Annotated in this window: 56 protein-coding genes, 3 tRNA genes and 1 pseudogene (1 of these 60 only partly in view); 38 read left to right on the top strand and 22 right to left on the bottom strand. The window is 61.7% G+C overall.

Annotation, left to right across the window (positions count from 1 at the left end):
• Positions 1-27 precede the first annotated feature (27 nt).
• The 4 genes and pseudogenes from GV002_RS24490 to GV002_RS23630 all read right to left on the bottom strand — a co-directional run.
• Positions 28-288: pseudogene (locus tag GV002_RS24490) on the bottom strand (cold shock domain-containing protein membrane protein); the annotation flags it as partial.
• Between the two features lie 172 nt (positions 289-460).
• The gene (locus tag GV002_RS23640; protein WP_178094800.1) at positions 461-1,528 is read right to left on the bottom strand and encodes a GGDEF domain-containing protein; all 1,068 of its coding nucleotides are present in this window, start codon (positions 1,526-1,528) and stop codon (positions 461-463) included.
• Positions 1,529-1,624: 96 nt separating this feature from the next.
• Positions 1,625-2,095 carry a Dps family protein gene (locus GV002_RS23635; RefSeq protein WP_013714439.1) on the bottom strand — a complete coding sequence of 157 codons (471 nt, stop codon included), beginning with the start codon at positions 2,093-2,095 and terminating at the stop codon, positions 1,625-1,627.
• Positions 2,096-2,280: 185 nt separating this feature from the next.
• Entirely contained in the window at positions 2,281-3,399 is a 1,119-nt protein-coding gene (locus GV002_RS23630) for an HD domain-containing phosphohydrolase (protein WP_160020683.1), read from the bottom strand.
• A gap of 198 nt (positions 3,400-3,597) precedes the next feature.
• Here GV002_RS23630 and aspS point away from each other — a divergent pair, with 198 nt between their 5' ends.
• From aspS to nadA, 16 genes are all read left to right on the top strand, one after another.
• Positions 3,598-5,373 carry an aspartate--tRNA ligase gene (gene aspS, locus GV002_RS23625; RefSeq protein ID WP_160020682.1) on the top strand — a complete coding sequence of 592 codons (1,776 nt, stop codon included), beginning with the start codon at positions 3,598-3,600 and terminating at the stop codon, positions 5,371-5,373.
• A 104-nt stretch (positions 5,374-5,477) separates the two neighbouring features.
• Positions 5,478-6,227, top strand: coding sequence for a YebC/PmpR family DNA-binding transcriptional regulator (locus GV002_RS23620; RefSeq protein WP_160020681.1), 750 nt, complete (start codon positions 5,478-5,480; stop codon positions 6,225-6,227).
• Positions 6,228-6,421: 194 nt separating this feature from the next.
• A complete protein-coding gene (gene ruvC, locus GV002_RS23615) occupies positions 6,422-6,946 on the top strand; it encodes a crossover junction endodeoxyribonuclease RuvC (protein ID WP_017361755.1) in 525 nt (174 codons plus the stop codon).
• A gap of 21 nt (positions 6,947-6,967) precedes the next feature.
• Entirely contained in the window at positions 6,968-7,573 is a 606-nt protein-coding gene (gene ruvA, locus GV002_RS23610) for a Holliday junction branch migration protein RuvA (RefSeq protein ID WP_160020680.1), read from the top strand.
• Positions 7,574-7,677: 104 nt separating this feature from the next.
• Positions 7,678-8,730 carry a Holliday junction branch migration DNA helicase RuvB gene (gene ruvB / locus GV002_RS23605; protein ID WP_160020679.1) on the top strand — a complete coding sequence of 351 codons (1,053 nt, stop codon included), beginning with the start codon at positions 7,678-7,680 and terminating at the stop codon, positions 8,728-8,730.
• Positions 8,731-8,783: 53 nt separating this feature from the next.
• Positions 8,784-9,236, top strand: a complete 453-nt coding sequence (ybgC, locus tag GV002_RS23600) for a tol-pal system-associated acyl-CoA thioesterase (protein WP_160020678.1) — start codon at positions 8,784-8,786, stop codon at positions 9,234-9,236.
• A 2-nt stretch (positions 9,237-9,238) separates the two neighbouring features.
• Positions 9,239-9,934, top strand: a complete 696-nt coding sequence (tolQ, locus tag GV002_RS23595; RefSeq protein WP_037003717.1) for a protein TolQ — start codon at positions 9,239-9,241, stop codon at positions 9,932-9,934.
• Positions 9,935-9,961: 27 nt separating this feature from the next.
• On the top strand, positions 9,962-10,414 hold the full coding sequence (gene tolR / locus GV002_RS23590) for a protein TolR (RefSeq protein ID WP_021488348.1): 453 nt from the start codon (positions 9,962-9,964) through the stop codon (positions 10,412-10,414).
• Positions 10,411-11,355, top strand: a complete 945-nt coding sequence (tolA, locus tag GV002_RS23585) for a cell envelope integrity protein TolA (RefSeq protein ID WP_160020784.1) — start codon at positions 10,411-10,413, stop codon at positions 11,353-11,355. Before tolR ends, tolA begins: the two co-directional genes overlap by 4 nt.
• A 5-nt stretch (positions 11,356-11,360) precedes the next feature.
• Positions 11,361-12,659, top strand: coding sequence for a Tol-Pal system beta propeller repeat protein TolB (gene tolB / locus GV002_RS23580; protein ID WP_160020677.1), 1,299 nt, complete (start codon positions 11,361-11,363; stop codon positions 12,657-12,659).
• 55 nt (positions 12,660-12,714) lie between these two features.
• Positions 12,715-13,212: a peptidoglycan-associated lipoprotein Pal gene (pal, locus tag GV002_RS23575; protein WP_160020676.1), complete on the top strand. Its 498-nt coding sequence runs from the start codon at positions 12,715-12,717 to the stop codon at positions 13,210-13,212.
• Positions 13,213-13,218: 6 nt separating this feature from the next.
• Complete coding sequence (gene ybgF / locus GV002_RS23570) at positions 13,219-14,031, top strand: tol-pal system protein YbgF (RefSeq protein ID WP_160020675.1); 813 nt, start codon at positions 13,219-13,221, stop codon at positions 14,029-14,031.
• Between the two features lie 214 nt (positions 14,032-14,245).
• On the top strand, positions 14,246-14,893 hold the full coding sequence (gene queE / locus GV002_RS23565) for a 7-carboxy-7-deazaguanine synthase QueE (protein WP_160020674.1): 648 nt from the start codon (positions 14,246-14,248) through the stop codon (positions 14,891-14,893).
• Positions 14,894-14,895: 2 nt separating this feature from the next.
• A complete protein-coding gene (gene queC / locus GV002_RS23560; protein WP_160020673.1) occupies positions 14,896-15,570 on the top strand; it encodes a 7-cyano-7-deazaguanine synthase QueC in 675 nt (224 codons plus the stop codon).
• Between the two features lie 58 nt (positions 15,571-15,628).
• Positions 15,629-15,704: transfer RNA gene (locus GV002_RS23555), tRNA-Lys, on the top strand.
• A gap of 137 nt (positions 15,705-15,841) precedes the next feature.
• Positions 15,842-16,900, top strand: coding sequence for a quinolinate synthase NadA (nadA, locus tag GV002_RS23550; protein ID WP_003241694.1), 1,059 nt, complete (start codon positions 15,842-15,844; stop codon positions 16,898-16,900).
• A 122-nt stretch (positions 16,901-17,022) separates the two neighbouring features.
• Here nadA and GV002_RS23545 read toward each other — a convergent pair whose 3' ends face one another.
• Together GV002_RS23545 and GV002_RS23540 are read right to left on the bottom strand one after the other, a co-directional pair.
• Positions 17,023-18,096, bottom strand: coding sequence for an LOG family protein (locus GV002_RS23545; RefSeq protein WP_160020672.1), 1,074 nt, complete (start codon positions 18,094-18,096; stop codon positions 17,023-17,025).
• A 131-nt stretch (positions 18,097-18,227) separates the two neighbouring features.
• Positions 18,228-19,631: an MBL fold metallo-hydrolase RNA specificity domain-containing protein gene (locus GV002_RS23540; protein ID WP_160020671.1), complete on the bottom strand. Its 1,404-nt coding sequence runs from the start codon at positions 19,629-19,631 to the stop codon at positions 18,228-18,230.
• Between the two features lie 124 nt (positions 19,632-19,755).
• Here GV002_RS23540 and GV002_RS23535 point away from each other — a divergent pair, with 124 nt between their 5' ends.
• A complete protein-coding gene (locus tag GV002_RS23535; RefSeq protein ID WP_160020670.1) occupies positions 19,756-22,158 on the top strand; it encodes a xylulose 5-phosphate 3-epimerase in 2,403 nt (800 codons plus the stop codon).
• A 37-nt stretch (positions 22,159-22,195) separates the two neighbouring features.
• Entirely contained in the window at positions 22,196-22,390 is a 195-nt protein-coding gene (locus GV002_RS23530; protein WP_160020669.1) for a hypothetical protein, read from the top strand.
• 13 nt (positions 22,391-22,403) lie between these two features.
• On the opposite strand, the gene GV002_RS23525 is transcribed toward GV002_RS23530, so the two are convergent.
• Positions 22,404-22,805, bottom strand: a complete 402-nt coding sequence (locus GV002_RS23525) for a quorum-sensing-regulated virulence factor family protein (RefSeq protein ID WP_160020668.1) — start codon at positions 22,803-22,805, stop codon at positions 22,404-22,406.
• A 289-nt stretch (positions 22,806-23,094) separates the two neighbouring features.
• Here GV002_RS23525 and GV002_RS23520 point away from each other — a divergent pair, with 289 nt between their 5' ends.
• Together GV002_RS23520 and GV002_RS23515 are read left to right on the top strand one after the other, a co-directional pair.
• Positions 23,095-24,783 (top strand): OmpP1/FadL family transporter, encoded by a 1,689-nt coding sequence (locus tag GV002_RS23520; protein WP_160020667.1) that lies wholly within the window; start codon positions 23,095-23,097, stop codon positions 24,781-24,783.
• Between the two features lie 60 nt (positions 24,784-24,843).
• Entirely contained in the window at positions 24,844-25,566 is a 723-nt protein-coding gene (locus tag GV002_RS23515; RefSeq protein ID WP_160020666.1) for a tRNA-uridine aminocarboxypropyltransferase, read from the top strand.
• Here the strand turns inward: GV002_RS23515 and GV002_RS23510 are convergent.
• Positions 25,526-26,452 (bottom strand): DMT family transporter, encoded by a 927-nt coding sequence (locus GV002_RS23510; protein WP_160020665.1) that lies wholly within the window; start codon positions 26,450-26,452, stop codon positions 25,526-25,528. The two genes, GV002_RS23515 and GV002_RS23510, sit on opposite strands and share 41 nt — an antisense overlap.
• A 203-nt stretch (positions 26,453-26,655) precedes the next feature.
• Between GV002_RS23510 and erdR the strand changes: the two genes are divergently transcribed.
• Positions 26,656-27,306 (top strand): response regulator transcription factor ErdR, encoded by a 651-nt coding sequence (gene erdR / locus GV002_RS23505; RefSeq protein ID WP_160020664.1) that lies wholly within the window; start codon positions 26,656-26,658, stop codon positions 27,304-27,306.
• A gap of 273 nt (positions 27,307-27,579) precedes the next feature.
• Here erdR and GV002_RS23500 read toward each other — a convergent pair whose 3' ends face one another.
• Positions 27,580-28,506, bottom strand: a complete 927-nt coding sequence (locus tag GV002_RS23500) for a LysR family transcriptional regulator (protein WP_160020663.1) — start codon at positions 28,504-28,506, stop codon at positions 27,580-27,582.
• A gap of 113 nt (positions 28,507-28,619) precedes the next feature.
• Between GV002_RS23500 and fpr the strand changes: the two genes are divergently transcribed.
• On the top strand, positions 28,620-29,399 hold the full coding sequence (gene fpr / locus GV002_RS23495) for a ferredoxin-NADP reductase (RefSeq protein WP_026041990.1): 780 nt from the start codon (positions 28,620-28,622) through the stop codon (positions 29,397-29,399).
• Positions 29,400-29,614: 215 nt separating this feature from the next.
• On the opposite strand, the gene GV002_RS23490 is transcribed toward fpr, so the two are convergent.
• From GV002_RS23490 to GV002_RS23480, 3 genes are read right to left on the bottom strand one after another with little or no spacing between them, the layout of a single operon-like run.
• Entirely contained in the window at positions 29,615-30,169 is a 555-nt protein-coding gene (locus GV002_RS23490) for a peptidylprolyl isomerase (protein ID WP_160020662.1), read from the bottom strand.
• Positions 30,170-30,174: 5 nt separating this feature from the next.
• Positions 30,175-30,972, bottom strand: a complete 798-nt coding sequence (locus GV002_RS23485; protein ID WP_160020661.1) for an alpha/beta fold hydrolase — start codon at positions 30,970-30,972, stop codon at positions 30,175-30,177.
• Positions 30,973-30,982: 10 nt separating this feature from the next.
• Positions 30,983-31,909, bottom strand: coding sequence for a LysR family transcriptional regulator (locus GV002_RS23480; RefSeq protein ID WP_160020660.1), 927 nt, complete (start codon positions 31,907-31,909; stop codon positions 30,983-30,985).
• A 77-nt stretch (positions 31,910-31,986) separates the two neighbouring features.
• Here GV002_RS23480 and GV002_RS23475 point away from each other — a divergent pair, with 77 nt between their 5' ends.
• The 4 genes from GV002_RS23475 (at position 31,987) to rarD (ending at position 34,977) form a co-directional block, all read left to right on the top strand.
• Positions 31,987-32,301 carry a 3-phosphoglycerate kinase gene (locus GV002_RS23475; RefSeq protein WP_160020659.1) on the top strand — a complete coding sequence of 105 codons (315 nt, stop codon included), beginning with the start codon at positions 31,987-31,989 and terminating at the stop codon, positions 32,299-32,301.
• 135 nt (positions 32,302-32,436) lie between these two features.
• Positions 32,437-33,036, top strand: a complete 600-nt coding sequence (locus GV002_RS23470; RefSeq protein ID WP_160020658.1) for an FMN-dependent NADH-azoreductase — start codon at positions 32,437-32,439, stop codon at positions 33,034-33,036.
• A gap of 163 nt (positions 33,037-33,199) precedes the next feature.
• Complete coding sequence (locus tag GV002_RS23465; RefSeq protein ID WP_160020657.1) at positions 33,200-34,072, top strand: carboxylate/amino acid/amine transporter; 873 nt, start codon at positions 33,200-33,202, stop codon at positions 34,070-34,072.
• Entirely contained in the window at positions 34,072-34,977 is a 906-nt protein-coding gene (gene rarD / locus GV002_RS23460) for an EamA family transporter RarD (RefSeq protein ID WP_160020656.1), read from the top strand. Before GV002_RS23465 ends, rarD begins: the two co-directional genes overlap by 1 nt.
• Here rarD and GV002_RS23455 read toward each other — a convergent pair.
• Both GV002_RS23455 and GV002_RS23450 read right to left on the bottom strand, forming a co-directional pair.
• Complete coding sequence (locus GV002_RS23455; protein ID WP_160020655.1) at positions 34,964-35,542, bottom strand: dihydrofolate reductase family protein; 579 nt, start codon at positions 35,540-35,542, stop codon at positions 34,964-34,966. The genes rarD and GV002_RS23455 overlap by 14 nt on opposite strands.
• A gap of 99 nt (positions 35,543-35,641) precedes the next feature.
• Positions 35,642-36,046 (bottom strand): anti-virulence regulator CigR family protein, encoded by a 405-nt coding sequence (locus GV002_RS23450; RefSeq protein ID WP_160020654.1) that lies wholly within the window; start codon positions 36,044-36,046, stop codon positions 35,642-35,644.
• Between the two features lie 200 nt (positions 36,047-36,246).
• Between GV002_RS23450 and GV002_RS23445 the strand changes: the two genes are divergently transcribed.
• The gene (locus GV002_RS23445) at positions 36,247-37,572 is read left to right on the top strand and encodes a DEAD/DEAH box helicase (RefSeq protein WP_160020653.1); all 1,326 of its coding nucleotides are present in this window, start codon (positions 36,247-36,249) and stop codon (positions 37,570-37,572) included.
• 91 nt (positions 37,573-37,663) lie between these two features.
• On the opposite strand, the gene GV002_RS23440 is transcribed toward GV002_RS23445, so the two are convergent.
• Positions 37,664-39,499, bottom strand: coding sequence for an ABC transporter ATP-binding protein (locus GV002_RS23440; RefSeq protein ID WP_160020652.1), 1,836 nt, complete (start codon positions 39,497-39,499; stop codon positions 37,664-37,666).
• 46 nt (positions 39,500-39,545) lie between these two features.
• Positions 39,546-40,610 (bottom strand): metal-dependent hydrolase, encoded by a 1,065-nt coding sequence (locus GV002_RS23435; protein ID WP_160020651.1) that lies wholly within the window; start codon positions 40,608-40,610, stop codon positions 39,546-39,548.
• Positions 40,611-40,741: 131 nt separating this feature from the next.
• Here GV002_RS23435 and arfB point away from each other — a divergent pair, with 131 nt between their 5' ends.
• Positions 40,742-41,155: an alternative ribosome rescue aminoacyl-tRNA hydrolase ArfB gene (gene arfB / locus GV002_RS23430; RefSeq protein ID WP_160020650.1), complete on the top strand. Its 414-nt coding sequence runs from the start codon at positions 40,742-40,744 to the stop codon at positions 41,153-41,155.
• A gap of 115 nt (positions 41,156-41,270) precedes the next feature.
• Here the strand turns inward: arfB and GV002_RS23425 are convergent, their stop codons facing one another.
• Both GV002_RS23425 and gap read right to left on the bottom strand, forming a co-directional pair.
• Positions 41,271-41,735 (bottom strand): methylglyoxal synthase, encoded by a 465-nt coding sequence (locus tag GV002_RS23425; RefSeq protein ID WP_160020649.1) that lies wholly within the window; start codon positions 41,733-41,735, stop codon positions 41,271-41,273.
• Positions 41,736-41,748: 13 nt separating this feature from the next.
• Positions 41,749-42,750 (bottom strand): type I glyceraldehyde-3-phosphate dehydrogenase, encoded by a 1,002-nt coding sequence (gap, locus tag GV002_RS23420; protein ID WP_160020648.1) that lies wholly within the window; start codon positions 42,748-42,750, stop codon positions 41,749-41,751.
• A 130-nt stretch (positions 42,751-42,880) separates the two neighbouring features.
• On the opposite strand from gap, the gene edd reads away from it, so the two are divergent.
• Positions 42,881-44,704, top strand: coding sequence for a phosphogluconate dehydratase (gene edd, locus GV002_RS23415; RefSeq protein ID WP_160020647.1), 1,824 nt, complete (start codon positions 42,881-42,883; stop codon positions 44,702-44,704).
• A 94-nt stretch (positions 44,705-44,798) separates the two neighbouring features.
• Here edd and rdgC read toward each other — a convergent pair whose 3' ends face one another.
• The gene (rdgC, locus tag GV002_RS23410; protein WP_160020646.1) at positions 44,799-45,719 is read right to left on the bottom strand and encodes a recombination-associated protein RdgC; all 921 of its coding nucleotides are present in this window, start codon (positions 45,717-45,719) and stop codon (positions 44,799-44,801) included.
• 304 nt (positions 45,720-46,023) lie between these two features.
• Between rdgC and GV002_RS23405 the strand changes: the two genes are divergently transcribed.
• The 4 genes from GV002_RS23405 to GV002_RS23390 all read left to right on the top strand — a co-directional run bounded on the left by GV002_RS23405 (position 46,024) and on the right by GV002_RS23390 (position 47,874).
• Positions 46,024-46,099, top strand: a tRNA-Val gene (locus tag GV002_RS23405).
• A gap of 15 nt (positions 46,100-46,114) precedes the next feature.
• Positions 46,115-46,191, top strand: a tRNA-Asp gene (locus tag GV002_RS23400).
• A gap of 187 nt (positions 46,192-46,378) precedes the next feature.
• Positions 46,379-47,095: an FKBP-type peptidyl-prolyl cis-trans isomerase gene (locus GV002_RS23395; RefSeq protein ID WP_160020645.1), complete on the top strand. Its 717-nt coding sequence runs from the start codon at positions 46,379-46,381 to the stop codon at positions 47,093-47,095.
• 335 nt (positions 47,096-47,430) lie between these two features.
• Positions 47,431-47,874, top strand: a complete 444-nt coding sequence (locus GV002_RS23390; RefSeq protein WP_160020644.1) for a YkvA family protein — start codon at positions 47,431-47,433, stop codon at positions 47,872-47,874.
• Here GV002_RS23390 and GV002_RS23385 read toward each other — a convergent pair.
• On the bottom strand, positions 47,825-48,595 hold the full coding sequence (locus tag GV002_RS23385; protein WP_256667175.1) for a substrate-binding periplasmic protein: 771 nt from the start codon (positions 48,593-48,595) through the stop codon (positions 47,825-47,827). The two genes, GV002_RS23390 and GV002_RS23385, sit on opposite strands and share 50 nt — an antisense overlap.
• Positions 48,596-48,778: 183 nt before the next feature.
• Here GV002_RS23385 and GV002_RS23380 point away from each other — a divergent pair, with 183 nt between their 5' ends.
• The 3 genes from GV002_RS23380 to GV002_RS23370 are packed head-to-tail and all read left to right on the top strand — an operon-like array spanning position 48,779 to position 49,942.
• Positions 48,779-49,102 carry a helix-turn-helix domain-containing protein gene (locus GV002_RS23380; RefSeq protein ID WP_160020643.1) on the top strand — a complete coding sequence of 108 codons (324 nt, stop codon included), beginning with the start codon at positions 48,779-48,781 and terminating at the stop codon, positions 49,100-49,102.
• On the top strand, positions 49,099-49,464 hold the full coding sequence (locus GV002_RS23375; protein ID WP_074675518.1) for a hypothetical protein: 366 nt from the start codon (positions 49,099-49,101) through the stop codon (positions 49,462-49,464). Before GV002_RS23380 ends, GV002_RS23375 begins: the two co-directional genes overlap by 4 nt.
• Entirely contained in the window at positions 49,457-49,942 is a 486-nt protein-coding gene (locus GV002_RS23370; protein ID WP_160020642.1) for an SEL1-like repeat protein, read from the top strand. The genes GV002_RS23375 and GV002_RS23370 overlap by 8 nt, the downstream gene beginning before the upstream one ends.
• Here GV002_RS23370 and GV002_RS23365 read toward each other — a convergent pair.
• Both GV002_RS23365 and GV002_RS23360 read right to left on the bottom strand, forming a co-directional pair.
• The gene (locus tag GV002_RS23365; RefSeq protein ID WP_160020641.1) at positions 49,931-51,685 is read right to left on the bottom strand and encodes a bifunctional diguanylate cyclase/phosphodiesterase; all 1,755 of its coding nucleotides are present in this window, start codon (positions 51,683-51,685) and stop codon (positions 49,931-49,933) included. The two genes, GV002_RS23370 and GV002_RS23365, sit on opposite strands and share 12 nt — an antisense overlap.
• A 98-nt stretch (positions 51,686-51,783) precedes the next feature.
• A complete protein-coding gene (locus tag GV002_RS23360) occupies positions 51,784-53,865 on the bottom strand; it encodes a carboxy terminal-processing peptidase (protein ID WP_178094798.1) in 2,082 nt (693 codons plus the stop codon).
• A 128-nt stretch (positions 53,866-53,993) separates the two neighbouring features.
• Here GV002_RS23360 and GV002_RS23355 point away from each other — a divergent pair, with 128 nt between their 5' ends.
• Both GV002_RS23355 and ahpC read left to right on the top strand, forming a co-directional pair.
• On the top strand, positions 53,994-54,956 hold the full coding sequence (locus GV002_RS23355) for an NAD(P)H-quinone oxidoreductase (protein ID WP_160020639.1): 963 nt from the start codon (positions 53,994-53,996) through the stop codon (positions 54,954-54,956).
• A gap of 314 nt (positions 54,957-55,270) precedes the next feature.
• Positions 55,271-55,433, top strand: partial view of an alkyl hydroperoxide reductase subunit C gene (gene ahpC, locus GV002_RS23350; RefSeq protein WP_160020638.1) — the 5' portion only. 401 nt of this gene lie beyond the right edge of the window; only the first 163 of its 564 coding nucleotides appear in the window; the start codon lies at positions 55,271-55,273; the stop codon falls past the right edge of the window.

Below are 55,433 nucleotides of genomic sequence, written 5' to 3'. Positions count from 1 at the left end.
CAGAAGCGGCAGCCAGATGGCGGGTTGGCTACCGATGCTTGGCAGCGGGGCAAGCAGGATCAGGCTCTGTACCACGGCAGCCAGTATCAATAGAGCCGATGACAGCCCCTGCAGTTGCTGACGCGCGGCGTGGGCGTTCTGTTGTTGCGCTGCGGCAAGCAGGTTGAGCAGGCCGATGAGGGCCAGATAAATGGCATCCGGGGTGGTCAGGAACGAAGTGGAAAAACCGGGTACGGCAGACAGCAGCAGGGCGGCGAACCCTGTCACGAGATGGGCAATCTTCAACATCTTCGATGAACTCACTGATTGAATGATGACTCAAGGTGTTGCGGAGAGAGCGCGCTTCAAGGGTTGCCAGTCGAACGGCAACGACGCGCGCCGGTATACAAGGGTAGCGACGCCGCAGAACGGTAATGCGGCGTGCAAGGCTATTTAACAGCAAAGGCGGGGGCTTCTCAAATCAAGCGCTTAGCATCGTTTCGCTGGTAATCGGGTGGACCTGATTGCGGCCGGCGCGTTTGGCCTGATAAAGCGCGTCATCGGCCCGAGTGAGCAAGGATTCGAATGTGTCGCCTTCTTCGGCCATGGCGCAGCCGAAGGACGCGGTGATGCTGTCCAGAATCTGGTCCGTTCGCCTTACCTTGATCCTCAGTGACTGGATCTTGTGGCGCAGTTGTTCGGCGAAATCGAGAACTTCGTTGAGGTTGGCGCAGTTGCGCAGTACCACGCAGAACTCTTCGCCGCCGTAGCGCGCAGCAAAGGCCTCTGGTGGCAGCAGGTCGCGTAATAGTTGTCCGACGTGTTGCAGTACGCGGTCACCCAGTGGGTGGCCGTATTGATCGTTGAACTGCTTGAAATGGTCGATATCCAGAATCACCAGCGCCAGGCCCTGCTGTGACTCGTTCAGGGCGCGCTCCAGCAGGCGGGTAAAGGCATGGCGATTGAATACGCGGGTCAGGCTGTCGAGTGTTGCTGCCAGATGTGCGCGTTCCAGTTGGCTGCGCAGGTGAGTGATCTCTTGCTGAGCGGCGCGTAGGCGATAGAGGAATTTTTCCTGCTGATCCTGCATCAGTTGGGTGCTTTCCTGCAGCTCGCTGAGCACGCTGGGTAGATCGTCGGTGATGGGTTCCTGCAGTGCGCTGAGGCCTTGGCTCAGGCTCTGCTGGTAATGCAGACCGCCGATCACGCTGCGTGAGACGTCGCCTTCGATATCATCGACCAGCTCGATTACCTGCTGCTGGCCGGCGCGCGCTTCCTCCAGTTCGCCGCGGATGATGTAGTCGCGAAACAGCCGGCTGGCGGTTTCCGGCGGGAACACGTCGAAGTCTTCGACCACCTTGTCCAGGCGGCGGTTGAGCTCGGGTTCGCCGCCTCTGCTGTAGGTGTACCACAGCGCGTAGTGCACCGGATTTGGCGGTATGTCGTGGCGCATCATCAGCGGTACGGCCTGCTTCAGGAGTTCGGCCGCCTCGCGGGTTTCCTCCGGATACAGATCGATGATGCTGGGCGGTTTGGCTGGTTGACTCATGGGTGTCGGAAACTCAATGGCGAATGGCCAGAGCATAGATCAGGGCAAGGCTGCCTGCCTAATGAAAAGGCCCGGATCACCGGGCCTCTGAGTATCTCAAGCAGCGAGCAGGCTGCGCAGCATCCAGGCGGTTTTCTCGTGTACCTGCATGCGTTGGGTCAGCAGGTCGGCAGTCGGCTCGTCGCTGACCTTGTCCAGCAGCGGGAAAATGCCGCGCGCAGTGCGTACGACGGCCTCTTGGCCTTGCACCAGTTGCTTGATCATATCGTCGGCGCTGGGTACGCCTTCCTCTTCCTTGATCGAGGACAGGCGGGCGTAGGCGGCGTAGGTGCCTGGCGCCGGGAAGCCCAGTGCACGGATCCGTTCGGCGATTGCGTCAACCGCCAGGGCCAGTTCGGTGTACTGACCTTCGAACATCAGGTGCAGGGTGTTGAACATCGGACCGGTGACGTTCCAATGGAAATTATGGGTCTTCAGGTACAGGGTGTAGGTGTCGGCCAGAAGGCGCGAGAGGCCTTCGGCGATGGCGGCGCGATCCTGTTCGGCGATTCCGATATTGATTTCCATGGTTTTTCTCCTTTCAGGTGAGCCCAGGGTGTCTATCCCGCAGTGTTGGTGAGAGCCTAACACGCAGGGCGTCGAGATGATCTTGGCTTATATCAATGAGAGCGATGTTTAGAGGCTATTGATAGCTGACGGTTCAATAAATCCTGCTTTGGCGGCGTCAATCCTGTGCGTGGCGCAATGCTCGTTCAGCCGTGCGCCAGCCTAGGCTTCTGCTGCAGAGTGCGATTGAACACCTCCACCCAATGGGCGCTGAATTGCTGGCCGGCAAGGTTGTTGATTTCCAGTATGGCGCGTAGCAATGGACGCTTGCTCAAAGTCTGGTGTGCACGTTCATGGGTCCTTGCGTCAAAGGTGTCGACGATATGCAGGATCAGTGCGCCTGGGGCAATCTCCTTTTCGCGCAGGCCTTTGGGGTAGCCAGAGCCGTCAGCGTGTTCCTGATGCTGGAGGATGATCTCCATGGCCGCTGACCAGTCAGGCATGCGTTTGAGCAGGTCGCTGGCCAGGCGTGGGTGGCCTTGCATCATGCGTCGTTCTTCGCGGCTGAAATGGCTTTGCTTGTGCAGGAGCTCCAGTGGCAGGAAGGCCATGCCCAGATCATGCAAGCAGACTGCGGCCGCCAGTTGCTCTGGCTGCTCAGCGTATCCGCCCGCTGCATTGATGCTCAGTGCCAGTTCCAGCAGGCGCAGGTTGCGGCCTCGCCAGTAGGGGGAGCGCTGTTCGGCTGCCTCGGTCAGTGCGCAAAAGAACTGCAGATCAGGCTGGATCACGATTGCGTGGCGTGCAAGCAGTGCTGCGCTTTTGCTGGGTTCCACTTCTTCGGTGAATTGCAGGCGAGTGCTGGGGTCCATCTGCTGCAGCAGCTCGAGACGTACGTCGGTCTGTCGCTCATTCGGCGTCATGGCCAGCGCCTGAAGCGCGCCGCAGAGTCGGCTGACCTGCGTGCTGTCCGGGGTGGCTTCGGCGCCGCCCAGGGCCTGAGCGACCAATGCCCGCAGATGGTCGAGGCTGAGCAGCAATATGTCCCCGAGCAGGCTGTCGAAGGTCAGGCGGCCCGAGCGCAGGGCATCGAGTACGTCTTCCATGGCTTGTGGCAGTGGCATCAGCTCGTTGAGCTCGACGTAACCCAGATTGCCCTTGAGCGTATGGATCAGGCGAAACAGCTCGCGCAGCCGTTCCGTGCTCTTTGGCGCTCGCTCCAGTTCGATCAGCAGTTGCTCGCAGCGGGGAAACTGCTCGGCGGCGTCAAGGCGAAAGTCTTCCAGCAGATCACTGGGCAGGTCGCTGCGATGGGGTCGGGCCATGGTCGTTCTCCAGACAGGAGGCGCCCTTCATTATAGAAGCCATCTGCCGAGCGGCTGCGTCATGACGATTTACGCTATATAATCCCGCTCTTTATCGAAGCGCGGCGTACGGTTGGACGTTCGCTGTGGTGTAGCTCCTGCCCAGGGCGTTGGGGGCTGCCCGACCTATCCAAGACCTTAGAGAAGCGAAACACGATCATGATGCGCAGCCACTATTGCGGCCAGTTGAACGAGAGCCTGGATGGCCAGGAAATCACCCTTTGCGGCTGGGTACATCGTCGCCGTGACCATGGCGGGGTGATCTTCCTCGATATCCGTGATCGTGAAGGTCTGGCCCAGGTGGTGTTCGATCCTGATCGTGCCGATACCTTCGCCAAGGCTGACCGCGTGCGCAGCGAATACGTGGTCAAGATCACCGGCAAGGTGCGTCTGCGTCCAGCGGGCGCGGTCAACCCGAACATGGCGTCCGGCGCCATCGAGGTGCTGGGCTATGAGCTGGAAGTGCTCAACGAAGCGGAAACCCCGCCGTTCCCGCTCAATGAGTACACCGACGTTGGCGAAGAAACCCGCCTGCGTTATCGCTTCATCGACCTGCGTCGCCCGGAAATGGCCGAGAAGCTCAAACTGCGCTCGCGCATCACCTCGAGCATCCGTCGCTACCTCGACGACAACGGCTTCCTCGACGTGGAAACACCGATTCTGACTCGCGCTACCCCGGAAGGTGCGCGCGATTATCTGGTGCCGAGCCGTACCCACGCCGGCAGCTTCTTCGCCCTGCCGCAGTCGCCGCAGCTGTTCAAGCAACTGCTGATGGTCGCCGGCTTCGACCGCTACTACCAGATCGCCAAGTGCTTCCGCGATGAAGACCTGCGCGCTGATCGTCAGCCGGAATTTACCCAGATCGACATCGAGACCAGCTTCCTCGATGAAAAAGACATCATGGACATCACCGAGACCATGGTGCGCAACCTGTTCAAGGAAGTGCTGGATGTCGAGTTCGGCGAGTTGCCGCACATGACTCTGGCTGAAGCCATGCGTCGCTTCGGTTCGGACAAGCCGGACCTGCGTATCCCGCTGGAACTGGTTGATGTTGAAGATCAGCTCAAGGACGTCGAGTTCAAGGTATTCGCCGGTCCGGCCAACGACCCGAAATGCCGCGTCACCGCGCTGCGCGTACCGGGCGGGGCGAGCATGCCGCGCAAGCAGATCGATGACTACACCAAGTTCGTCGGCATCTATGGTGCCAAGGGTCTGGCCTATATCAAGGTCAACGAGCGCGCTGCCGGCGTTGACGGTTTGCAGTCGCCGATCGTCAAGAACATCCCGCTGGACAACATCAATGTCATCCTCGACCGCGTGGGCGCTGTCGATGGCGATATCGTGTTCTTCGGTGCCGACAAGGCCAAGATCGTCAGCGAGGCCCTGGGCGCGCTGCGCATCAAGCTGGGTCATGACCTCAACCTGCTGACCTGCGAGTGGGCGCCGCTGTGGGTCGTCGACTTCCCGATGTTCGAGGAAAACGACGACGGCAGCTTGACCGCCATGCACCACCCGTTCACCTCGCCGAGCTGCAGCCCCGAGGAGCTGGAGGCCAACCCGTCTGCCGCGCTGTCGCGCGCCTACGACATGGTGCTCAACGGTACCGAACTGGGCGGCGGCTCCATCCGTATTCATGACAAGGCCATGCAGCAGACCGTGTTCCGTGTGCTCGGCATCAGCGAAGAAGAGCAGCAGGAGAAGTTCGGCTTCCTGCTCGATGCGCTCAAGTACGGTGCACCGCCCCATGGCGGCCTGGCCTTCGGTCTGGATCGCCTGGTGATGCTGATGACCGGTGCCAGCTCGATCCGCGAAGTGATCGCCTTCCCGAAAACCCAGAGCGCAGCCTGCGTCATGACTCAGGCGCCGGGCGTCGTCGACAACAAGTCGCTGCGCGAGCTGCACATCCGCCTGCGCGAGCAAGCCAAGGCCGAATAAGCCTGCAAAAGAAGCCTGGTGATTCCAGGCTTCTTCGTTATGGGGTGGAGAGACTCAAGTGCTTGCGCCCCGGCAATTGTAAAACCTTATAGATGGAGTGAGTTATGGCTGGTCATTCCAAATGGGCCAACATCAAGCACCGCAAGGGGCGTCAGGACGCCAAGCGCGGCAAGATCTTCACCAAGCTGATTCGTGAACTGACAGTCGCCGCCAAGCACGGCGGTCCGATCCCGGCGGACAACCCGCGTCTGCGTCTGGCGGTGGACAAGGCGCTGACCAACAACATGTCGCGTGACGTGATCGACCGCGCCATTGCCCGTGGTGCCGGCAACAACGAAGCCGACAATGTCGTCGAGTTCAGCTACGAAGGTTACGCACCGAGCGGCGTGGCGATCATCGTCGAGGTGATGACCGATAACCGCAATCGCACCGCCGCCGAAGTGCGCCATGCCTTCACCAAGTGCGGTGGTAACCTCGGCACCGACGGCTCGGTCGCCTACATGTTCGACCGCAAGGGGCAGATCAGCTTTGCGCCGGGTGTCGATGAAGATGCCCTGATGGAAGCGGCTCTGGAGGCCGGTGCCGACGATGTGGAAATGGGCGAGGACGGTTCGGGCCTGGTGTCGACCAGCTTCACCGAGTTCCATGCCGTCAACGAAGCACTGAGCGCCGCCGGTTTCAAAGCCGAGGAAGCGGAAATCGCCATGATCCCCTCGATCAGTGCGCCGATTGCCGACCTGGAAACTGCGCAGAAGGTGTTCAAGCTGATCGACATGCTCGAAGACCTGGATGACGTGCAGAACGTCTACCACAACGCCGAAGTCTCCGACGAGATCATGGAGCAGCTCGGCTGAAGCAGCTTGTCGCCCGGACGTAGGGTGGGACGGGCGGCGATCGGCTTTAGCCCAGCATGGCAAACAACCCTGGTGGGCTGAAGCCCACCCTACGCCCACCCTACGGTTTTCTCGGGTTCTACCGGTGCGTCACGAGTGACGGCGCATTAGGACCCCCGTATACTCGCCAACTGGATAAATAGACAGTTGCTGATATGACCCTGATTCTAGGCATCGACCCGGGTTCGCGTATTACCGGCTATGGCGTGGTGCGCGATACCGGGCGTGGTTGCGAGTACGTGGCCTCGGGCTGCATTCGTACGGGCAACGGGCCATTGGCCGAGCGGCTGCAGATCGTCTTTCGCGGCGTCAGCGAGGTTATTCGTACCCATGGGCCGGTGACCATGGGCATCGAGCAGGTGTTCATGGCGCGCAATGCCGACTCGGCGCTCAAGCTGGGGCAGGCGCGTGGCGCCGCTATCGTCGCGGCGGTGGAGGCAGGGCTGGAGGTCAGCGAGTACACCGCGACCCAGGTCAAGCAGGCTGTGGTCGGTACCGGGGCGGCGGACAAGCAGCAGGTGCAGATGATGGTCATGCATCTGCTCAAGCTGGTGCAGAAACCGCAGATCGACGCTTCCGACGCATTGGGCATCGCCCTGTGCCATGCCCATCACCGACAGAGTCTCATTCCCCATGGGCTCGCCGGCGCCAAGCGGCGTGGCGGCCGTCTTCGTTTGTAATCGTATTAAAGGAAAGCAGTGGTGATCGGACGTTTGCGCGGCACCCTGGCGGAGAAGCAGCCGCCGCATTTGCTTCTGGATGTGAATGGCGTCGGTTATGAGCTGGAAGTGCCGATGACGACCCTTTATCGTCTGCCTGCGGTGGGCGAGCCGGTCACCCTGCACGCTCACCTGGTGGTGCGTGAAGATGCACACCTGCTGTATGGCTTCTTCGAAAAGCGTGAGCGTGAGCTGTTTCGCGAGTTGATTCGCCTCAATGGCGTTGGCCCCAAGCTGGCGCTGGCGCTGATGTCGGGTCTTGAGGTCGACGAGTTGGTGCGCTGCGTGCAGTCTCAGGACACGGCGGCCCTGGTCAAGGTCCCGGGTGTCGGCAAGAAAACCGCCGAGCGTCTGCTGGTCGAGCTCAAGGATCGCTTCAAGGCCTGGGAGTCGATACCGTCCATTGCGCCATTGGTGGTTGAACCTCAACTGGCTCAGGCAGTCTCAAGCGCGGAGAATGACGCCGTCAGTGCCCTGATATCCCTTGGCTACAAGCCGCAGGAGGCCAGTCGAGCAGTTGCCGTGGTCAAGGAGGATGGTCTGAGCAGTGAAGATTTGATCCGACGCGCGCTGCGCGGCATGGCGTAGGGTGGATGACGCCTTTTTCATCCACCAGCTTTCTGGGGGGGGGAAATGCTGCGCGGTTTTCCATCCTGTATTGCAATTCAATGGACTCTTAGTGGAACCCCTCGATGATCGAAGCCGATCGCCTGATAACCTCCAGCCCGCGTGAGCGCGAAGAGCAGCAGGACCGAGCCATTCGTCCGCTGCGCCTGGCTGACTACATTGGTCAGCCAGTGGTGCGTGAGCAGATGGCGCTGTTCATCCAGGCTGCACGGGGCAGGGCGGAGGCGCTCGACCATACGCTGATCTTCGGTCCGCCAGGCCTGGGCAAGACTACCCTGGCCAATATCATCGCCCAGGAAATGGGCAGCTCAATCAAGAGCACCTCCGGTCCGGTGCTCGAGCGGCCGGGTGATCTGGCCGCGCTGCTGACCAATCTGGAAAGCGGCGATGTGCTGTTCATCGACGAGATTCACCGTCTTTCGCCGGTGGTCGAAGAGGTGCTGTATCCCGCGATGGAAGACTTCCAGCTCGACATCATGATCGGCGAAGGTCCAGCCGCGCGTTCGATCAAGCTGGATCTGCCGCCGTTCACCCTGGTCGGCGCCACCACCCGCGCCGGCATGCTGACCAACCCGCTGCGTGACCGTTTCGGCATCGTCCAGCGCCTGGAGTTCTACGGCATCGACGACTTGGCCACCATCGTCTCGCGCTCGGCTGGCATTCTCGGCCTGCCCATCGAGGCCAAGGGCGCTTTTGAGATTGCCCGTCGTGCCCGTGGCACCCCGCGTATCGCCAACCGACTGTTGCGCCGTGTGCGCGATTTTGCCGAAGTGCGCGGTAACGGACAGATCTCCCAGGCCACTGCCGATCAGGCCCTGAATCTACTGGATGTCGACGAGCGTGGTTTCGACCATTCCGATCGTCGCCTGCTGCTGGCCATGATCGAGAAGTTCGATGGCGGTCCGGTCGGGCTCGATAGCCTGGCAGCGGCCATCGGCGAAGAGCGCCATACCATCGAGGATGTGCTCGAACCCTATCTGATTCAACAGGGTTACATGATGCGCACCCCGCGCGGGCGTGTGGTCACTCGTCACGCCTACCTGCACTTCGGGCTGAACATTCCCAAGCGCGCTGGCGAGCAGGCCGGTGGCGATCTTTTCTCGGCAGGTGACGAATGACGAAAAAATTGTTACCGGGCCGGATTGGCAAGCAGCAGGCCGAGGACTAGAGTATGCGCGCGCCAAACGAAGTGCAGCCGTTCAGCCACCGTTGCCGGGTCTACTACGAGGACACCGACGCGGGCGGCATCGTCTACTACGTCAACTACCTCAAATTCATGGAGCGGGCTCGCACCGAGCGTCTGCGTGAGCTGGGTTATGCCCAGTCGACGCTTGCTGGTGAGGGCCTGTTGTTCGTCGTGCATTCTGCCGAGGCGCGTTATCACGCGCCGGCGCGCCTGGATGACGAACTGGTGATCAGCGCCGATGTGATCGAATTGAACCGTGCCAGCCTGCGTTTTCGTCAACAGGTCAGGCGGGCTGCGGATGATGTGCTGCTCTGCGAAGGGCAGTTTCTGGTGGCCTGTGTGCGCGCCGACAACTTGAAACCCCGGGCCATTCCCGAGACCCTGCGACATGCGTTCGCCGGGACGCAGGCGCCGGGCTTAATTGCAGCAGGAGAGTAAGCGTGGAAGCTAACGCCGTTGACCATATGTCGATGTGGAGTCTGATCAGTAACGCCAGCTTCGTGGTTCAGCTGGTGATGCTGACCCTGGTGGCCGCGTCGGTCATTTCCTGGGTGATGATCTTCCAGCGCAGTAATTCGATTCGCGCCGCCAAGCGTGCCCTGGACAACTTCGAGGATCGCTTCTGGTCCGGTATCGATCTGTCCAAACTGTATCGCCAGGCGGGTAGCAACCCCGATCCGGATTCCGGTCTGGAACAGATCTTTCGTGCCGGCTTCAAGGAATTCTCCCGCCTGCGTCAGCAGCAGGGCGTTGACCCGGACGCGGTGATGGACGGCGTGGCTCGTGCCATGCGCGTGGCCATCTCCCGTGAGGAAGAGAAACTGGAAACCGCGCTGCCATTTCTCGCCACCGTTGGTTCGACCAGTCCGTACATCGGCCTGTTCGGTACCGTATGGGGCATCATGAACTCCTTCCGCGGTCTGGCTCAGGTGCAGCAAGCCACGCTGGCTACCGTGGCGCCGGGTATCGCCGAAGCGCTGATCGCTACCGCCATCGGTCTGTTCGCGGCGATTCCGGCGGTCATCGCCTACAACCGCTTCTCTGCCCGCAGCGAGATGCTGATCGGTCGTTACTACACCTTCGCCGACGAGTTCCAGGCCATCCTGCACCGCAAAGTGCACACCTCGGAAGACTAAGGCGAGCGAAGAGGACAGGTTTTAACCATGGCGAGAATTCGCAATAGACGCAAACCGGTTGCCGAGATGAACGTGGTGCCCTACATCGACGTGATGTTGGTACTGCTGGTCATCTTCATGGTCACCGCGCCGATGCTCAATCAGGGCGTCAAGGTCGATCTGCCCAAGGTCAGCAGCGAAGCGCTGCCGCAGGACAACGATGCCCAGGTGTTGACCATCTCCATCAAGGCCGACAAGACCTACTACTGGAACATGGGCAGCGAGGTTGACGTCGACACCGAGCAGGAGCGCGCCTCGACCCTTGAGCAGATGACGCAGGCCGTGTCGGCGATCATTGCCGAGAACCGTCGTCAGGGTAAGCAGGTGCAGGTGTTCGTGCGTGGTGATCGCACGGTCGATTACGGCACCGTGATGTCTGCCATGGGTGGTCTGCAGCAGGCCGACGTGGGCAACGTCGGACTGATTACCGAGGCTCCCTGATGCAGCAAACCGAGCGTCCGCAATCGGAAAGCTACTTCTGGCCCGTGGTTTGGGCGGTGGGTCTGCATGTCCTGATGTTCGCCATGCTGTTCGTCAGCTTCGCCTTCACACCCGAACTGCCGCCGGCGCGCCCGGTGGTGCAGGCTACGCTGTATCAGTTGCAATCGCAGAGCCAGGCCACCACGCAGACCACGCAAAAGGTTGCCGGCGAGGCGCAGAAAACCTCGGCACCGCAATTCGAGACCGAACGCCTGGAGCAGAAGAAGGCTGAAGAGCAGAAGGTAGCTGCAGCCAAGAAAGCCGAGGAACAAAAGCAGGCTGAAGAGGCTCGAAAGGCCGAAGCGGCGAAGAAAGCCGAGGCCGAGAAGGCCGTCGAACAGAAACGTCAGGCGGATATCGCAAAGAAGCGTGCCGAGGACGAAGCGAAGAAGAAAGCCGCTGAAGAGGCCAAGAAAAAGGCCGCTGCAGAAGAGGCGAAGAAAAAAGCGGCAGCCGCCGAGGCGGCGAAGAAGAAAGCAGCCGAGGATGCCAAGCGCAAGGCCGAAGATGCACGACGCAAGGCCGCCGAGGATCAGAAAGCGGCAGCGCTGGCTGAGCTGCTGTCTGACAACGTGCAGAACCAGCAGGCGCTGGCCGAGACGCATGGCGACCAGGTGGCCGGCAACCTTGATGACCTGATCATCAAGCTGATTACCGAGAACTGGCAGCGACCGATGTCGGCGCGCCGTGGCATGAGCGTCGAGCTGCTGATTCAGATGCTGCCCGACGGCACCGTGACCAACGCCAGCGTGTCGCGCTCCAGTGGCGATGCGCCGTTCGACAACTCGGCCGTTGCAGCTGTACGTAACGTCGGGCGTATTCCCGAGATGCAACAATTGGATCGCGCTACCTTCGACCGTATGTACAGGCAGCGTCGCGTCATTTTCAAACCGGAGGATTGAGCTCTGTGAATACCCTGATTCGTATCGCCCTGCTGGGGCTGGTCATGCTGGTCGGTAGCGTCCAGGCGGCCGACCCGCTGGTGATTTCCCAAGGCGCTGACCGTGCCACGCCCATCGCCGTCGTGCCCTTTGGCTGGCAAGGCGGTTCGGTACTGCCTGAAGACATGTCGCAGATCATTGGCAACGATCTGCGCAACTCCGGCTACTTCGAGCCGATCCCGCGGCAGAACATGATCAGCCTGCCGACTCAGGCCAGCGAAGTCATCTATCGCGACTGGAAAGCCCTCGGTGCCCAGTACGTGCTGGTGGGCAATATCGTGCCCAACGGCGGCCGCCTGCAGGTGCAATACGCACTGTTCAACGTCAACACCGAACAGCAGGTCATGACCGGCAATGTTGGTGGTGGCACCGATCAGCTGCGTGACATGGCTCACCATATCGCCGACCAGTCGTTCGAGAAGCTCACCGGCGTCAAGGGGGCATTCTCCACGCGCCTGCTCTATGTCACTGCCGAGCGCATGGGGACCAACAATACCCGTTACACCCTGCAGCGCTCCGACTACGACGGTGCCCGTGCGGTGACCCTGCTGCAATCGCGCGAGCCGATTTTGTCGCCGTCATTCGCGCCGGATGGCCGTCGCATCACCTACGTGTCGTTCGAGCAGCGTCGCCCGCGCATCTTCGTGCAGCACATCGATACCGGTCGCCGCGAACAGATCACCAACTTCGAAGGCCTCAACGGCGCTCCGGCCTGGTCGCCGGATGGCAATCGTCTGGCCTTCGTGCTGTCCAAAGACGGCAATCCGGAAATTTATGTGATGGATATGGGCAGCCGGCAGATGCGCCGCGTCACCAACCATTACGCGATCGATACCGAACCCTTCTGGGGCAAGGATGGTCAGACCCTTTACTTCACCTCGGATCGTGCGGGTAAGCCGCAGATCTACAAGACCAACATCAATAGCGGGGCAGTGGAGCGAGTTACCTTCGTTGGTAACTACAACGCCAACCCGAAATTGTCGGCCGATGAAAAGACCCTGGTGATGATCCATCGCCAGGATGGTTTTACCGTGTTCAAGGTGGCTGCGCAGGACCTGGAAACCAACCGTTTGCGTATTCTTTCAGACACAAGTTTGGATGAGTCGCCCACTGTTGCGCCCAATGGCGCCATGCTAATCTACGCCACCCGCCAGCAGGGCCGGGGAGTCTTGATGTTAGCGTCCACCAATGGACGTGTGAGGCTCCCTCTTCCTACCGCTCAAGGCGAAGTTCGAGAGCCTTCTTGGTCCCCTTACCTGAACTGATGCGGCGTTACACCTATATTGCTTAACACAACTGGGGTTCATTAGGAGTTACATGATGGAAATGCTGAAATTCGGTAAGTTCGCTGCACTGTCCCTGGCTCTCGCTGTTGCCGTAGGTTGCTCCTCCAAAGGCGGCGACGCTGCTGGTGAAGGTGCTGTTGACCCGAATGCTGGTTACGGTGCCAACACTGGCGCTGTTGACAGCAGCCTGAGCGAAGAAGCTGCTCTGCGCGCTATCACCACCTTCTACTTCGAGTACGACAGCTCCGACCTGAAGGCCGAAGCCATGCGCGCTCTGGACGTACACGCCAAGGACCTGAAAGGCAACGGCGCTCGCGTCGTTCTGGAAGGCCACGCTGACGAGCGCGGTACCCGTGAGTACAACATGGCTCTGGGCGAGCGTCGTGCCAAGGCCGTTCAGCGCTACCTGGTTCTGCAAGGCGTTTCCCCGGCTCAGCTGGAGCTGGTTTCCTACGGCGAAGAGCGTCCGGTTGCCACTGGCAACGACGAGCAGTCCTGGGCTCAGAACCGTCGTGTAGAGCTGCGTAAGTAAGCTGCCATGCGAGATTGCCGCCGTATCCTGACCCTTCTGACACTCGCCTTGCCGCTCGCGGCAATGGCGGAGGTTCCCGTACTGGAAAGCAGCTCCATGCAACAGGGCAGCAGCTATCCACCGGCGGGTTATGGTGCGGCCGGTGCCTCTGCCGGAGCGGGTGCGCAAGCACCCGCTTCTGCGCAGGGTATGCTGTTCAACCAGCTCCAGCAGATGCAGCAGGAAATTGCGCAACTGCGCGGCATGGTCGAGGAGCAGCAAAATGAAATCCAGCGCCTCAAGCAGGAAGGCCTGGAGCGTTACCAGGATCTGGACCAACGCATTTCTTCCGGTGCTGCCGCCGGTGGAGCTCCTGCACAGAATTCAGCCGATGGCGCGGTAAACGCCAATGGCACCCCGACGCCACCTGCCGCGCAGCAGCAGACCAGCGCCGAGCCGGGTGATCCGGCCAAGGAAAAACTCTATTACGACGCCGCCTTCGACCTGATCAAGGCCAAGGATTTCGACAAGGCTTCGCAGGCATTTGCGGCCTTTCTTAATCGCTATCCCAACAGCCAGTACGCAGGCAACGCGCAGTATTGGTTGGGCGAAGTGAATCTGGCCAAGGGCGATCTGCAAGCAGCCGGCCAGGCCTTCGCCAAGGTCAGCCAGGCCTATCCGAGCCACGCCAAGGTGCCGGATTCACTGTTCAAACTGGCCGACGTCGAACGTCGCCTGGGTCACAACGACAAGGCCCGTGGCATCCTTCAGCAAGTCATCGCGCAGTACCCGGGTAGCTCGGCCGCTCAACTGGCCCAGCGTGATCTGCAGCGGCTGTAAGCCGAAAGTTGACGAAAAACCCGCGCCCGTCGCGGGTTTTTCTTATCTGGCCTCGCGTGATCCATTAGAATGCGCGGCGGCCCAGGTGGCAGGGTTTCAGCTCGGCTGATGTCCTTGTCGCCGTGCCTTGTCGAATGTCGGCCGCTGCCGGCGTTCCTGTCTTTCCACGCAACGGAGGCGGATGGCCTGTTTCGTCATCACGCTCGTGGCTACCATGCAAGAAACCCTGCGCATCACCGAGATTTTCTACTCGCTGCAGGGGGAAACGCGTACCGCTGGCTTGCCAACGGTATTCGTGCGCCTTACCGGCTGCCCCCTGCGCTGTCAGTACTGTGATACCGCCTACGCCTTCAGCGGCGGTGAAATCGTCACACTTGACAGTATCCTCGATCAAGTGGCCGCCTATCGCCCGCGTTACGTCTGCGTCACCGGTGGTGAGCCGCTGGCTCAGCCCAATTGCATTGCCTTGCTCACGCGCCTGTGCGACGCCGGCTACGAGGTATCGCTGGAAACGAGTGGCGCACTCGATGTCTCCGCAGTCGATCCCCGGGTCAGCAAGGTGCTGGATCTGAAGACGCCAGGCTCTGCCGAAATGCAGCGTAATCGCTACGAGAACATCCAGTGGCTGACACGCAACGATCAGGTCAAGTTCGTCATCTGCTCACGCGAGGACTACGACTGGGCGGTATCCAAGTTGATCGAGTACGACCTGGCCAGCCGAGCCGGCGAAGTACTGTTCTCGCCCAGTCACAAACAGGTCGATGCGCGTGCGCTGGCCGACTGGATCGTGACCGACAACCTGCCTGTACGCCTGCAATTGCAGTTGCACAAGATTCTCTGGAACGATGAGCCGGGACACTGAACATGAACGACAAGAAAGCGGTCATCCTCCTTTCCGGTGGCCTGGACTCGGCCACCGTGGTAGCCATGGCGAATGCCGAGGGCTACAGCTGCTACAGCATGAGTTTCGATTACGGCCAGCGTCATCGCGCCGAGTTGCAGGCAGCCGAACGTGTGGCGCGGCAGTTGGGTGTAGTCGAGCACAAGGTGATCGGCCTGAACCTCAATGGCATCGGCAGCTCGGCGTTGACCGACAGCAGCATCGCCGTGCCGGAGTCCCCGACCGAGGGCATTCCAGCGACCTATGTGCCGGCGCGCAATACCGTTTTCCTGGCGCTCGCGTTGGGCTGGGCCGAGGTGCTCGAGGCGCGCGAGATCTTCATTGGCGTCAACGCAGTGGATTACTCGGGCTACCCGGATTGCCGCCCCGAGTTCGTCGACGCCTTCGAGCGTATGGCCAACCTGGCGACCAAGGCGGGTGTGGAGGGGCAGGGCTTCACCATTCGCGCGCCGCTGCAGCAGCTGAGCAAGGGTGAGATCATCCAGGCTGGTATGCGCCTGGGGGTGGATTATGCGCTCACGGTCTCCTGCTACCAGGCCGATGATGATGGCCGCGCCTGTGGCAAGTGTGACAGCTGCCGCCTGCGTGCAGCTGGTTTCGCCGCCGCCGGTGTGCCGGATGTAACGCGCTACTTCTGAAAAAGTTTTCGCGAAGTGTTGATTTCCTGAATTAAATCAGTATCATGCGCCTCGCGTTGGGTCGTTAGCTCAGTTGGTAGAGCAGTTGGCTTTTAACCAATTGGTCGTAGGTTCGAATCCTACACGACCCACCAGATCGCAAAAGCCAGTCGTGAGACTGGCTTTTTTTTGCTCTCGGAAAAGCCCTCTGGCCGATGTTGCCCCGCCTGTGGCGATGGGCAACCAGGGGGTATACTCGCAGCTCGCTCAAGAGCGCCGCAGGTTCGATGATATGACGCAGATTTCCGAACGCCTTCTGGTTCAAGCCCACCTCGATGCCAAACAGCCCAAGCCGCTGACCGCCGAGGAAGAGGCCTTCTATCGCCGTGAAATCGCCGCCGAGCTGAAGAAGCAGAACGCGGTGCTGGTGGCGCACTATTACTGTGATCCGGTCATCCAGGCGCTCGCAGAGGAAACCGGTGGCTGCGTTTCCGACTCCCTGGAAATGGCCCGCTTCGGCAATCAGCACCCGGCGCAGACCGTTGTGGTGGCCGGGGTCAAGTTCATGGGCGAGACAGCGAAGATCCTCAACCCGGAAAAGCGCGTACTGATGCCGACTCTGGAGGCGACTTGCTCGCTTGACCTGGGCTGCCCGGTGGACGAATTCTCGGCCTTCTGCGATCAGCACCCGGAGCGTACCGTGGTGGTTTACGCCAACACGTCGGCGGCGGTGAAGGCACGTGCTGACTGGGTGGTGACGTCCAGCTGCGCGCTGGAGATCGTCGAGAGTCTGATGGATAACGGCGAGACCATCATCTGGGCGCCGGACAAGCATCTGGGCAACTACATCCAGCGCGAGACCGGCGCCGACATGCTGCTGTGGGATGGCGCCTGCATCGTGCACGAGGAGTTCAAGTCCAAGCAGCTGTTGGACATGAAGGCACTGTATCCGGACGCCGCCATTCTGGTGCACCCGGAATCGCCGCAGAATGTGGTGGAGTTGGCCGATGCCGTGGGTTCCACCAGCCAGTTGATCAAGGCGGCGCAGACCCTGCCGAACTCCACCTTCATCGTCGCCACCGATCGCGGCATCTTTTACAAGATGCAGCAGCTGTGCCCGGACAAGACCTTCATCGAGGCGCCAACCGCCGGCAATGGTGCCGCCTGCCGCAGCTGCGCGCACTGCCCGTGGATGGCGATGAATACGCTGGAGCGTGTGCTGACAGGCTTGCGTCAGGGTTCAGGCGAAATTCACGTCGATCCGGCGTTGATTCCCAAGGCGATCAAGCCGCTCAAGCGCATGCTCGACTTCACTCAGGCGGCGCGGATGAAGGTCGCCGGCAACGCCTGACCGCCAGCAGTCAAAAAGAAGCCCGGCCAATGCTGGGCTTCTTGCTTTGCGTAGCCCGGATGCAATCCGGGAAGGGCGAGCGGCCAATACCCCCGGATTGCATCCGGGCTACGTAGGCTGCGTTAGCTCACCCAGTTTTCCGGTTCGTTGACCACATTAAGCAGCGCGCGCAGGCGGCCGTAGTCGCGACCATTGAAGGCAAAGGCCAGGCGGCTCAGGTGGCATAGTTCCGGTTCGTCGCGCTCCTGCTCGCAATGGGGCTGCTGGGTAAATCCACCTTCCTTGCACAGGCTGGCGAAGTCGCTGTCCAGCTTCGCCAGCGCCGCCTCGTTGAGTGGATGATTGAGGCGAATCACGAAGCGATCCTTGAGCCAGCGGCTGGAGTGGAAGTTGCGGTAGAAGCGGGCGATTTCATCCACCGCCTCTTCGGCGCTGTAGACCAGATGCATCAGGTTGAGGTCGGTGGGCAGGATGTAACCGTTGTCGCCAAGCTGGCGACGGATGAAGCCCAGTGCATCTTCCCAATAGCTGCCGCCCGGCTGATCGAGCAGTACCACGGGCACCAGTGGGCTCTTGCCGGTCTGGATCAGGGTCAGCACTTCCAGCGCTTCGTCGAGGGTGCCGAAACCGCCGGGGCACAGCACCAGGCCGTCGGCTTCCTTGACGAAGAACAACTTGCGCAGAAAGAAGAAGTGGAACGACAGCAGGTGATGGCTGCCGCGCATGGTCGCGTTGGCGGTTTGTTCGAAGGGCAGGGTGATATTGAAACCCAGGCTGCTTTCCGCGCCGGCGCCTTCATGGGCTGCCGCCATGATGCCACCACCGGCACCTGTGACCACCATCAGGTCGCGGTGTGCCAGTAATGCGCCGAGCTCGCGCGCCTGCCGGTACAGGGGATGATCGGGCGGAGTTCGTGCTGAGCCGAACACCGTTACCTTGCGCCGCCGTTTCAGTTGTTCCAGCATGCCGAAGGCATGCTCCATCTCGCGCAGCGTCTGCATCATGATCTTGGCGTCCCAGCGGTTACGATCCGCCTGGGCCATGTGGATCACCGTGGTGAGCATTTCGCGGTAAAGCGCCAGATTGGGGCTGTTGCTCGGGGTGGCCAGCGCTACCAGTTCCTCCACCTTGTTGCTCAGGTCGACCTCGCTGGTTTGCACGTGGCGTGACAGATAGTCGTCCGGTTCAAAGGGCATGGAAACTCTCCTCTTCTAGGCCTGTGAGAGACGAGGAGCCTCTCCTGTTGGCCGGTTCCTTGATTATGGAGTGTTGAACAGCTTGCCACAGGCAGTCTGCCGTTTCGTTGCGACCTTTTCGTAAGCGCCGATTACAGGGCGATCTGTTCACCGGGTTCGGGAATGTTGGCAATCCAGTTCAGGCGCTCGCGCAGGGCGCCTTGCAGTGTCTGCATCTTTTCCAGTTCGCCATGCACCAGATACAGCTCGGGGTGATGCTCGAACCGGCTGGCCCAGTCGAGCAATTGCGATTGCCCGGCATGCGCGGAGAAACCGCCCAGAGTATGTACCTTGGCCTTCACCGCGATGCGCTGATGCAGCACCTTGACCGTTTCGGCTCCGTCGACGATCAGGCGACCCAACGTGCCCTTGGCCTGGAACCCGGGGAATACCAGATGGCAGTTCTCGCGCCAGAGGTTGTGCTTGAAGTGATGGACGATACGCCCGCCATTGCACATGCCGGCACCGGCGATGATGATCGCGCCGCTGTTGATCCGGTTGATCGCCATCGATTCTTCGGCTGTCGGTGTGCTGCGCAACACTGGCAGCCAGTCCTCGATACGCTTGACGCCCTTGGCGGCCAGCGCTGCACGATCTGCGGCCGCGAACTGGTCATGGAAGCGGCTGTAAATGGCGTTGGCGCGGATCGCCATGGGGCTGTCGAGGAACACGGCCTGCTGCGGCAGGCGGCCTTCCTGATAGAAGCGGCCGAGGTAGTAGATCAGGTCCTGCGTGCGGCCGACGGCGAACGACGGGATCAGTACGTTGCCACCTTCCTTGTGAGCCTGCTGAAGAATGTCTGCCAGCTCTTCCAGGGTTTCGTTGCTGGTGCGATGGTCGCGGTCGCCGTAGGTCGACTCCATCAGCAGCACGTCCGCCTGGTTCAGCTGTGTCGGCGCCTGCATCAGCGGTGAGCAGGTGTTGCCCAGGTCGCCGGAGAACACCAGGTGACGTCGCAGGTGGTGATCCTCTACCTGCATCTCGACGATGGCCGAGCCGAGGATGTGGCCTGCATTGTGGAAGGTGACATGCACGCCCTTGGCTACCTCGACCGCTGCGCCATAGGTATGCGCGTGGCGCTGGCTGAGCGCCTGCTCGGCATTGGCGATGGTGTAGAGCGGCTTGACCGCTGGCTTGCCCTGGCGTGCGCGCCAGCGGTTTTCCCATTCGGCGTCTTTCTCCTGGAGGAAGGCCGAATCCATCAGCATCAGCTCGAGCAGTTCGCAACTGGCTTCAGTGGCGTGAATCGGGCCGCGATAGCCCTCGGCGACCAGGCGCGGCAACAGCCCGCTGTGATCGAGGTGGGCGTGGGAGACCACCACCGCATCCAGGCTGCTCGGATCGAAAGAAAACGCACTGCGGTTCAGATCTTCTTCCTGGCGGCGTCCCTGATGCATGCCGCATTCGAGCAGTACCTTGGCGCCATCGCGGCTTTCCACCAGGTAGCAGGAGCCGGTGACCTGTTGAATCGCACCGAGAAAAGTGAGCAAGGCCATGGTTTGTTCCTTGTCGTGATGATGAAGCGAGTCTGCCGCTTCGAACCGGCGCGGGTCTTGATGCAGGTCAGCGGGTGCTTCGTAGCGATACCTAAACTGCAGGCAAGCATTCAGGAGAGCACTCATGACCCAGCTATTGCCCGACGCCGCCACCTTGGCTCGGCACGCCCAGCAATATCCCGACTTTGCCCGCTGGCAAGTTGGCCACGGACCTGTCCAGCATAGCCCGCAGACCCGCGCCGCCGTCTTTCGTCTGGCCCATCAACTGGTGCAGAGCGGTTTGCAGCCCGACCTGCCGAGCGTCTACCGCCTGTTGCGCGCGCTGGACTCGCTGACGGCAGCCGGCCTCTGGTTGGTGGTACACATGACTTATGCCCAGCGCGTTCGGCTCGATGGCCAGCCGCTGCAGGCCGATGATTTCAAGCCCGTGCCCGAAGGGCATACCGGCGGCGCGCTGAACATGGTGCCGGCCTATGCCGGCTACCTGGCGCTCAACGCCCTGACGGGTGAGACGCGTGGCTGGTTGATGGGCCAAGGCCATTGCGTGGCGGCGATCGAGGCGCTGAACCTGCTGACCGGCAACCAGCATCCCGAGCAGGCCGCCCGTTACGCGTGTGACGAGACGGGCATGAGTCGCCTGGCGGCGGACTTCTACAGTTACGCCCAGGCTGCGGACGGCAGCCCTGGCGTGCCGTTGGGCAGTCATGTCAATCCGCACACCGCCGGCGGTATCGCCGAAGGCGGATACCTCGGGTTCGCTGAGTTGCAGTACGCACATCTGCCATTGCCAGGGGAGAAACTGGTGGCGTTCCTGTCCGATGGCGCCGCCGAAGAGCAGCGCGGCAGCGACTGGATGCCACGCTGGTGGCGTGCCGAGGATTGTGGCGTGGCGCTACCGGTGATGATCGCCAACGGCCGGCGTATCGAGCAGCGTACCGAGTTGGGCACGCTGGAGGGCCTGGAAGGGTTTCGCCGGCACCTGCGCGGCTGCGGCTTCGATCCGGTGAGCTTCGATGGGCGTGATCCGGCAGCCTTCGTCTGTGCGCTGTGGGAGATGGAGCAGCGCCTGGCGCATCGGCTGGAGGAGCTCGATCGCGAGCTGATCGGTTATCCCTTGCCGATGCCCTACGGCATTGCCGAGACCACCAAGGGCTATGGCTTCTTTGGCGCTGGCTGCAACGCCGCTCATAATCTGCCGCTACCGGCCAGTCCGGCGCAGGATGATTACGCGCGCGAGCTGTTCAACCAACATGCTGCGGCCTTGTGGGTAGAGCCGCAGGTGCTGTCGGAAGCCTGCAGTCTGTTCACTGCACGCAAGGGTCGTGTACTGGAGCGGGATAACCCACTGGCACGGCGTCAACCACTGCAGCCGGTACAGCCTGAGCTGCATTTTCATGGTCGGCCCTGTTCGCCCATGACTGCACTGGATCGTTATTTCGTCGATCTGGTGCGCGCCAACCCACAGTTGCGGCCGCGTGTCGGTAACCCGGACGAACTGGCCAGCAACCGTCTGGGCGGTGTGCTGGCAGCGCTCAAGCACCGCGTCAGCCAGCCTGAGAGCGAGCTGGAGTCGCTGCACGGTGCGGTGATCACCGCGCTCAACGAGGAGGCTGTGGTCTCTGCCTGTCTGGCCAATCAGGGCGGCCTGAATCTGGTGGCCAGTTACGAGGCGTTTTGCGTGAAGATGCTCGGTGCCGTGCGCCAGCGTCTGATCTTCGCCCGCCAGCAGAAAGAGGCGGGACGTCCAGCCGGCTGGCTGGGCTGGCCGCTGGTGGCCACTTCGCACACCTGGGAGAACGGCAAGAACCAGCAGTCGCATCAGGACACTACCTTCTGCGAGGCGCTGCTGGGCGAGATGCACGATGTCATGCGTGTGCTGTTTCCGGCCGACCACAATTCGCTACTGGCCCTACTGCCTGGCATCTACCAGGAGCGCGGCCGGCTCGCTTGCCTGGTGGTGGCCAAACGTGAACAACCCTGCAGCTTCACCGTCGAACAGGCGCAGCAACTGGCCCGTGAGGGGGCATTGCTGGTCGATGCCGAAGGCGATGGCGAACCGGTGCTGCTGATTGCCAGCGGCAGCTATCAGCTGCACGAGATGCGTCGCGCCGCCGTTCGTCTGAGCGAGCAGGGTGTGGCCTGGCGTCTGATTTACTTGCAGGAACCAGGGCGCTTTCGTATGCCGCGTGATGCCTGGGAGGCGTCGAGTGTGGCCAGCACCGCTCAGCGTGAGGCGCTGTTCCCGATTGCCTGTCGACGGCGCGTGTTGCTTGGCCACATGCGCCCGGAAGTGGCCTTAGGGCATCTGTCGACGGTGCTGGGCGATGCTGCTACGTGTCATGCGCTTGGTTATCGCAACCGTGGCGGCACTTTCGACGAAGCCGGCATGCTGTTCGCCAATGGCTGTACCTGGGCGCATGTCCTGCAAAGCGTCGCCGAGGTGCTCGGCGTATCGATCGATGCCTGGCTGACGCCTGAGGAACGTGCGGCTCTGGCAGGCAGGGGGAGTCCTCGCTCCCTGCGTTGAGCCTGCTGACTGGGTCAATGGTAAGGGAGAGGCAGGTATGCCCAAGTTGATTCTGGAGATCGAAACGGACCTCTATCGCCTGCTGCAGCAGGCAGCGCTAACCAATCGACTGAGTCTGGAGGATGAATGTCGACGTCGCCTCGAGGGCGGTGTACGACGTTCGCGCTATATGGAGGCCTTGCTCGCCGAGCTGCGCGCCGATGAGGCGCAGCGGCGAGCGGAACGGGACTGACGGCAGCCCTGGGTCAGAGGCCGCAGTCGCTCTTGTCGAACACTTCGACGGTAACCGGGCGATTGCTGCGGTACTCACTGAACTGGTAGCGCAGCTGTGCGCCCTGGGCCAACAGGTTGCGATAGCCCGGATTGCGGCAGACGCTGGCGGCCAGTTGCGCGCGCACGGTATCGGGGTTGCCGCGCATCTGCGCTGCATGCGCTTCACGCACGCTGAGGTGGTTGATCAGCGTGTGGCCTTCCACGGTGTAGCCCTGATCGAGAATGTCTTCATTGATCGCTCGCGGCGTGCCCTCGCTGCTTTGCCGGGCGACCTGCTCCAGGGTGCGAGTCAGTTCCATCTCCTTCAGCGAGGCTGCCTGGGCAGTGGGAAGCATCAGGCTGAGCGCGAGAGCGGGGAGGATGTAACGCAGCATGTCATGTGACTCCTGAAAGCGTGGACGAGGGTTGGACAGGGCCTCGCAGCGAATGTTCGCGCCGCTGGCCATTTGCCCGCCTGAAACTAAGTGTTACTGATGGGGACATGCTGGCCTGTGGCCGCCGCCCATCACCACGACCAAAGGCCGGGGATCATCGGCCAAACCTGCACGTCACAGGCATTGAGCCGCCGTCGCAGTCGGACGTCGCCAGTGCAGACCTGCCTGAAGTCTGCCGCTGGTGCAGGAAGGACTGCGCGGTGTTCAAGCAGCGTGCAGGAGAATAACAATGACAATGCTCTCTCGGCGCTGGCCATCGCGGGTGATGGTCGGCAGTTTACTGGTTTTGCCCGTTGCGCAGGTGCAGGCATCCGGTTATCACTTCGGTTCGCAATCGGTGGCGGCGCAGGGTTCGGCACATGCCAACGGTGCCGAGGCGGCCGACCCTTCGACCATTTTCTACAACCCCGCTGGCCTTGCCCGGCTCAAGGGCACCCAGGTGACCTCCGGCCTGAGCATCCTGCTGCCGGATGGCGATTACGAGGACAAGGGTAGCCGCGACGTGTTCGGCAATTCTGTCTCGGGGGATGCGGGCGAGTTCCTGCCTGATGCCGCCGCTGCGCCCAACTTCTATTTTTCCCATGAGATCAACGACCGAGTGACGGTCGGTCTGGGCATCTTCACTCCGTTCGGCGCGAAGCTCGACTACAAGGAGGACTGGGCTGGGCGCTACGGCATCCAGTCGGCCAGCCTGGAGACGGTGACCTTCAACCCGAGCATTGCCTTTCGCTTCAATGAACACCACAGCATCGGTTTCGGTGTTTCGGCACAGTACATCAAGTCGGTGCAGCGCGGTGCGGCGGATGTCAAAGGCGCGTCGCGGCAATTGGCTGGGCAGTTTGTCACTGCCAATCAGGATCTGACCGAGCTGGCCGCATCACCGCTTGGTCAGTTTGCCATTCCTTTGCTCTACGGCATCGATGTGCCCGGTGAGATCAGCAGTTGCGACGGTCAGGCCGATGACGCTTTCGTCGACTGTGTGGCGAAGAACTTCGCCGACAACGTCCAGGGTGACGGTTACTTCCGGGTCAAGGGCGATGACTGGGGGTTTGGCTGGAATATCGGCTACCTGTGGGAGCCGACCGAAGCGACGCGCTTTGGCGTGTCCTATCGTTCCAACATTCGCCACACCCTTGAAGGCGAGACAAAATGGAGCTTCGCCGGCGTGTCCGGCAGCGTGCCTTCACCCGATACCGATTTGAGCGGTGGCATCGATCTTGGCATCATCACCTTGCCGCCAGCCGATGCATTGGGGCAGGTGCTGGACCCGGACAACTGGGTCAATCCCGGCAATTTCGCCGGCTCCAGGCTGCACCCCAACTCCAAGGCCAAGACCGCCATCGATACACCGGAGATGCTCTCCTTCAACGCCTTCCATCAGCTCAACGACAAGATGGCGCTCATGGCGGATCTGACCTTCACTCGCCATTCGCGGCTCGACGAGGTGCGCATCGGTATCGATCAGGTGGCTGGCTATCCTTACTTCAATGGCGTTACCGAGGGCGACCTGAGCGTCAAGCAGGACTGGAAGGACAGCTACAAGATCTCTCTGGGCATGAACTACCAGTACAGTGATGACCTGCTGCTGCGTACCGGCGTTGCTTACGACCGCTCTCCCGTCAACTCGCCGCAGCTACGCCATCCGGCCTTTCCTGATGCGGATCGCTACTGGCTTTCGCTCGGCGCCAACTACAAGGTGATGCGCGACACCTCGCTGGATTTCGCCTACAGCTACGTGCAGTTCTCCAGCGGCAAGATGGACTACCAGGACGGCTGCTCCCCGGCCGGCTGGGTGCCAGGTGCCGGCGGGCTGTATCAGGACAGTGGAGTGCGCTGCACCGGCAACGGCGGCAACTACACCGGTGAGTACAACACCCACATCCACTTCATCGGTCTGGCCTTGAACCACAGCTTCTGAGCCATCTGAGTGACGAACGGGGGTGCTAGAATCGCCCCCCCGTTCGCTGTCGTTACCGCCATGACCCATCCAGCCCCACATGCCGTCGCCCGCCTGCGCACAGAGCGCCTGGCGCGCAGCGTCAAACCCTTCATCGCCCGTGGCTCGCGTGCCGAGCGCTGCCCGCACTGCCGGGTGCAGCCTACTCATTGTCTGTGCGCCTGGCGCCCGCAGGTCGAGGCCAATGCCGCCATGTGTCTGGTGATGCATGACATTGAGGCGCTGAAACCGAGCAATACCGGCTGGTTGATTGCCGACGTGGTGCCGCAAACCCACGCCTTCGGCTGGGCGCGCACTGCCGTCGACCCGGCGCTGCTGGAGCTCTTGGCCGATCCGCAGTGGCAGCCTTATCTGGTTTTTCCCGGCGAGTACGTGGCGCCGCAGCGCGTGGTGGAGGAGGTGGCGCTGGCGCCCGGCAAGCGGCCGTTGTTCGTGCTGCTGGATGCCACCTGGACCGAGGCGCGCAAGATGTTTCGCAAGAGCCCGTATCTGGACGCACTGCCGGTGCTGAGCCTGACGCCAGCGCAGCTATCGCGCTATCGACTGCGCCGCTCTACCCGCGGCGAGCACCTGTGCACCGCCGAGGTGGCTGCCATGTGCCTGGAGTTGGCTGGTGACCTGCGCGCCAGCGAGGCGCTGGACGATTATCTCGACGTTTTCAGCCAACATTATCTGGCGGCCAAACGGCGTCTGCCGCTGGACCTCAACGATGCTTTGCATCAGCGTTTGCAGGCGTACCGCTGAGTTCGAGTGGCAGAGGCTTCGGCCATAGCTGGGCCAACAGCATGCCGGCGAACATCAGCGCGCAGCCGAGATAGCCGCGCAGTTGCAGCATTTCACCGAGCAGCAGGGCACCGGCGATAGCGGCGAATACGGCCTCCAGCGAGAGGATGATCGCCGCATGCGAGGCGATGGCGTGCTGCTGGGCGATGACCTGCAAGGTAAAGCCGATCGCCACGCCGAAAATGCCGCCATAGAGGATGGCTGGGCCTGCTTTGAATATGCCCTCCAGCGTTGCCGTCTCGAACACCAGGGCCAGTGTCAGGCTGATCACTGCGCAGGTGGCGAACTGGATCAGTGCCAGGCGCAGCGGGTCGTGGCGGCTGGCGAAAAAACCCACCAACAGCACGTGGATACCCCAGACGAAAGCGCCAGCCAGCTGCAACCAGTCGCCAGATGCCACGGTGAAGCCTTCGCCGACGCTGAGCAGGAACATGCCGACTACCGCCAGGCTGGCGCCCAGCCAGATGCCCAGGCTGCTTTTCTGGCCGATGAACAAACCGAGCAGCGGTACCACGATCACATACAAGCCGGTGATGAAGCCGGAGTTGGTCACGGTGGTGAACATCAGGCCAACTTGCTGCAAGTTGATACCGATCGCCAGAGCCAGACCCATGATGGCGCCGCCCAGCAGCAGCCCGCGACTCGGTGCCGACCGGGGTTGCTGGCTGCGTCGCTGTATCAGGATGATCACCGGGATCAGCACCAGGCTGGCGAGGACGAAGCGCAGACCGGAATAAAGGAAGGGACCGATGTTTTCCATACCCAGTTGCTGGGCGACGAACACGCTTCCCCAGATCATCGCGGTAATCAGCATCAACAGGTCGGCGCGCAGGGCTTGGCTTCGCATTGGAGCGTCTCGGCGGTAAAGCTGCGCATCCTGCCGCAAAGCATTGAGCTTGACCACCCCGCCACAGCTCGGCATGCTGAGCGCCGCCGTCGGTCCGAGTGGGGAGTCTGTGATGCTGGATGTGCAGTCTTGAACGGATCTTCAGGCGAAAAGCACTGCCATACTCACCTCAGTGCCACTCATAACAAGAACAGGATCTGCCAATGGCCGCCTACGAAATCCTGATTGCCGACGACCATCCGCTGTTTCGCAGCGCGCTGCAACAAGCACTGACCCTGGGGCTGGGGCCTGAAGTGCGACTGGTTGAAGCCGCCAGCATCGCTGAGCTCGAAGGCCACCTGGCCGCCAAGAGCGACTGGGACCTCGTCCTGCTCGACCTCAATATGCCCGGTGCCTACGGCTTTTCCGGTCTGGTGCTGCTGCGCGGTCAGTATCCGCACATTCCGGTAGTGATGATTTCTGCCCAGGAAGAGGCTTCGGTGGTCAACCGCTCTCGCGAGTTCGGGGCCAGCGGGTTCATCCCCAAATCCAGTCCGCTGGAAACCCTGCAGCAAGCCGTGCGCCAGGTGCTCGATGGCGATACCTGGTGGCCGCCACTGGCCGAGGAGGGCGCGCCGGTTTCCGCCGAGGCCAAGGCAGCCAGTGCCGGTCTTGCCAGTCTGACGCCGCAGCAGTTCCGCGTATTGACCATGGTCTGTGAAGGTTTGCTGAACAAGCAGATCGCCTACGAGCTGAGTGTCTCCGAAGCGACGGTCAAGGCGCATGTGACGGCGATTTTCCGCAAGCTGGGTGTGCGCACTCGCACGCAGGCGGCGTTGCTGTTGCAGCAGATGGAGTCGATCCCCACGCAGTGAGGACTCTGCTGCGCGTCGGTGCTGCTGCGTTGAAAGCAAGCTCGGCTTGCTCATGTACAGCCAGTGAACGTTGCAGTCTCACTTGTTTCCACCTTGCATCCCTCTAGCTCGAGATCTCGTATATAGGCTCTCGCGCCGCGTTCTTCGGCTAGGCGACCATCGAGTGTATTTCCCTGGAGCGCCGCCTGCTGTCGAAGCACACCAAGGACATTGGCAACGCCGCGCAATTCGTCGCGCTGCTCGGTCTGGGCAATCGTCCTCTTGAGCTGAAACTCAGACGATCGGCGGCAGGACGATCTGATCGCTGCGGCTGACGCCAGCGGTCAGCGCGCGACACTGTTCGAGAAACTCGCGCATGGCCGCTGTCTGGTACTTCTGCTTGTGCCAGATGAAGTAGAACTGCCGGCGCAGGTCCAGCTCCGGAGTTTCCACGGGCATCAGGCTGCCACGACGAAAGGCGTCGCGCAGCGCCAGGCGTGAGATGCAGCCGATGCCCAGGCCTGATTCCACGGCGCGCTTGATCGCCTCTGTGTGTTCCAGCTCCAGGCGGATATTCAGGTTGCGCGGGTGATGCCGCATGGCCTGATCGAAGGTCAGTCGCGTGCCCGAGCCCTGCTCACGCAGAATCCAGGCTTCATGCGTCAGCTCTTCCAGGCTGGCACTGCCGCGCTGGGCCAGTGGATGCTGTGGCGCGCAGAACACCACCAGCTCGTCCTCGACCCAGGGCTGCACCTCGATATCCGGGTGCTGGCAGTCGCCTTCGATCAAGCCCAGGTCCAGCTCGTAGTGAGCGATCTGTTGCACCACATGAGCGGTGTTATGCACCTGCAGCTTCACCCGGCATTCAGGGTGGTGCTGCATGAAGCTGCCAATCAGCAGGGTGGCCAGATAGTTGCCCACGGTGAGGGTGGCGCCGACGTTCAGCGAGCCATAACCGCTCTTGCCCCCCAGCAGGCGTTCGATCTCGCGCGCCTGGTCGATCAGGGCGACGGCCTCGGGCAATAGCTGTCGGCCCAGGGCGTTGAGCGCCAGGCGCTTGCCGGCGCGATCGAACAGCTGGCAGTCGGATTGGCGCTCGAGTTCGGTCAGCGAAGTGCTGGTCGCAGACTGCGACAATGCGAGCGATTGCGCGGCGCGCGAGACGCTTTCATGCTGCGCCACGGCGACGAATACCTGAAGTTGTCTGAGAGTAAATCGCATATCGATATAACCGATAACCTATATCTTGATAATCCACTTAACAGATATTGTTGCCGCGAATAGAATGCCGCGCAATCGCGTCTTTGGCGCTGAAGTTCTTCGAGGAAATCATCATGAGCAATATGAACGTCGAGCGCGTGCTCAGCGTCCACCACTGGAACGATACGCTGTTCAGCTTCAAGTGCACCCGTGATCCAGGCCTGCGCTTCGAGAATGGTCAGTTCGTGATGATCGGTCTGCAACAGGACAATGGCCGCCCGCTGATGCGCGCCTATTCCATCGCCAGCCCGAACTGGGAAGAGCACCTGGAGTTCTTCAGCATCAAGGTGCCGGACGGCCCGCTGACCTCGCAGCTGCAGCACCTGAAGGAAGGCGACGAGATCATCATCAGCAAGAAGCCCACCGGCACGCTGGTGCTCGATGATCTCAACCCCGGCAAGCACCTCTATCTGCTCAGCACCGGCACCGGTCTGGCGCCGTTCATGAGCGTGATCCAGGACCCGGAAACCTACGAGCGCTTCGAGAAGGTGATCCTGGTTCACGGCGTGCGCTACGTGAACGAAGTCGCCTACCGCGAGTTCATCACCGAACACCTGCCGCAGAACGAATTCTTCGGTGATGCGCTGAAGGACAAGCTGATCTACTACCCGACCGTGACCCGCGAGCCGTTCGAGAACCAGGGCCGTCTGACCGACCTGATGCGCAGTGGCAAACTGTTCGCCGATATCGGCCTGCCGCCGATCAATCCGCAGGACGACCGCGCCATGATCTGCGGCAGCCCGAGCATGCTCGACGAAACCAGCGAAGTGCTCGACAGCTTCGGTCTGAAGATCTCCCCGCGCATGCGTGAGCCGGGTGACTATCTGATCGAGCGCGCCTTCGTCGAGAAGTAAGCGCCTCCGTTAAACGACAAAGCCGCCCCATGGGCGGCTTTGTCGTTGTAGGGTGCGCCGTGCGCACCGAGCTGTTGCTCGTTGGAGCGCGAGGCGCACGGCCTGGGCGGCCCCACGACACCCTACGGCTTTAGCATCTCGTAGCCCGGATGCAATCCGGGGAGGATGTGATGCGATCTCCCGGATTTCATCCGGGCTACGGGCCACACAGCGTCTTACAAGCGCTTGGCGTCGATGATCAGCACCGGCTCGCGCGGTACGTTCTGGTGCATGCCGCGGTTGCCGGTGGGCACCTGAGCGATCTTGTCCACCACGTCCATGCCACGGGTTACCTTGCCGAACACGGCGTAGCCGAAGTCGCGTGAGCCGTGGTCGAGGAAGGCGTTGTCCTTGTGGTTGATGAAGAACTGGCTGGTGGCCGAGTCGCGTACCTGAGTACGGGCCATGGCCAGGGTGCCACGGACGTTGTGCAGGCCATTGTCGGCCTCGTTCTTGATCGGGGCCTCGGTGTCCTTCTGGCGCATGTCGGCATCGAAGCCGCCGCCTTGGACCATGAAACCCGGAATCACACGATGGAACTGGGTCCCGGCATAAAAGCCACTGTCGACGTACTTGAGGAAGTTCTGCGTGCTGATCGGCGCCTTGTCGGCGGCCAGTTCGATTTCCACTTCGCCGAGGCTGGTGGTCAGCAACACCTTGGGGTTTTCCGCGGCGAGCAGACTGGTCGACAGCAGCAGGGCGCCGGTGGCGAGAACGAGTTGCTTGAGCATGATGGTCAGTTTTCCTTGTTGGCAGTTTCGCCGAGAAAGGCGAGCAGGGCGTTATTAAAGCGTTCCGGTTGATCCAGCGGTGTGGCGTGGCGCGAATTTTCGATCACCAGCAGGCGCGCGTTGGGCATTTCTGCCACGTACTCGCGCTTGCGTTCAACGGGCGTGTAGTCGCGGTCGGCGGTAATCACCAGGGTAGGACAGGTGATGCGATCGAGGCGTTCCCGCACGCCCCAGCCGATGATCGCGTCGAGACTGGCGAGGTAGGCGCGTTTGTCGTTCTGCGGCCAGCGTTCTTCGATCTTGCGCCGCAAATCGGCCTGCTCGGGCTTGGGGAATAGCAGCTTGCCCAGCGCCCTGGCGATGGTTTCCAGGCTGAGCAGACGCGACAGCGTCCAGCGCTTGCCAATTTCCAGCCAGTCCCGCGCGCTTTTGGCCTTCACCTCAGGGCCGCTGTTGACGATGGTCAGGCTGCGCAACAACTCGGGGCGGTCGACGCCAAGCTGGAAGCCGATCATGCCGCCCATGGAGATGCCCACCAGATGTACTGGGGGCAGTTGCAGGTGTTCGATCAGGGCGGCGACATCCTCGGCGAAGTCGGCGATGCGATAAGCCTCGCGCGGCTTGTCCGAGCGGCCATGGCCGCGAACGTCCAGCGCCAGAACCCGATAATGCCGGGCGAGCACGGGAATCTGGTATTCCCAGTCGCGCGTGCTCGAACCCAGTCCATGCACCAGCAGCAGCGGCGCGCCGTGACCATAGTCCTCGTAATGCAACTGGCAGCCATCGTTGTCGAAATAGGGCATGGAGGAGCTCTCAGTTGGTCGACTGCGGTGCGGCGAAGGGCGCGTCCAGAGGGGCAGCGTCGAAGTTCTTGATCAACTCGATGAGAATCTGTGTGGCCGGGCCGAGCACGCGCTCCTTGTTGCTATAGAGGAAGAAGCGCGGTTTGCGGATAGCGCCCTGAGTCAGCGGCAGAGGTTTCAGCAGCCCATCCTGCAGTTCACGGACGATCAGATGGCGCGGCAGCCAGGCGAAGCCCAGGCCGCTGCTGACGAAGGTGCGCGCAGTCGGCAGGCTACCTACCGTCCAGCGCTGCTCCGCGCCCAGCCAGCCGGCATCCCGTGGCTGCAGACGGCCAGTATCGCGGGTGACCACCTGCATCTGGCCTTCAAGATCCTGGAAGCTCAGCTCGCGTTGCAGGCGATGCAGTGGGTGTTCCGGGTTGGCGACGGCGACGAACTCCACTTCACCCAGTTCGATGCCGAGGTGGCCTGTGATGTTCAGCGCGCTGATGGCCAGGTCGGCGGTGCCTTCGAGCAGTACTTCCTCGACTCCGGACAGCACCTCCTCGCGCAAGCGCACGCGACAGCCACGGCTCTGCGGCATGAAGGCGGTCAGGGCGCGGACGAGGTTGGCGGTGGGGTAGGCGGCATCCACCACCAGGCGTACTTCGGCTTCCCAGCCCTGCTCCATGTGGTGAGCCAGGTCTTCCAGCTGGCTGGCCTGCTTGACCAGTTGCCGCGAGCGGCGCAGCAGCACGTCGCCGGCCTCGGTGAGTACGGCCTTGCGCCCGTCGATGCGCAGCAGCGGTACGCCGAGCTGTTCCTGCATGCGCGCCACTGTATAGCTGACCGAGGATTGCGAACGGTGCAGCACGTCGGCGGCCTGGGCGAAGCCGCCCTGATCCACCACGGCCTGCAGCGTGCGCCATTGATCCAGGGTTACACGAGGAGCTTTCATCACATCATCCTGCTTGAGTCGGCTGTTATCGCCGACGATCTCCACCTACACTGGCGATCCCATGTTGGAGAGCACCGATGAAAAAAATAATCTGCTTGCTGTTCGCCTTTGTGCCGCTGGCCGCCAATGCCTATCCCATCGAGATGGAAAAACAGTTCAACGGCGCCGAGGTCTCGGCGACCACCCAGGAAATCGACCACAACATGGCGGCGCTGATGCTCTACAACTATGGTCAGAGCGAGGCCGAGTGCAGTGCCGTGTTTCGCAATGGCCCCGAAGCGCCACGCACCCGGCGTACCGTATTGGCACCTGGCGCCAGCAACAACATGACGGTCAAGTTCACCCGTAGCGTGATTCGCCTGCGGATCAACCTGACCTGCAACCTGAAGTGATGAAAGCCTAGATGCGATGGCTCGATAAATCAATTTAACCGATATATGTAAGCGGATATTTACGCTTTTTAATCGAAATTTGTATCTCTATTCTATGCTCCATCGACTCGTAACCCCCTCGATGGAGCCTCAGCCATGTCCCGTATTCTCGTAATCGAAAGCAGCGCCCGCCAGCAAGGTTCTGTCTCCCGCGAACTGACCCAGCAATTCATCGCCAACTGGCAGGCTGCGCACCCGGCTGATCAGGTCCAGGTACGCGACCTGGCGGCCGAACCGGTTCCGCACCTCGACGCTACGCTGCTCGGTGGCTGGATGACCCCGAGCGAGCAGCAGAGCGATGCCGAGAAAGCTGCCCTGGCACGCTCCAATCAACTGACCGATGAGCTACTGGCCGCCGATGTACTGGTACTGGCTGCGCCGATGTACAACTTCGCCATCCCCAGTACCCTCAAGGCCTGGCTGGATCATGTGTTGCGCGCTGGGCTCACCTTCAAGTACACCGAAACCGGCCCCCAGGGTCTGCTGACCGGCAAGCGCGCCTTCGTGCTCACTGCTCGCGGTGGCATCTACGCCGGTAGCGCGCTGGATCATCAGGAACCTTATCTGCGCCAGGCACTGGCCTTCATCGGTATCCATGACGTGCAGTTCATCCATGCCGAAGGCCTGAACCTGGGCGCCGAGTTCAGCGAAAAAGGCCTGGCCCAGGCCAAGGCCAAACTGGCCGAAGTCGCCTGATGCCGATCCGACTCTCCTGAGCGCCCGCTAGGGGGCGTGCTATGCCGGTCACTTCGCGATGAAGTGACCGGCTTTTTTATGTGGCGGGTCAGCGCAGCCCGATGCATGGATTGTCCGGCGCAGGGGAACGCGCTAAGGTCGCCGCCTTCCTTCGGAGGTGGCTGTGCGATATCTGCTGATAGTGACCCTGCTGTGGGCTTTTTCCTTCAGCCTGATCGGTGAGTACCTGGCCGGTCGGGTCGACAGCTATTTTGCGGTTTTGACGCGCATCGTCATTGCCGGCTTGCTGTTCGTGCCGCTGACCCGTTGGCGCGGTCACGCTCCAGCTTTTGTGCGCGGCATGCTGTTGATCGGCGCCTTGCAGTTCGGCATCACCTACGTCTGTCTGTACCTGAGCTTCTCGGTACTGACGGTGCCGGAGGTGCTGCTGTTCACCATCCTCACGCCGCTGCATGTGACGTTGATCGAGGATGCCCTAAATCGCAGATTCAACCCCTGGGCGTTGGTCGCCGCTCTGGTAGCGGTGCTGGGCGCCGGGATCATCCGCTACGACGGTATCAGCAGCGGCTTTTTGCTCGGTTTCCTGTTGCTGCAGGTAGCCAACTTCACCTTCGCCGCCGGGCAGGTGCTGTACAAGCATCTGCTGCTCAAACACCCTTCCACCGAGCCGCAATACAAGCGCTTTGGGTTCTTCTACCTGGGCGCGCTGCTGATCGCGTTGCCGGCCTTCCTGCTGCTGGGCAACAGCGAGCGTCTGCCGAGCACCATGCTGCAGTGGAGCGTGCTGGTCTGGCTCGGTGTGTTGGCGTCCGGATTGGGACTGTACTGGTGGAACAAAGGCGCCAGCCTGGTCGATGGTGGCACCCTGGCGGTGATGAACAATGCACTGGTGCCTGCCGGCTTGCTGGTCAATCTGCTGATCTGGAATCACGACGCTGACCTGTTACGCCTGGCCTTGGGCGGTGCAGTGATCGCCGCTTCGCTGCCTCTGGTTCGTTTGGGGCGTACGCGCCGTACACCTGCCGAGGTGCGCTGATGCAACTGTCCGGACAGGGTGTGGCGCTATCGGTTGGCGCCTCGATGCTGTTTGCCGTGCTGCCTGGCTACGTGCAGTGGCTGACGCCGCTCGATGGCGTGCAGATATTCGCTCAGCGCGTGCTCTGGTCGATTCCCCTGGTCTTGCTGCTAGTGCTGCTGGCACGGCAGACCACCTTGCTGCGCGAGACCTTCGTGCGTCTGCGCCGCGAACCGCTGTTGTTGGCCGCCTGCCCGCTGGCGGCGGCGTTGATCGGCGTGCAGTGGGGGCTGTTTCTCTGGGCGCCATTGGCCGGGCACATGCTGGAAGTGTCCATGGGCTACTTCCTTCTGCCGTTGGCGATGGTGCTGACTGGCCGGCTGTTCTATGGCGAGCGCCTGCGCCCGCTGCAGCAGTTGGCGGTGGCCTGCGCCATGCTTGGTGTGTTGCATGAGTTGTGGCGTACCCAGGCGTTCTCCTGGCTGACGCTGATCACCGCGCTGGGGTACCCGCCTTACTTCATGCTGCGCCGCTGGATGCGCCTGGATGCCTTGTCCGGTTTCGTGCTGGAGATGCTGGTGCTGGCGCCGTTGGCGATCTGGCTGATCGTCGCGTACGGACCGGTGGGGGCGTTCAGCGATCGCCCCTGGCTATGGCTGCTGGTGCCGGTGATGGCGTTGATCGGCACCCTGGCGTTCGCCGCCTACATGGCATCGAGCCGGCTGTTGCCATTGGGGCTGTTCGGCATTCTCAGTTATGTCGAGCCGGTGCTGTTGTTCGCCGTGGCGTTGCTGGTGCTGGGTGAGCGCTTCGACAGCGGGCAATGGCTGACGTACCTGCCGATCTGGGGAGCCGTGCTGCTGGTCGGTTGGGACAGCGCTCGGCTGCTGCGCAAGCAGCAGCGCGAGAGCATCAGGCCACGTTGAAACGCGGCGCGGGGATCTGCGTCGGTACGTTGGCCTGCTTCTGCACCCGATAGTGCACCTGCAAGGTGCCACTGTTGAAGCGGCGTTGGTCGCTCAGGCTCAGGCTGCGTTCCATGCCCGTGGCCAGAAGCGGGATGCCGGCGCCAAGCAGGTGCGGCACCAGGTTGATCACCACCTCGTCGATCAGTCCGGCGGTGTAGCAATTGCCCGCCAGCAGGCTGCCACCGACCAGCCAGATACGCTGGAAGCCGGCTTCGTTCAGTGCCGCCACGGCTTGGGCGGGTGTGCAGTGGGTCAGCTGGACTTCGTCTGTGGCGCGCGGCAGGGCGAGGCGGGTCAGCACCACGCAGGGTTTGCCGGGGTAGGGCCATGGACCGCCGCGCTTGAGTAGTGCCTCGTAAGTACCTCGGCCCATCAGCAGCGCGTTGATGCCGGAGTAGAAGTACTGAAAGGCGTACTCTTCATCGGCCTGGCGTAGCGAGTTGAACCAGTCGATGCGCCCATCGGGGCGAGCGATATAGCCATCGAGACTGGAGGTGACGTGATAGATCAGTGACGGGTTCATCATTGCACCTCGAGCAGGCCATCTGAAAATTGGAGTGGCGCCGCCGAGACAAGTTCGTCGCGCGCCGTACCGCTTGTCGGATGGCCGCGCAATAGTCTCTCAGTCGAGAACGTTGCGCAGAATTTCGTAGACGATCCCGGTCGCGATGGCGACCAGCACCACGTCACGGCCGATCTGCTTCCATTCGTAGCCCTCGTAATAGGGCAGGCGCGAGGTCAGGCGGCTGTCGAAGTTCTTGGCGATACCTGGTGGCAGCGGCTTGCCGCGAGCCAGGTTCTTGGCAATGCCCGGTGGCAAGGAGGAGGTCGGACCGATCCACTGACGATTGTCGCCGAGGATGATGCGTACCCTTCCAACATCCACGGTCGGGCCGCGCAGATCGACCTGGACGCCATCATGCTGGCCCGGTTTGCCTTTGCCGTGAGGCGGGTTGGCAAGCACTGGCGATGCGGCCAAAAGGACGCACAGGCCGATACTGAGAATGGTCTGGGGTTTGATGGGCATGGGGTAGCGCTCTTCGGGCGGTGATGCCGATTGGATATCTGGCGAGCGGTCTCGGTTCCGGTCCGCTGCTGCCGGATAGCGACTTCAGGCAACCGTCCGTCGTCGCCTGAACGCGAGTTTCATGCAAAGAAATTCGGCCCCGACGGCGGAAACCGTTAGGCTATGCATCGTTTTGTCGATTTCTTTGAGGTAGTGCCCCCGTGTTTGCCCAATTCGCCCTGCATGAACGCCTGCTGAAAGCCGTGGCCGAGCTTAATTTCGTCGAGCCGACTCCGGTGCAGGCGGCAGCGATTCCGCCTGCGCTGGAGGGCAAGGACCTGCGGGTGATCGCCCAGACCGGCAGCGGCAAGACCGCCGCTTTCGTCCTGCCGCTGCTCAATCGCCTGCTCGGTGATGGCAACTCGCAGCAGCGCGTGAGCATTCGCGCGCTGATCCTGCTACCGACCCGTGAGCTGGCCCAGCAGACGCTCAAGGAAGTCGAACGCTTCGCCCAGTTCACCTTCCTCAAGGCCGGCTTGGTGACCGGTGGCGAGGACTTCAAGGTGCAAGCCGCGATGATGCGCAAGATCGATATTCTGATTGGCACGCCGGGCCGTCTGATCGAGCACGCCAACGCCGGCAACCTGCCGCTGAACGAAGTCGAGGTGCTGGTGTTCGACGAGGCCGACCGCATGCTCGACATGGGCTTCGCCGAAGACGCTCAGCGTCTGGCCGAGGCCTGCGGTCCGCATCAGACTCTGCTGTTCTCCGCCACCACCGGCGGCAATGGCCTGCGCGAGATGGTCGCCAAGGTGCTCAAGGACCCGCAGCACCTGATGCTCAACAGCGTCAGCCAGCTCAATGAAGGTACCCGCCAGCAGATCATCACGGCCGACCATAACTACCACAAGGAGCAACTGGTCGACTGGTTGCTGACCAACGAGGCCTATGACAAGGCCATCGTCTTCACCAATACCCGTGTGCAGGCCGATCGCCTCTACGGCAAGCTGGTGACCGCCGGGGTCAAGGCTTTCGTGCTGCATGGCGAGAAGGACCAGAAGGATCGCAAGCTGGCTATCGACCGCCTGCGCCAGGGCGCAGTCAAGGTCCTGGTGGCCACCGACGTGGCCGCGCGCGGTCTGGACGTCGAAGGCCTGGATCTGGTGATCAACTTCGACATGCCGCGTTCTGGCGACGAGTACGTGCACCGCATCGGTCGTACCGGCCGCGCCGGGGGCGAAGGCCTGGCGGTATCGCTTATCTGCCACACCGACTGGAACCTGATGTCGAGCATCGAGCGCTACCTCAAGCAGCGTTTCGAGCGTCGTACCATCAAGGAACTGAAAGGCGTCTACCAGGGGCCGAAGAACCTCAAGGCGTCCGGCAAGGCCGTTGGCAGCAAGAAGAAAAAGACCGAGAAGAAAGACCCGAAGAAAGCCACAGCCTCCAAGCGCAAGACCGGCCCGCGTCCAGCTGGCAAACCGTCTGTGCTGGTCAGCGCCGATGGCAGCGCGCCGCTCAAGCGCAAGAAACCAGCGGCAGAGTAAGGCTGCGACCTTGATTCTGTAGGAGCCGGCTCGCCGGCGATGGGCGTATCAATCGCATCGCCGGCAAGCCGGCTCCTACACAAGCCTCACTCTACTCCACCCCGACGAATCCGCCGGTCTGATGCTGCCATAGGCGCGCATACAGGCCACCGTGAGCGATCAGTTCGGCGTGGGTGCCGGTTTCGATGACCTGTCCCTGATCGATCACCACCAGGCGATCCATCCGCGCAATGGTCGACAGGCGATGGGCGATGGCGATCACCGTCTTGCCCTCCATCAGGCTGTCCAGGCTTTCCTGAATGGCCGCTTCCACTTCCGAGTCGAGCGCCGAGGTGGCTTCGTCCAGCACCAGAATCGGCGCGTCCTTGAGCAGCACGCGAGCGATGGCAATGCGCTGACGCTGGCCACCGGACAGCTTGACCCCGCGTTCGCCCACCTGCGCATCCATACCGCGCCCGCCCTGGCTGTCATCGAGCGTGGGGATGAAGGCATCGGCGCGTGCCTTGCGCACTGCTTGCCAGAGCTCGTCGTCGCTGGCGCCAGGTTTTCCGTAACGCAGGTTGTCGCGAATCGAACGGTGCAGCAGGGCGGTGTCCTGGGTCACCACGCCGATGTTGGCGCGCAGGCTTTCCTGGGTCACCGTGGCGATGTCCTGGTCGTCGATCAGGATGCGACCGCTTTCCAGGTCGTACAGGCGCAGCAGCAGGTTGACCAGGGTCGACTTGCCGGCACCGGATGGGCCGACCAGGCCGATCTTTTCGCCGGGGCGAATCGCGATGCTGAGGCCGGCGATCACGCCGCCGCGCTTGCCGTAGTGGAAGTGGATGTCCTCGAACCGCACGCTACCCTGCTGCACCTGGAGCGCTTTTGCATCGTCGTGGTCGAGCACCTGGCGTGGCTGAACGATGCTCTGCATGCCGTCCTGCACGGTGCCGACGTTCTCGAAGATGCCGTTGACCACCCACATGATCCATTCGGCCATGTTGTTGATGCGAATCACCAGCCCGAGGGACAGGGCAATGGCGCCGGTAGTGATCATCGACTGGCTCCAAAGCCACAGGGCCAGCGCACCGGTGCCGACGATCAGCACGCCGTTGAGGCAGGTGATGAGAAAATCCAGGGCCGTGATGGTGCGCGACTGTAGGCGGAATTTCTCGAGCAGATCCTGCATGGCTTCGCGGGCGTAGCTTTCCTCTTCCTGCGAGTGAGCGAACAGCTTGAGTGTGGCGATGTTGCTGTAACCATCTACCACGCGGCCCATGACCTTCGAGCGTGCCGAGGAGGCAGCGGCCGAGCGCGCCTTGATGCGCGGCACGAAGTACCACAGCGCCGCGCTGTAACCGACTATCCATAACGACAGCGGCACCACCAGGCGCAGATCGGCGGCTGCGAACAGGTACAGCGCGCTGCCGGCATAGACCACCACATGCCACAGCGCATCGATCACCTGCATGGCCGAGTCGCGCAGCGAGGGGCCGGTCTGCATCACGCGCTGAGCGATGCGGCCGGCGAAGTCATTCTGGAAGAAGCTCAGGCTCTGCTTGAGCACGTAGCGGTGGTTCTGCCAGCGGATCAGGTTGGTCAGGCCCGGATTGACCGCCTGGTGCGTAAGCAGGTTGTGCAGGCCGAACACCACGGGGCGGATGACCAGCGCCACCAGCAGCATCCACAACAGCGCGTTCTGGTGCTCGCTGAAGAAGCTGCTGGCATCCGTGCTGGCCTGGGCCATGTCGATCAACTGGCCGAGGAAGCTGAACAGCGCAACCTCGATCAGTGCGGCGAAGAAGCCGATGATCAGCACCGCCAGCATCAGCGGCCACACCTGTTTCAGGTAGTGGCCGTAGAAGTGCAGCATGCCGGTTGGCGGGGCGACGTCGGGGCTTGGTTTGAAGACGTCGATCAGGGACTCGAAGCGGCGAAACAGCATTGCAGGCGTCCTGCCTCAATAAGATGGGACGCCGATAGTAACGCTGTCAGTGCGAGCGGGTCTCAGTTAAAAGTGGTTTCTGCAACTCGCCGGCCCAGGCCAGCAGCGGAATCTCCACTTGCGGTTGCCAGATGCGCTTGAACAGCAGAGTCAGATGCTTGGCTTCGCCGCGCTCGAAGGGCAGGCGGTCGATGCGCTCGTGCACCTGCCATTGGCCGTCCTGCAGGTGGGCGAAGTCGAAGCGGAAGGGATGAAATCCGGTCATGCCCAGGCGCAGATCGGTGACGATCAAACGCTCACCCACCTGGTCGTAGCGCAGTACGCCGCCAGTGAACCACTCCAGCCGCTGGTGCATGGGCGAGTCCGTCAGTTGCTCGCGCAAGTGCGTGCCACGCGGCAGGCGTTGCAGTTGCGGCGCCTCGTCATCGAACCAGCCGACCAGGGCTTCGTGATAGTCCTCGCCATCGAGCACGATGACGCGCCACAGCAGCGTATTGAGCGGCGTCGGTGTAGTGAACAGCTGCTCGGCCTGGATGCCCTGGCGCGCCAGCTCGTGCTCCACGCGCTGCTCGGCCATGAATTTGCCGGCCAGGCTGAAGCCGATGTACAGCGTCGATACGGCCAGCGCCACGGCCGGTACACGCCAACTCTGTTCGCGCAGCCCGGTGAACAGGCTGATCACCACCGCTGCGATCAGTGGCACGGTGTACAGCGGGTCGATGATGAACAGGCTGGACCAGGCAGTGGGTGTCGGCATCAGCGGCCAGAACAACTGGGTGCCGTAGCTGGTGAAGGCGTCCAGCAGCGGATGGGTGATCAGTACCAGCCATAGCGTCAGCAGCAGGCGATTGGCGGAATAACCGGGGTGAGGGCGAAAGCGCCTGGCCATCCAGGTCAGCAGCAGGGCAACGCCGCTGAGGACGAACAGCGAGTGGCTGAAACCGCGGTGGTAGGTCATGTTGGCCACGGCATCGCCGTATTCCATGACCACGTCCAGATCGGGAACGGTGGCTAGCATGGCGCCGTAGAGCAGGGCTTTGCGGCCCTGCCAGCGACCGAGCAAGGCACCCTGGATGCTGGCGCCGAGTACCGCCTGGGTTATGGAGTCCATCGAGTGCTTCCGGAAAAAGTCAGGCCGCTACGTTAGCCGAGGTGCCGAGCGAATGCCGTGGGGAAATTTCAAGCAAAGATTACAGCTGCGGCGGGTATCCTGATGCCCATGCCTTTCAAGAAATCACGGCCATGCTGATCGTCTCCAACAGTGTTCACCTTCCCGATGAAGAAATCGAGCTGACCGCCATCCGTGCCCAGGGCGCTGGCGGGCAAAACGTCAACAAGGTATCCAGTGCGGTGCACCTGCGCTTCGACAGCCAGGCTTCATCGCTGCCACCGTTCTACAAGGAACGCCTGCTGGCGTTTGCTGATAGTCGTATCACCGCTGATGGCGTGGTGATCATCAAGGCGCAGCAGTATCGCACCCAGGAGCAGAATCGCGCCGACGCTCTCGAGCGTCTTGCGGAGTTGATTCGCAGCGCCGGCAAGGTGGAAAAGAAGCGCCGCCCGACCAAGCCGACCCTGGGTTCGAAAAAGCGCCGCCTGGACGGCAAGAGCAAGCGCGGGACGATCAAGGCGGGACGGGGCAAGGTGGATTTCTAGTGGCGCGTCAATAGTCGAGTGCCACGCAGGAGGCGGTTTTGCGTAGGGTGTGCCGCGCGCACCGGCTTTGGTGTGGAGGCATTGGTGCGCATGACCTAGGCGGCCCCGCGACACCCTATCCGCGTGCCGCCAGATAGGCCTGGTAATCGGGAATGCGATACTCATGCTGCTGCTCCAGCAGGCTGCTGCTGAGCATGTAGTCGGCACTGCTCTCGTTACAGGCTACCGGGATGTTCCACACCGCCGCCACACGCAGCAGTGCCTTGATATCCGGGTCGTGTGGCTGTGGCTCGAAGGGGTCCCAGAAGAACACCAGCATGTCCACGCGCTGTTCGGCGATGCGCGCGCCGATCTGCTGGTCACCGCCCAGCGGGCCGCTGATCATGCTTTCTACCGGCAAACCCAGGCGCTTGCTCAAAAGCAGGCCGGTGGTGCCAGTGGCCAGCAGTTGATGGTTGGCCAGCCGCTCGCGCTGGCGTTCGCACCAATCCAGCAGGAAGCCTTTGCAGTGATCGTGCGCCACCAGGGCGATACGTTTGCGCGCCGGCAACTGGGCGCTGGTGAAACTGATACGGCTCATCGAGCCTCCTCGTTCAATGCAGGCGGGCCAGGACCATGCAATTGTCCAGCATGCGGTTGGAGAAACCCCATTCGTTGTCATACCAGGCCATTACCTTGAGCAGCTTGCCGCTGACCTTGGTGTGGTTGGCGTCGAAGATCGATGACAGCGGGTTGTGGTTGAAATCGCAGGACACCAGCGGCAGCGCGTTGTAGCCCAGCACCGGGGACTTCTCGCTGGCGGCCTTGAGCAGGGCGTTGACTTCCTCGGCAGTGGTCTCGCGCTTGACCTGCAGGGTCAGGTCGACCAGGGACACGTTGATCACCGGCACCCGCACGGCCATGCCGGTGAGCTTGCCGGCCAGCTCCGGCAACACCAGGCCGACCGCTTCTGCGGCGCCGGTCTTGGTCGGGATCATTGACTGGGTCGCCGAACGCGCACGATACAAATCGCTGTGGTAAACGTCCGAAAGGTTCTGGTCATTGGTGTAGGCGTGAATGGTGGTCATCAGCCCCTGTTCGATGCCAAGCTCGCGATGCAGCACCTGCGCCACCGGCGCCAGGCAGTTGGTGGTGCAGGAGGCGTTGGAGATGATCTGCATGTCAGGTGTCAGCACCTGTTCGTTGACGCCATACACCACGGTGGCGTCGGCACCCTTGGCAGGTGCGGAGATCAGCACCTTGCGTGCGCCGGCTGCGAGATGCGCGGCGGCCTTGTCGCGTTCGGTGAATAGCCCGGTGCATTCGAGCACCACATCGACCTGATGGGTTTTCCAGGGCAGTTCGGCTGGATTGCGAATGGCGCTGACGGCGATACGGTCACCCTTGATCCACAGGCTTTCGCCGTCGACTTTAACCTCCTCGGGGAAATGGCCGTGGACGCTGTCATATTGCAACAGGTGGGCATTGATCGCGCTGTCGCCCAGGTCGTTGATCGCCACGACCTGCAGGTGCTGGCGATAATTCTGGGTATAGAGTGCGCGTAGCACATTGCGCCCGATACGGCCGAAGCCATTGATGGCGATGCGTAGTGTCATGGTGAGGGTCTCGTCAATTTGTTGTTGTAATTACAAGATTATTCCCATTGCTATAGAAATCAAGCCCGCTGAGTGGCAGTATTTTGTTGTAAATACGAACAGACGCTAGAAGCTAGCCTGGAGATTCCCCATGCATCCCCGCGTTGTTGAAGTTACCGAACGGCTTGTCGAGCGCAGTCGCGCGACGCGCCAGCGCTACCTTGAGATGATCCGTGCGGCCGCCAGCGAGGGGCCGCAACGTGGCAAGCTGCAGTGCGCCAACTTCGCTCATGGTGTAGCTGGCTGCAGCGGTCACGACAAGCAGACCCTGCGCCTGATGGAGGCGGCGAACGTGGCCATCGTGTCTGCTTACAACGACATGTTGTCGGCCCATCAGCCTTACGAAACCTTTCCCGAACAGATCAAGCAGGCCCTGCGCGAGCTTGGCTCGGTGGGGCAGTTCGCCGGTGGCGTGCCGGCCATGTGCGATGGCGTCACGCAGGGTGAGCCCGGCATGGAGCTGGGGATCGCCAGCCGCGAGGTGATCGCCATGGCCACCGCCGTGGCGCTGTCGCACAACATGTTCGACGCCGCTCTGTATCTGGGCGTGTGCGACAAGATCGTGCCGGGGCTGGTGATGGGGGCACTGCGTTTCGGTCATCTGCCGTCCATGTTTGTGCCGGCAGGGCCGATGACCTCGGGGTTATCCAACAAGGAGAAAGCCGATGTGCGCCAGCGTTACGCCGAGGGCAAGGCAACCCGTGACGAGCTGCTGGCTGCGGAAATGGCTGCTTACCACGGGCCAGGCACCTGTACCTTTTATGGCACGGCCAATACCAACCAGTTGCTGATGGAAGTGATGGGCCTGCACCTGCCGGGCGCTTCCTTCATCAATCCGGGTACGCCGCTGCGTGATGCGCTGACCCGTGAAGCCGCGCAGCAGGTAACACGCCTGACCAGGCAGAGTGGCCAGTTCATGCCCATTGGCGAGATCGTCGACGAGCGTTGCCTGGTCAACTCCATCGTTGCCCTGCATGCCACTGGCGGTTCCACCAACCACACCCTGCACATGCCGGCCATCGCCCGCGCCGCCGGCATTCTGCTGACCTGGCAGGACATGGCCGACCTGTCCGAGGTGGTGCCGACCCTGGCGCACGTCTATCCCAATGGCAAGGCCGACATCAATCATTTCCAGGCCGCTGGCGGCATGGCTTTCCTGATCCGCGAGCTGCTCGACGCCGGGTTGTTGCATGAAGAGGTCAACACCGTGGCCGGGCGCGGGCTGTCGCGTTACACCCGCGAGCCCTTCCTCGAGGAGGGCAAGCTGGTCTGGCGCGACGGTCCGACCGAAAGCCTGGAGGAGAGTGTGCTGCGTCCCGTGGCGCGGCCTTTCTCGGCTGAAGGGGGGCTGCGCCTGATGCAGGGCAACCTGGGGCGTGGGGTGATGAAGGTGTCTGCGGTGGCGCCCGAGCATCAGGTGGTGCAAGCGCCGGCGCTGGTGTTCGAGGATCAGCTGGATCTGGTCGAAGCCTTCAAGGCCGGCAAGCTGGAGCGCGATTTCGTCGCTGTGGTGCGTTTCCAGGGGCCGCGCAGCAATGGCATGCCGGAGCTGCACAAGATGACGCCTTATCTGGGTGTGCTGCAGGATCGCGGTTTCAAGGTGGCACTGGTAACCGATGGGCGCATGTCCGGTGCCTCAGGCAAGATCCCGGCGGCCATTCATGTGTGCCCGGAGGCATTCGATGGTGGGCCCCTGGCGCGGGTGTGCGATGGCGATCTGATACGCCTCGATGGTCTGACGGGAGAATTGCTGCTGCAGGTAGACGAGGCCGAATTCGCAGCGCGCGAGCCGGCTGCGCGGCCTGCTCAGGCAATGGGTTGTGGGCGTGAGCTGTTCGCCTTCATGCGCCACAACTTCAGTTCGGCCGAGAAGGGCGCCAGTGCCTTTACCGAGAGCCTCGAGTCGCTGGTCTGAGGCAGGCGCCAGTGGGTAGGGTGGACAACGCGAAGCTTGTCCACCGTCTGTCCGAATGGTGGATGAAAAAAAGCGTCATCCACCCTGGGGGTCATCAGATACCCTGCGGAATCTCTTCGCCGCCCAGTGCGGTGAACAGCTCCGGCAAGAACTCCACCAGTGTCATCATCATCAGGATGAAGCTGGCGTCCTGCTGAGCCAGGGCATCGTCACCGCCGTCCTGTTCGGCCTGCTCCTGCAGCACGTCCTCGAAACGCAGACGCTTGATGGTCAGCTTGTCGTCGAGCACGAACGACAGCTTGTCCTGCCAGGCCAGTGACAGCTGGGTGACTTGCTTGCCGGTGGACAGGTGCAGCTGGATTTCCTCGCTGGTCAGGTCCTGGCGCTTGCAGCGCACCACACCGCCGTCCTCGTGGGTGTCGCGCAGCTCGCACTCGTCGAGTACGAAGAAGCCTTCGGCAGCGCTCTGATTCTTCAACCAGTCGGTGAGGGTGGCAGTCGGTGCGATCTTCACCGACAGCGGGCGCACTGGCAGCGAGCCGATGGCTTCTCGCAGGGTGGAGAGCAGGTCTTCGGCCTTCTTGGCGCTGGCGCTGTCGACCAGGATCAAGCCCTGTTTCGGCGCGATGGCGGCGAAGGTGCCGGATTTGCGGATGAAGGCGCGCGGCAGGAAGGCCTGGACGATTTCGTCTTTGATCTGGTCGCGCTCTTTCTTGTACACCTTGCGCATCTGGGTGTTTTCGATTTCGTCGACCTTCTCCTTCAGCGCGTCGCGCACCACCGAACCTGGCAGGATGCGCTCTTCCTTGCGTGCGCCGATCAGCAGGAAGTCGCCGCTGACATGCACCAGGGGGGCATCGGCGCCCTTGCCGAAGGGCGCGTTGAAGCCGTAGGTGGTCAGTTCCTGGCTGGCGCAGGGACGTGCCGGCTTGCTGGCCAGTGCGGTCTCCAGTGCTTCAGCGTCGAAAGGAATGTCCTGGGTGAGGCGGTAGACCAGCAGGTTACGAAACCACATGAGCGGGTGATTCTCCATTGATGATGAGATCGCGGGTTGGCGCCATCCTCGGGCTCTCCTGTTCGGGAGGGCCGGCGCGCGGCGACGGATGAAGGTGGCGGGCCATCAACAGGATCATGACCGGTCCGCCGGCACAGAGCGCGCATTATTCTCCGCTGGCGTGCTCAGGCCAACCCTGACAACGAGCCACTGAGGAAATTCGCTGGCCTCGCCTAAGTTCTTGCTGCGGCGATAAATTTTTTTGCGAAGAGGGCTTGCCAAGGTCAGGATCGCTCTCTAGAATGCGCCCCACTTCGAGAGTGAAGGGTGATTAGCTCAGCCGGGAGAGCATCTGCCTTACAAGCAGAGGGTCGGCGGTTCGATCCCGTCATCACCCACCAATCTCGCAGTTACGCGCAGCGGTAGTTCAGTCGGTTAGAATACCGGCCTGTCACGCCGGGGGTCGCGGGTTCGAGTCCCGTCCGCTGCGCCATTCTTATCCTCGCTTCATCCCCTCCTGTGACAATGCCTCGGCATCCGCCGAAACCTTCGAAAAAATCCTTTGTTTGCTTGAACTTATGCGCATTGCTCGGCTCCTATGCCGTAGCCAGTGATTGCGGCGTACTGCTAAGCTCGCGCTTTCACACGACGGCCTTCGGGCGCATCTACAAGGAACAAGCATGAAACAGCATCGTTTGGCGGCAGCGGTTGCCCTGGTGGGCCTGGTGCTTGCCGGTTGCGATTCGCAAACCAGCGAAGTCGAACTCAAGAGCCCGGCGCAGAAAGCCTCCTACGGCATTGGCCTGAACATGGGGCGCAGTCTGTCCGAAGAAGGCATGGATGACCTGGATTCCAAGGCCGTCGCTCAGGGTATCGAGGACGCGCTGGCGAAGAAGGAGCCGCGCATCAAGGACGAAGACATGGTCGAGGCCTTCTCCTTCCTGCAAAACCGTGCTGAAGAGCGCATGACTGCGCTGAACAAGGAAGCCGCTGAAGCCGGCAAGAAGTTCCTTGAAGAGAACGGCAAGCGTGAAGGGGTGGTTACCACCGCTTCCGGTCTGCAGTACGAAGTGGTCAAGAAGGCCGACGGCGCGCAGCCGAAGGAAAGCGACGTGGTGACCGTTCACTACGAAGGCAAGCTGACCGATGGCAGCGTCTTCGACAGCTCCGTCGCTCGTGGCAGTCCCATCGATCTGCCGGTTGGCGGCGTGATCCCGGGCTGGGTCGAAGGCCTGCAACTGATGCACGTCGGTGAGAAGTACAAGTTGTACATCCCCAGCGAGCTGGCTTACGGCGAGCAGAGCCCGTCCCCGGCGATTCCGGCCAACTCGGTACTGGTATTCGACCTGGAACTGATCGCCATCAAGGATCAGGCAGCCGAGCCGACCGAGCAGTAACACTCGGTACTCGTTTACAGCGCCCCGTCTTGACGGGGCGCTGTCGTTTCTGGGGGTTGTAAACAAGGATATGGAGATCAGGGTGTTACGCTTATGCACATCATGGGAAACATTCCTAACAAGTCTGGGCTACAACTGAGTCATGCTTGTGTCAATCAGCAACTTGTTGATTTTCATGGATTTTATATGCTGTATAAAAAATATCCGATCTAAGCCCAGGCCCCATGCCACGGGGCTTTGATAAGCTTGTCGAAAGACTTTGCACAGATTTATCCACAGCTTCGGTGGATAAGCGAGGCAAGCCCTGATACTGCCTGGCTTGCCGAGGAGGCCGAATGAAAACTCCCTGGAAACTGACGCGTTACCTGCCGCTGGCGGCCCGCTTTCTGCGCGAAGGCCGGTTGCCGGAGTTACTACGCGCGCTGGCTGACAAGCGCACGCCACAAGGACAACGCTTCGTCGCTCTCAAAGAAGACCTGCAGCTGCTGCGTGCACTCAGTCTGGCCTGGTTCAAGGGTGAGTACCGGCAGATCAGCAGTCAGGCGCTGTTGATGGTGGTGGCTGCACTGCTGTACTTCCTCACCCCGTTGGATGCCGTTCCCGACTGGCTGGTCGGCGTTGGTTTCGTCGATGACCTGGCCGTGCTGGCCTGGGTAATGCGCACCTGGCATGGCGAGCTCGAAGCCTTCAGGGCCTGGCGCGACCAACAAAGCCCGGAGCGTCTGGCGCTTATCGAGCACCTGCCGACAGCGGAGCGGGTCGATCCGCTGCACTCCTGACGGCTTCATCCAGCCACTGGCCGATCATGCGTTGATCACGCAGTTCCAGCAGCAGGGCGTCCAGTCGTTCTGCAGGGATGGGCAGGTGGCGGCTGTAGGCGCAGTAGACCTGATAGCGCTGCACCACCCAGGGACTGAAGCGCAACTGCATCTGCGGATGCTGAGCGAGCTTGTAGGCCAGGTTGCGCTGCATGTCGATCACCGCATCCAGGCGCTGCCTGTCGAGCATGTGCAGACTGGTATCCAGGTCGCGTACGTCCTGCCTGGCGACCTTGCCAGTGCTGAATGCGGTCATCAGGGGCTGGCTGTAGATGTAGCCGAGGCTGGTACCAAGCACCTTGCCGTAAAGACTGGCAAGGCTGGTCAGCTCTGGTTGGTCCATTCGCTGCAGCAGGACGTCCTGTTCGTCATAAAGTGCCGGTGACCAGTGATACTGTTGCGGCTGGCTGACCCATTCGGGGTTGGTGTTGCAGATCAGGTGCAGGCGGCCCTGTTGCAGGTAGGGCTCAAGCCTATTGTTGGGTGTTTCGAGAAATTCAACGGGCAGGCCGAAGCGTTTGCTTATTTCCTGGCTGACTTGATAGGCCAGCCCATGTTCCACGTGCTGTTGTTCCAGGCCCACATAGGGCATGGAGTCGGCCGGGCCGTAACCCCACATCAGGCTTTCGGCGCTACAGAAGTTGCTCAGCAACCCGAGCGACAATGCGCATGATCTTCTCAAGGCGACTCCCCACGCAGGTTTACGGGGTCGTTTCCGCACAGATATGGCTGGCGCCGTAGTGTGAGAACCGGGCTTGATTCCTCGGCAGTATAGAGCACGCCTCAGGCGCCACACGCCTGTTAAGATGGCCGCGTGCAAGGAAGGGGTCGAGATCGTCGGCCCTGCTTTCCAACGGAGAGACTCATGAGTGTGCAAATCATTGCCCGTGATGGCGAACCGGAATATGCGGTGCTGCCGTGGGCCGAGTATCAGGCCCTGTTGCAGGCCGCAGGTCACCAGCCAGCGGCACAGGCCAGCGCCGTTGAACAGCCGGTCGAGGCCAGGCGGCCAGCGCTCGATCAGCTGCGCGCGCTGCGTGAGGCCAAGGGGTTGGCAGCAGAGAGTCTGGCGCGTAGCGTCGGCATCAGCCCGCACTACCTGGCGATGATCGAGAGCGGCGAGCGCCAACCCGATGCCGCGATTCTACGCTCGCTGGCCTGGGAACTGGGTTTGGAGGGCTGGTCTTGAGCGTACGTATCAGCCGCCAACACTGGCAGGCATTGCTGACGGAGCTTGACGACGCTCGCCGTCAGCGTCATCTACTGACCTATCGCGCGCTGATCGAACGTCTCGATCTACCCACGCCGGCCATGCAGACTCTGACCGCTGCACTGGAGCATCTGGCGGCACTGGATGCCCGCGCCGAGCGCCCGCTGCGCAGCGCGCTGGTGATCAGCCAGGGCGCCAGTCGCCTGCCGCGTACCGGATTCTTCGACTGCGTGACGAGCCTGGGACGCTTCAGTGGCGCTTCCGATGGTGTGGCGGCTGCATCCTGGCATGCTGCCGAGGTGGTCAGGGTGTTCGAGTTCGATTACCCCGCCGATGTCTAGGTGGCTCTGGCAGTTACGCGCACGCCTGGGCTACTGGCTGGCCCGGCGTCTGTTTCATTTACCTGCGGCGCTGCGTCAGCCACGTTTGTGGCAATGGATGCAGGGCCAATACGGACGTATGGCCAATCTCGGTGACAGCACGGCGCAGAGCTTTTACGGCCATATTCTGCTGTTCAGGGGGCAGGGCCTCGGTGCGCGCGAGGAAGGGTTGAGGTTGTTACGCCTGGCCGCCAATGGCGGTGACGGCAAGGCCGCCTATCAACTGGGTGTGCTGGCCTTGCAGGGCGATACCAGGCATGCGCCGGATGCCTCGCAAGCAGCCCGTTGGTGGGAAATGGCACTGGCTGCCGGCCATCCTCTGGCTGCCAGCCGTCTGAGTCAGCTCTATCGCGATGGCGCTGCCGGGCTGGACGCAGACCTGCAAGTCGCCGAGCGCTATGCCGCCATGGCCGATGAGGCTACTCGCTCAGGCCGTTGAGCCTTCTAGGATATGCAGGCTGTAGCCAGGTACGGCCTTGGCCTGGCGCTTGGCTTCAGAGGCCATTTCGGCCAGGCGCGAGGCATCGAGCTGGGCGCAATCTTGCGCTTTTACGTGCACCACGCCGATCGAAAGCGACAGCAGCGCATATTCCTGGCGCTGCCCGTGGCGGTTGTGGGCGATGAAGCAGCCGGCCTGAAGATGCTCGTCGCGATAAAAGCGTCGGCACTGATTCTGGAAATCCTCGATCAGCTTGCCGAGCTTTTCGCGCCAGTCTGGCGAGCCGAGCACCAGCATGAAGTCATCACCGCCGATATGCCCGACGAAATCGCGGGCCGGATCGACCCGATCATTCAGGCATTGCGCCAGGCACAGCAGTACCTCATCGCCCTTGGCATAGCCGTAGAGGTCGTTGAAGGGCTTGAAGCTGTCGAGATCCACATAGCACACCGCAGCTTCGCGCTGCTGTTGCAGCAGGCGGCCAAGGCATTGCTGGATCGGTACGTTACCCGGCAGCAGCGTAAGCGGATTGGCGTGACGGGCCTGCTGCAGCTTCTGCTCGGTGATCAGCTTGAGGACGTCAATCACCCTGCCCAGGCCCAGGTAGCGACCGTTCTGGATGATGATGAAGTCTTCCTCGATGCGCTGGCGCGCGCGGCTGGTGAGCAGGCGACTGACCTTCTGCAGGGACTGCGTCAGTTCCACAGCGAGAAAGTCCTGACTCATCAGGCGGCTGATGGGTTTGCGCGCGAACAGATCTGTAGCGAAGGGCTTGAGCAGCGCCTCGGACAGCGAGTGACGGTGGACGATACCGACCGGTTGGTGCTGCGTGTCCAGTACGGCCAGGGAGTTCAGGTTGGCCTGGGCACGAAATACGTCCAGCACTTCAGCGATGGCCGTGTGCTGATCGACCGCGGGCTGGTCGTTGAGCAGGGCGCTGAGGTCATGGTTATCCTCACTGAGACTGACCTGATTGCTCAGGACCTGGGGCAGCAGTTGCCGGACATCGCGTGGCGGCTTTTCCTGCGGTCTGCTGAGCAGGTAACCCTGTACCAGGTCGACACCCATCTCTGCCAGCACGGCCAGCTCTTCGGGCAGTTCGATGCCTTCGGCTATCACTTGAGCCCGCGAGGCTTCGGCCATTTTCAGGATCGAGCCGACGAACTCGCGTTTCACCCCATCCTGATGGATGCCGTCGATGAAATGGCGGTCGATCTTCACGTAGTCCGGGCGCAGTTCCGACCACAGACGCAGGCTGGAATAGCCCGCGCCGAGGTCATCCAGGGCAATTGAGAAGCCCATGGCGCGATAGTGATGCAGCGCATTGTCGAGCAGGGCGAAGTCTTCAGTGGGCGATTGTTCGGTGAGTTCGATCACCACCTGGCTCGGTGGGATACCGTAAGCCTGCAGCAGCTTGAGGGTACGCCCTGGTTGGTGGCTGGGGTCCAGCAGCGACTCCGGCGAGACGTTGAGAAACAGTTTGCCCTCCAGCCCCATTGAGCTGAAGCCCTTGCAGGCGCTCTTGCGGCACGCCATTTCCAGCTCGCTCAGACGTCCTGCGTGCCGGGCGACGGCGAACAGCGTCAACGGCGAGTGCAGTGGACTGTTGGAGGGGCCACGGGTCAGTGCCTCATAGCCGAGAATGCGCTGTTCGGACAGCGAGACGATAGGCTGGAACAGGCTGCTGAGGTCGCCGTGAGCGAGGATGTTGCCCAGCGCGCTCAACTGCTCGGTGACGGTCATGATTTGCTCGATCTGCCGGAAACGAAAGGGCCGGTTTCTAACCGGCCCTTTATTTCACGACAGTTCGATGACGATTTGATGACGCTCGATGAGTCGTCTCAATGCAGCGCCAGCGAGGGGTTCAGGCCCAGGTAGTCGAGCAGGATGCGTCCGCTCTCTGCCAGGTAGGCGTCGTCTTCCGGCGTGCTCTTCTCATCGGCGACTGGCAGTGCGTCCTCGTCTTCTTTTTCCAGTTCCTTGAGCGGCTCTTCGCCCTTGGCCTGGCGGCGGTTGTTCTCCAGTGCCAGTTGCTTGGCTTCGACCTCGGCCTGGCGCGCCCGACGGGTTTGCTCGTTGAGGCTGACGGTGGTTTCCGCCATCAGCTTCTTGGCCAGGGTCAGGCGGTCGCGAGTGAAGACGAAATCCGGGTCCTTGGCCGTGCGCAGGTCATGACGAGCTTTCAGCTCGGTCAGGAAGGGCTTGATCGGGTCCAGTTCGGGGGTGATCGCCGGGCGAATGCTGTCCCACGGCAGGGCCGCAGGCAGCGCGCTCTCGCCGATATCCTTGGTGTCCATCACGTCCGGGTAGGTGATGTCGGGAATCACGCCCTGATGCTGAGTGCTCTGGCCGGAAACGCGATAGAACTTGGCCAGGGTCAGTTTCAGTTCGCCATGGTTGAGCGGCTGAATGGTTTGCACCGTGCCCTTGCCGAAGGTCTGGCCGCCGAGAATCAGCGCGCGGTGATAGTCCTGCATGGCGCCAGCGAAGATCTCCGAGGCCGAGGCGGACAGGCGGTTGACCAATACGGCCAACGGGCCACTGTAGTAGACGCCCTTGTTCTCATCGGCGAGTACGTCGACACGACCATCGGCGTTGCGTACCAGTACGGTGGGGCCTTGTTCAATGAACAGGCTGGTCAGTTCGGTAGCTTCCTGTAGCGAGCCACCGCCGTTGTTGCGCAGGTCAATGACCACGCCATCGACCTTCTCGGCCTGCAGCTCGTCGAGCAGGCGTTTGACGTCACGGGTGGTGCTCTTGTAGTTCGGGTCGCCAGCACGGAAGGCCTTGAAATCGAGGTAGAAGGCCGGCAGCTCGATCACGCCGAGCTTGTAGTCGCGACCAGCGTGCTTGAGTTCCAGGATCTTCTTCTTGGCAGCTTGCTCTTCCAGCTTGACCGCTTCACGGGTGATGGTGACCACCTTGCTGGTCTGGTCGCTGGGCGGATTACTGGCCGGGATCACTTCCAGGCGAACGGTGGAACCTTTCGGGCCGCGAATCAGCTTGACCACTTCGTCCAGGCGCCAACCGATGACGTCGACCATTTCGTCGTTGCCCTGGGCAACGCCGACGATCTTGTCTGCCGGTGCGATCTGCTTGCTCTTTTCGGCCGGACCGGCCGGTACCAGGCGTACCACCTTGACGTGCTCGTTGTCACTTTGCAGAACGGCGCCGATACCTTCGAGCGACAGACTCATGTTGATGTCGAAGTTTTCCGCGTTATCCGGCGACAGATAGGTGGTGTGCGGATCGTAGGTGGTGGCAAAGGCATTGATGTAGGCCTGGAACACGTCCTCGCCGCGGGTCTGCTTGAGGCGCGCCAACTGGTTCTTGTAGCGCTTGCTCAGCAGTTCCTGGATGTCCTTGGTTTCCTTGCCGGCGATCTTCAGGCGCAGCACTTCATCTTTGACACGCTTGCGCCACAGTTCGTCGAGTTCAGCGCTGTCTTTGGCCCAGGGCGCTTTCTCGCGATCGACCTGCAATTGCTCGTCGGCAGTAAAGTCGATCTTGTCTACACCCTTGCCCAGCTCCGTCAGCGCGTAGTTCAGGCGCTCTTCCATGCGGGTCAGGTGGCGGCGATAGATGGTGAACCCTGGCTCGAGGTCGCCACTTTTCAGCAGATCATCGAACTTGCTGCGCCACTGATTGAATTCGGCGATGTCAGCCGCAGTGAAATAGCTGCGAGAGGGATCGAGCAACTTCAGGTAGTTGTCATAGATCTGAATCGAGCGCTCGTCATTCAGTGGCGGCTTGTTGTAGTGGTGGCGGCGTAGCAGCTCCACTACGTTGAGGCTGGCGATCACCTGCTCGCGGTCCGGCTGCAGATAGTCCCAACTGGTCGCTGTGGTGGTCTTGGCCGCCAGCGGCAGGGCACTGAAGCCGAGTACGAGGGCGAGGGCGGTGCTTGCAAGAGAGCGCTTCATGCTGATTCGACGTAGTGGCAGTTGATAACGCATATTAGGCCGTATTTGAGGGCGCCAGGTTCCGTTGGCGCTAGGCAAAAGCCCGGCGGTCTGCGCTGGGCTCGGTTCACTTGCACTATGGAGGCAGCATGAAGGCATTGCAAGGCGTCGAAGGGCGTGCAGAGTGGCTGGAACAACCGACGCAGGCCTGTGACGCGGGGCAGGTTCGGGTCAAGGTGGCTGCAGCTGGGCTCAACCGTGCTGACCTGTTGCAGCGCGCCGGGCTTTATCCGCCGCCGCCGGGTGCGAGCCAGGCGCTGGGCCTGGAGTGCGCCGGGGTGGTGGTCGAAGTGGGCGCCGGGAGTGCCTGGCAAGTGGGGGATCGCGTCTGCTGTCTACTCGCGGGTGGTGGCATGGCCGATGAGGTCGTGCTCGATGCTCGCCACGCCATGCCGGTGCCAGAAGGCTTGAGCCTGGTAGAGGCGGCTGTGGTGCCCGAGGTATACGCCACCGCCTGGCTCAATCTGTTCCAGCTCGGGGCCCTGCGTCCCGGCGAGAAAGTCCTGCTGCATGCCGGCGCCAGTGGTGTCGGCTCGGCCGCCATCCAGCTGTGCAAGGCATTCGGCAGCCCTTGTTGGGTCAGCGTTGGCTCGCCAGAGCGGTTGGCTTACTGCGAAGCGCTCGGTGCCCAGGGCGGCGCCTTGCGCGGCGAAGATCTGCAAGCGCTGCGTGATTTCGGGCCGTTCGATGTGATCCTCGATCCGGTTGGCGGGCAGTACGCGGCACTCAACCTGGAATTGCTGGGCCGTGATGGGCGTTGGATCAATATCGGTCTGATGGGCGGGCGCGAAGCCAACCTGGACCTGGCTCAGGTGCTGGGTAAACGGATTCAGCTGATCGGTTCGACCCTGCGCAATCGTGACGATCAGTTCAAGGCCGATCTGTTGCGCGATCTGCAGCAGCAGGTCTGGCCGCTGTTCGCAGAAGGGCGGGTGAAGCCGCAACTCGAGCGCAGTTTTGCGCTCAAAGACAGCGAAGTGGCCTTCGAGACACTCGCCGGTAATCAGGTTGCGGGTAAAATTGCGCTGCTTATCGATCCCGATCTTGTCTGAGCGAGAGCTCCAGCAGGCCGTTGAAAAACGTAGGCGAGGCAGCCAGTGCAATACCGATGGCGGCCCCACAAAAACAGGCGAAAAAGCGGAGTTTACGAGTTGTAAATGAGCATTTTGAGCTTGTTTTTAACGCAGCAATGGCAACGCAGGTAGTTTTTCAACAGCCTGCTAGCCCGCGTCTGGCGCGGGCTTGGCCAACGATTGGCTCATTCAATCAATATCATGGCCGTAATCAATAAGCTTTTTTTCGTTAGGTCGCTAAGATACGCCCTGTAGATTTCAAACCCTCACAGAAACCTCAGAAGGAGTCAGAGATGTCCCTCATCAACACTCAGGTACAACCGTTCAAGGTCAACGCTTTCCACGCTGGCGAGTTCGTCGAGCTCACCGAGCAGAGCCTGAAGGGCAAGTGGTCGGTACTGATCTTCATGCCGGCTGCCTTCACCTTCAACTGCCCGACCGAAATCGAAGACGCTG

Source organism: Pseudomonas sp. 8O (assembly GCF_902506495.1).
Taxonomy (GTDB): Bacteria; Pseudomonadota; Gammaproteobacteria; order Pseudomonadales; family Pseudomonadaceae; genus Aquipseudomonas; species Aquipseudomonas chaetocerotis.
This window is presented reverse-complemented; position numbering and strand designations above follow the sequence as displayed.

Bases quoted from the DNA above. Each gene is read 5' to 3' on its own strand.
- GV002_RS23640 (WP_178094800.1), bottom strand. From the start codon at position 1,528: ATGAGTCAACCAGCCAAACCGCCCAGCATCATCGATCTGTATCCGGAG.
- GV002_RS23635 (WP_013714439.1), bottom strand. From the start codon at position 2,095: ATGGAAATCAATATCGGAATCGCCGAACAGGATCGCGCCGCCATCGCC.
- GV002_RS23630 (WP_160020683.1), bottom strand. From the start codon at position 3,399: ATGGCCCGACCCCATCGCAGCGACCTGCCCAGTGATCTGCTGGAAGAC.
- aspS (WP_160020682.1), top strand. From the start codon at position 3,598: ATGATGCGCAGCCACTATTGCGGCCAGTTGAACGAGAGCCTGGATGGC.
- GV002_RS23620 (WP_160020681.1), top strand. From the start codon at position 5,478: ATGGCTGGTCATTCCAAATGGGCCAACATCAAGCACCGCAAGGGGCGT.
- ruvC (WP_017361755.1), top strand. From the start codon at position 6,422: ATGACCCTGATTCTAGGCATCGACCCGGGTTCGCGTATTACCGGCTAT.
- ruvB (WP_160020679.1), top strand. From the start codon at position 7,678: ATGATCGAAGCCGATCGCCTGATAACCTCCAGCCCGCGTGAGCGCGAA.
- ybgC (WP_160020678.1), top strand. From the start codon at position 8,784: ATGCGCGCGCCAAACGAAGTGCAGCCGTTCAGCCACCGTTGCCGGGTC.
- tolR (WP_021488348.1), top strand. From the start codon at position 9,962: ATGGCGAGAATTCGCAATAGACGCAAACCGGTTGCCGAGATGAACGTG.
- pal (WP_160020676.1), top strand. From the start codon at position 12,715: ATGGAAATGCTGAAATTCGGTAAGTTCGCTGCACTGTCCCTGGCTCTC.
- ybgF (WP_160020675.1), top strand. From the start codon at position 13,219: ATGCGAGATTGCCGCCGTATCCTGACCCTTCTGACACTCGCCTTGCCG.
- queE (WP_160020674.1), top strand. From the start codon at position 14,246: ATGCAAGAAACCCTGCGCATCACCGAGATTTTCTACTCGCTGCAGGGG.
- queC (WP_160020673.1), top strand. From the start codon at position 14,896: ATGAACGACAAGAAAGCGGTCATCCTCCTTTCCGGTGGCCTGGACTCG.
- nadA (WP_003241694.1), top strand. From the start codon at position 15,842: ATGACGCAGATTTCCGAACGCCTTCTGGTTCAAGCCCACCTCGATGCC.
- GV002_RS23545 (WP_160020672.1), bottom strand. From the start codon at position 18,096: ATGCCCTTTGAACCGGACGACTATCTGTCACGCCACGTGCAAACCAGC.
- GV002_RS23540 (WP_160020671.1), bottom strand. From the start codon at position 19,631: ATGGCCTTGCTCACTTTTCTCGGTGCGATTCAACAGGTCACCGGCTCC.
- GV002_RS23535 (WP_160020670.1), top strand. From the start codon at position 19,756: ATGACCCAGCTATTGCCCGACGCCGCCACCTTGGCTCGGCACGCCCAG.
- GV002_RS23530 (WP_160020669.1), top strand. From the start codon at position 22,196: ATGCCCAAGTTGATTCTGGAGATCGAAACGGACCTCTATCGCCTGCTG.
- GV002_RS23525 (WP_160020668.1), bottom strand. From the start codon at position 22,805: ATGCTGCGTTACATCCTCCCCGCTCTCGCGCTCAGCCTGATGCTTCCC.
- GV002_RS23520 (WP_160020667.1), top strand. From the start codon at position 23,095: ATGACAATGCTCTCTCGGCGCTGGCCATCGCGGGTGATGGTCGGCAGT.
- GV002_RS23515 (WP_160020666.1), top strand. From the start codon at position 24,844: ATGACCCATCCAGCCCCACATGCCGTCGCCCGCCTGCGCACAGAGCGC.
- GV002_RS23510 (WP_160020665.1), bottom strand. From the start codon at position 26,452: ATGCGAAGCCAAGCCCTGCGCGCCGACCTGTTGATGCTGATTACCGCG.
- erdR (WP_160020664.1), top strand. From the start codon at position 26,656: ATGGCCGCCTACGAAATCCTGATTGCCGACGACCATCCGCTGTTTCGC.
- GV002_RS23500 (WP_160020663.1), bottom strand. From the start codon at position 28,506: ATGCGATTTACTCTCAGACAACTTCAGGTATTCGTCGCCGTGGCGCAG.
- fpr (WP_026041990.1), top strand. From the start codon at position 28,620: ATGAGCAATATGAACGTCGAGCGCGTGCTCAGCGTCCACCACTGGAAC.
- GV002_RS23490 (WP_160020662.1), bottom strand. From the start codon at position 30,169: ATGCTCAAGCAACTCGTTCTCGCCACCGGCGCCCTGCTGCTGTCGACC.
- GV002_RS23485 (WP_160020661.1), bottom strand. From the start codon at position 30,972: ATGCCCTATTTCGACAACGATGGCTGCCAGTTGCATTACGAGGACTAT.
- GV002_RS23480 (WP_160020660.1), bottom strand. From the start codon at position 31,909: ATGAAAGCTCCTCGTGTAACCCTGGATCAATGGCGCACGCTGCAGGCC.
- GV002_RS23475 (WP_160020659.1), top strand. From the start codon at position 31,987: ATGAAAAAAATAATCTGCTTGCTGTTCGCCTTTGTGCCGCTGGCCGCC.
- GV002_RS23470 (WP_160020658.1), top strand. From the start codon at position 32,437: ATGTCCCGTATTCTCGTAATCGAAAGCAGCGCCCGCCAGCAAGGTTCT.
- rarD (WP_160020656.1), top strand. From the start codon at position 34,072: ATGCAACTGTCCGGACAGGGTGTGGCGCTATCGGTTGGCGCCTCGATG.
- GV002_RS23455 (WP_160020655.1), bottom strand. From the start codon at position 35,542: ATGAACCCGTCACTGATCTATCACGTCACCTCCAGTCTCGATGGCTAT.
- GV002_RS23450 (WP_160020654.1), bottom strand. From the start codon at position 36,046: ATGCCCATCAAACCCCAGACCATTCTCAGTATCGGCCTGTGCGTCCTT.
- GV002_RS23440 (WP_160020652.1), bottom strand. From the start codon at position 39,499: ATGCTGTTTCGCCGCTTCGAGTCCCTGATCGACGTCTTCAAACCAAGC.
- GV002_RS23435 (WP_160020651.1), bottom strand. From the start codon at position 40,610: ATGGACTCCATAACCCAGGCGGTACTCGGCGCCAGCATCCAGGGTGCC.
- arfB (WP_160020650.1), top strand. From the start codon at position 40,742: ATGCTGATCGTCTCCAACAGTGTTCACCTTCCCGATGAAGAAATCGAG.
- GV002_RS23425 (WP_160020649.1), bottom strand. From the start codon at position 41,735: ATGAGCCGTATCAGTTTCACCAGCGCCCAGTTGCCGGCGCGCAAACGT.
- gap (WP_160020648.1), bottom strand. From the start codon at position 42,750: ATGACACTACGCATCGCCATCAATGGCTTCGGCCGTATCGGGCGCAAT.
- edd (WP_160020647.1), top strand. From the start codon at position 42,881: ATGCATCCCCGCGTTGTTGAAGTTACCGAACGGCTTGTCGAGCGCAGT.
- rdgC (WP_160020646.1), bottom strand. From the start codon at position 45,719: ATGTGGTTTCGTAACCTGCTGGTCTACCGCCTCACCCAGGACATTCCT.
- GV002_RS23395 (WP_160020645.1), top strand. From the start codon at position 46,379: ATGAAACAGCATCGTTTGGCGGCAGCGGTTGCCCTGGTGGGCCTGGTG.
- GV002_RS23390 (WP_160020644.1), top strand. From the start codon at position 47,431: ATGAAAACTCCCTGGAAACTGACGCGTTACCTGCCGCTGGCGGCCCGC.
- GV002_RS23380 (WP_160020643.1), top strand. From the start codon at position 48,779: ATGAGTGTGCAAATCATTGCCCGTGATGGCGAACCGGAATATGCGGTG.
- GV002_RS23370 (WP_160020642.1), top strand. From the start codon at position 49,457: ATGTCTAGGTGGCTCTGGCAGTTACGCGCACGCCTGGGCTACTGGCTG.
- GV002_RS23365 (WP_160020641.1), bottom strand. From the start codon at position 51,685: ATGACCGTCACCGAGCAGTTGAGCGCGCTGGGCAACATCCTCGCTCAC.
- GV002_RS23360 (WP_178094798.1), bottom strand. From the start codon at position 53,865: ATGAAGCGCTCTCTTGCAAGCACCGCCCTCGCCCTCGTACTCGGCTTC.
- GV002_RS23355 (WP_160020639.1), top strand. From the start codon at position 53,994: ATGAAGGCATTGCAAGGCGTCGAAGGGCGTGCAGAGTGGCTGGAACAA.